Annotated in this window: 52 protein-coding genes and 5 tRNA genes (1 of these 57 running past the window's edge); 25 read left to right on the top strand and 32 right to left on the bottom strand. The window is 58.7% G+C overall.

The window, feature by feature from the left end:
* From HMPREF9241_RS02705 to thrC, 6 genes are all read right to left on the bottom strand, one after another.
* Positions 1-993: the 5' portion of an adenylosuccinate synthase gene (locus tag HMPREF9241_RS02705; RefSeq protein WP_006680743.1), read on the bottom strand. 288 nt of this gene lie to the left of the window's left edge; the window shows 993 of its 1,281 coding nt (coding positions 1-993); it begins with the start codon at positions 991-993; its stop codon lies beyond the left edge, outside the window.
* 144 nt (positions 994-1,137) lie between these two features.
* Positions 1,138-1,359 carry a type II toxin-antitoxin system antitoxin gene (locus HMPREF9241_RS02700; protein WP_006680742.1) on the bottom strand — a complete coding sequence of 74 codons (222 nt, stop codon included), beginning with the start codon at positions 1,357-1,359 and terminating at the stop codon, positions 1,138-1,140.
* A 42-nt stretch (positions 1,360-1,401) separates the two neighbouring features.
* Positions 1,402-2,379 carry an SPFH domain-containing protein gene (locus tag HMPREF9241_RS02695; RefSeq protein ID WP_006680741.1) on the bottom strand — a complete coding sequence of 326 codons (978 nt, stop codon included), beginning with the start codon at positions 2,377-2,379 and terminating at the stop codon, positions 1,402-1,404.
* A 486-nt stretch (positions 2,380-2,865) separates the two neighbouring features.
* A complete protein-coding gene (gene rlmB / locus HMPREF9241_RS02690; RefSeq protein WP_006680740.1) occupies positions 2,866-3,855 on the bottom strand; it encodes a 23S rRNA (guanosine(2251)-2'-O)-methyltransferase RlmB in 990 nt (329 codons plus the stop codon).
* Positions 3,856-4,089: 234 nt separating this feature from the next.
* Positions 4,090-5,550: a cysteine--tRNA ligase gene (gene cysS / locus HMPREF9241_RS02685; protein ID WP_006680739.1), complete on the bottom strand. Its 1,461-nt coding sequence runs from the start codon at positions 5,548-5,550 to the stop codon at positions 4,090-4,092.
* A gap of 110 nt (positions 5,551-5,660) precedes the next feature.
* Positions 5,661-7,124: a threonine synthase gene (gene thrC / locus HMPREF9241_RS02680; RefSeq protein WP_006680738.1), complete on the bottom strand. Its 1,464-nt coding sequence runs from the start codon at positions 7,122-7,124 to the stop codon at positions 5,661-5,663.
* Between the two features lie 75 nt (positions 7,125-7,199).
* Between thrC and ispF the strand changes: the two genes are divergently transcribed.
* Positions 7,200-7,724 carry a 2-C-methyl-D-erythritol 2,4-cyclodiphosphate synthase gene (ispF, locus tag HMPREF9241_RS02675; protein WP_006680737.1) on the top strand — a complete coding sequence of 175 codons (525 nt, stop codon included), beginning with the start codon at positions 7,200-7,202 and terminating at the stop codon, positions 7,722-7,724.
* Between the two features lie 148 nt (positions 7,725-7,872).
* Here ispF and HMPREF9241_RS02670 read toward each other — a convergent pair whose 3' ends face one another.
* The 5 genes from HMPREF9241_RS02670 to HMPREF9241_RS02650 all read right to left on the bottom strand — a co-directional run bounded on the left by HMPREF9241_RS02670 (position 7,873) and on the right by HMPREF9241_RS02650 (position 12,126).
* On the bottom strand, positions 7,873-9,237 hold the full coding sequence (locus tag HMPREF9241_RS02670; RefSeq protein WP_006680736.1) for an MFS transporter: 1,365 nt from the start codon (positions 9,235-9,237) through the stop codon (positions 7,873-7,875).
* A gap of 218 nt (positions 9,238-9,455) precedes the next feature.
* The gene (locus HMPREF9241_RS02665; RefSeq protein ID WP_006680735.1) at positions 9,456-10,247 is read right to left on the bottom strand and encodes an IspD/TarI family cytidylyltransferase; all 792 of its coding nucleotides are present in this window, start codon (positions 10,245-10,247) and stop codon (positions 9,456-9,458) included.
* Between the two features lie 27 nt (positions 10,248-10,274).
* On the bottom strand, positions 10,275-10,793 hold the full coding sequence (locus HMPREF9241_RS02660) for a CarD family transcriptional regulator (protein ID WP_040318486.1): 519 nt from the start codon (positions 10,791-10,793) through the stop codon (positions 10,275-10,277).
* Between the two features lie 215 nt (positions 10,794-11,008).
* Positions 11,009-11,746 (bottom strand): phosphoglyceromutase, encoded by a 738-nt coding sequence (locus HMPREF9241_RS02655; protein WP_006680733.1) that lies wholly within the window; start codon positions 11,744-11,746, stop codon positions 11,009-11,011.
* Between the two features lie 53 nt (positions 11,747-11,799).
* Complete coding sequence (locus HMPREF9241_RS02650; protein ID WP_006680732.1) at positions 11,800-12,126, bottom strand: histone-like nucleoid-structuring protein Lsr2; 327 nt, start codon at positions 12,124-12,126, stop codon at positions 11,800-11,802.
* A gap of 356 nt (positions 12,127-12,482) precedes the next feature.
* Here HMPREF9241_RS02650 and HMPREF9241_RS09610 point away from each other — a divergent pair, with 356 nt between their 5' ends.
* From HMPREF9241_RS09610 to HMPREF9241_RS02635, 3 genes are all read left to right on the top strand, one after another.
* The gene (locus HMPREF9241_RS09610; protein ID WP_341532737.1) at positions 12,483-12,668 is read left to right on the top strand and encodes an LLM class flavin-dependent oxidoreductase; all 186 of its coding nucleotides are present in this window, start codon (positions 12,483-12,485) and stop codon (positions 12,666-12,668) included.
* A gap of 611 nt (positions 12,669-13,279) precedes the next feature.
* Entirely contained in the window at positions 13,280-13,729 is a 450-nt protein-coding gene (locus tag HMPREF9241_RS02640; protein WP_006680730.1) for a MarR family winged helix-turn-helix transcriptional regulator, read from the top strand.
* A 6-nt stretch (positions 13,730-13,735) separates the two neighbouring features.
* Entirely contained in the window at positions 13,736-15,049 is a 1,314-nt protein-coding gene (locus HMPREF9241_RS02635) for a chloride channel protein (RefSeq protein WP_006680729.1), read from the top strand.
* Positions 15,050-15,168: 119 nt separating this feature from the next.
* Here the strand turns inward: HMPREF9241_RS02635 and HMPREF9241_RS02630 are convergent, their stop codons facing one another.
* Positions 15,169-17,343 (bottom strand): VaFE repeat-containing surface-anchored protein, encoded by a 2,175-nt coding sequence (locus tag HMPREF9241_RS02630; protein WP_040318360.1) that lies wholly within the window; start codon positions 17,341-17,343, stop codon positions 15,169-15,171.
* 361 nt (positions 17,344-17,704) lie between these two features.
* Between HMPREF9241_RS02630 and HMPREF9241_RS09240 the strand changes: the two genes are divergently transcribed.
* A complete protein-coding gene (locus HMPREF9241_RS09240) occupies positions 17,705-17,896 on the top strand; it encodes a hypothetical protein (RefSeq protein WP_131367606.1) in 192 nt (63 codons plus the stop codon).
* Positions 17,897-17,912: 16 nt separating this feature from the next.
* Here HMPREF9241_RS09240 and HMPREF9241_RS02625 read toward each other — a convergent pair whose 3' ends face one another.
* From HMPREF9241_RS02625 to HMPREF9241_RS02615, 3 genes are all read right to left on the bottom strand, one after another.
* On the bottom strand, positions 17,913-19,109 hold the full coding sequence (locus tag HMPREF9241_RS02625) for an NUDIX hydrolase (protein ID WP_006680727.1): 1,197 nt from the start codon (positions 19,107-19,109) through the stop codon (positions 17,913-17,915).
* A 208-nt stretch (positions 19,110-19,317) separates the two neighbouring features.
* Positions 19,318-21,732 carry an RNA degradosome polyphosphate kinase gene (locus HMPREF9241_RS02620; RefSeq protein ID WP_131367605.1) on the bottom strand — a complete coding sequence of 805 codons (2,415 nt, stop codon included), beginning with the start codon at positions 21,730-21,732 and terminating at the stop codon, positions 19,318-19,320.
* A 148-nt stretch (positions 21,733-21,880) separates the two neighbouring features.
* Positions 21,881-22,513, bottom strand: coding sequence for a hypothetical protein (locus HMPREF9241_RS02615; RefSeq protein WP_006680725.1), 633 nt, complete (start codon positions 22,511-22,513; stop codon positions 21,881-21,883).
* A gap of 79 nt (positions 22,514-22,592) precedes the next feature.
* On the opposite strand from HMPREF9241_RS02615, the gene HMPREF9241_RS02610 reads away from it, so the two are divergent.
* A tRNA-Lys gene (locus HMPREF9241_RS02610) sits at positions 22,593-22,667 on the top strand.
* Positions 22,668-23,058: 391 nt separating this feature from the next.
* On the opposite strand, the gene HMPREF9241_RS02605 is transcribed toward HMPREF9241_RS02610, so the two are convergent.
* From HMPREF9241_RS02605 to HMPREF9241_RS02595, 3 genes are all read right to left on the bottom strand, one after another.
* A complete protein-coding gene (locus HMPREF9241_RS02605; RefSeq protein WP_006680724.1) occupies positions 23,059-23,931 on the bottom strand; it encodes an EamA family transporter in 873 nt (290 codons plus the stop codon).
* 6 nt (positions 23,932-23,937) lie between these two features.
* Positions 23,938-24,357, bottom strand: coding sequence for a peptide-methionine (R)-S-oxide reductase MsrB (gene msrB, locus HMPREF9241_RS02600; RefSeq protein WP_006680723.1), 420 nt, complete (start codon positions 24,355-24,357; stop codon positions 23,938-23,940).
* Between the two features lie 90 nt (positions 24,358-24,447).
* Entirely contained in the window at positions 24,448-26,433 is a 1,986-nt protein-coding gene (locus HMPREF9241_RS02595; protein ID WP_006680722.1) for a mechanosensitive ion channel family protein, read from the bottom strand.
* Positions 26,434-26,655: 222 nt separating this feature from the next.
* Between HMPREF9241_RS02595 and HMPREF9241_RS02590 the strand changes: the two genes are divergently transcribed.
* The 3 genes from HMPREF9241_RS02590 to HMPREF9241_RS02580 all read left to right on the top strand — a co-directional run bounded on the left by HMPREF9241_RS02590 (position 26,656) and on the right by HMPREF9241_RS02580 (position 26,965).
* Positions 26,656-26,728, top strand: a tRNA-Glu gene (locus tag HMPREF9241_RS02590).
* A 60-nt stretch (positions 26,729-26,788) separates the two neighbouring features.
* Positions 26,789-26,862: transfer RNA gene (locus HMPREF9241_RS02585), tRNA-Asp, on the top strand.
* A 27-nt stretch (positions 26,863-26,889) separates the two neighbouring features.
* Positions 26,890-26,965 (top strand) — tRNA-Phe (locus HMPREF9241_RS02580).
* 380 nt (positions 26,966-27,345) lie between these two features.
* Here HMPREF9241_RS02580 and HMPREF9241_RS09770 read toward each other — a convergent pair.
* Positions 27,346-27,480 carry an IS1/IS1595 family N-terminal zinc-binding domain-containing protein gene (locus tag HMPREF9241_RS09770; protein WP_083856924.1) on the bottom strand — a complete coding sequence of 45 codons (135 nt, stop codon included), beginning with the start codon at positions 27,478-27,480 and terminating at the stop codon, positions 27,346-27,348.
* A 292-nt stretch (positions 27,481-27,772) separates the two neighbouring features.
* Here HMPREF9241_RS09770 and HMPREF9241_RS02570 point away from each other — a divergent pair, with 292 nt between their 5' ends.
* The gene (locus tag HMPREF9241_RS02570; RefSeq protein WP_006680719.1) at positions 27,773-28,561 is read left to right on the top strand and encodes a DUF4352 domain-containing protein; all 789 of its coding nucleotides are present in this window, start codon (positions 27,773-27,775) and stop codon (positions 28,559-28,561) included.
* 337 nt (positions 28,562-28,898) lie between these two features.
* Here the strand turns inward: HMPREF9241_RS02570 and fucO are convergent, their stop codons facing one another.
* Together fucO and HMPREF9241_RS09600 are read right to left on the bottom strand one after the other, a co-directional pair.
* On the bottom strand, positions 28,899-30,050 hold the full coding sequence (fucO, locus tag HMPREF9241_RS02565; RefSeq protein ID WP_040318482.1) for a lactaldehyde reductase: 1,152 nt from the start codon (positions 30,048-30,050) through the stop codon (positions 28,899-28,901).
* Between the two features lie 117 nt (positions 30,051-30,167).
* Positions 30,168-30,368 (bottom strand): bifunctional hydroxymethylpyrimidine kinase/phosphomethylpyrimidine kinase, encoded by a 201-nt coding sequence (locus HMPREF9241_RS09600; protein WP_243440769.1) that lies wholly within the window; start codon positions 30,366-30,368, stop codon positions 30,168-30,170.
* A gap of 283 nt (positions 30,369-30,651) precedes the next feature.
* Here HMPREF9241_RS09600 and HMPREF9241_RS08745 point away from each other — a divergent pair, with 283 nt between their 5' ends.
* The 4 genes from HMPREF9241_RS08745 to HMPREF9241_RS02540 all read left to right on the top strand — a co-directional run bounded on the left by HMPREF9241_RS08745 (position 30,652) and on the right by HMPREF9241_RS02540 (position 33,577).
* Positions 30,652-32,268, top strand: a complete 1,617-nt coding sequence (locus HMPREF9241_RS08745) for a P-loop NTPase family protein (RefSeq protein WP_006680716.1) — start codon at positions 30,652-30,654, stop codon at positions 32,266-32,268.
* Positions 32,269-32,381: 113 nt separating this feature from the next.
* Entirely contained in the window at positions 32,382-32,810 is a 429-nt protein-coding gene (locus HMPREF9241_RS02550; RefSeq protein WP_006680715.1) for a phage holin family protein, read from the top strand.
* Complete coding sequence (locus HMPREF9241_RS02545; RefSeq protein ID WP_006680714.1) at positions 32,807-33,115, top strand: DUF3618 domain-containing protein; 309 nt, start codon at positions 32,807-32,809, stop codon at positions 33,113-33,115. The genes HMPREF9241_RS02550 and HMPREF9241_RS02545 overlap by 4 nt, the downstream gene beginning before the upstream one ends.
* A 195-nt stretch (positions 33,116-33,310) precedes the next feature.
* Positions 33,311-33,577 (top strand): DUF3073 domain-containing protein, encoded by a 267-nt coding sequence (locus HMPREF9241_RS02540; protein ID WP_006680713.1) that lies wholly within the window; start codon positions 33,311-33,313, stop codon positions 33,575-33,577.
* Between the two features lie 292 nt (positions 33,578-33,869).
* On the opposite strand, the gene purM is transcribed toward HMPREF9241_RS02540, so the two are convergent.
* Entirely contained in the window at positions 33,870-35,060 is a 1,191-nt protein-coding gene (gene purM, locus HMPREF9241_RS02535) for a phosphoribosylformylglycinamidine cyclo-ligase (RefSeq protein ID WP_006680712.1), read from the bottom strand.
* A gap of 91 nt (positions 35,061-35,151) precedes the next feature.
* Positions 35,152-36,756, bottom strand: coding sequence for an amidophosphoribosyltransferase (purF, locus tag HMPREF9241_RS02530; protein ID WP_040318359.1), 1,605 nt, complete (start codon positions 36,754-36,756; stop codon positions 35,152-35,154).
* Positions 36,757-37,007: 251 nt separating this feature from the next.
* Between purF and HMPREF9241_RS02520 the strand changes: the two genes are divergently transcribed.
* The 4 genes from HMPREF9241_RS02520 (at position 37,008) to HMPREF9241_RS02505 (ending at position 42,966) form a co-directional block, all read left to right on the top strand.
* Positions 37,008-39,470 (top strand): (Fe-S)-binding protein, encoded by a 2,463-nt coding sequence (locus HMPREF9241_RS02520; protein WP_006680710.1) that lies wholly within the window; start codon positions 37,008-37,010, stop codon positions 39,468-39,470.
* Between the two features lie 226 nt (positions 39,471-39,696).
* Positions 39,697-40,743 (top strand): efflux RND transporter periplasmic adaptor subunit, encoded by a 1,047-nt coding sequence (locus tag HMPREF9241_RS02515; RefSeq protein WP_006680709.1) that lies wholly within the window; start codon positions 39,697-39,699, stop codon positions 40,741-40,743.
* A 1-nt stretch (position 40,744) separates the two neighbouring features.
* A complete protein-coding gene (locus HMPREF9241_RS02510) occupies positions 40,745-41,536 on the top strand; it encodes an ABC transporter ATP-binding protein (RefSeq protein ID WP_006680708.1) in 792 nt (263 codons plus the stop codon).
* Positions 41,533-42,966 (top strand): ABC transporter permease, encoded by a 1,434-nt coding sequence (locus tag HMPREF9241_RS02505; RefSeq protein WP_006680707.1) that lies wholly within the window; start codon positions 41,533-41,535, stop codon positions 42,964-42,966. Before HMPREF9241_RS02510 ends, HMPREF9241_RS02505 begins: the two co-directional genes overlap by 4 nt.
* Before the next feature lie 172 nt (positions 42,967-43,138).
* On the opposite strand, the gene HMPREF9241_RS02500 is transcribed toward HMPREF9241_RS02505, so the two are convergent.
* The gene (locus HMPREF9241_RS02500) at positions 43,139-44,197 is read right to left on the bottom strand and encodes an HhH-GPD family protein (protein ID WP_006680706.1); all 1,059 of its coding nucleotides are present in this window, start codon (positions 44,195-44,197) and stop codon (positions 43,139-43,141) included.
* Positions 44,198-44,242: 45 nt separating this feature from the next.
* On the opposite strand from HMPREF9241_RS02500, the gene dcd reads away from it, so the two are divergent.
* The 3 genes from dcd (at position 44,243) to HMPREF9241_RS02485 (ending at position 47,141) form a co-directional block, all read left to right on the top strand.
* Positions 44,243-44,824 (top strand): dCTP deaminase, encoded by a 582-nt coding sequence (gene dcd, locus HMPREF9241_RS02495; RefSeq protein WP_006680705.1) that lies wholly within the window; start codon positions 44,243-44,245, stop codon positions 44,822-44,824.
* A gap of 6 nt (positions 44,825-44,830) precedes the next feature.
* Complete coding sequence (locus tag HMPREF9241_RS02490; RefSeq protein WP_006680704.1) at positions 44,831-46,132, top strand: hypothetical protein; 1,302 nt, start codon at positions 44,831-44,833, stop codon at positions 46,130-46,132.
* Positions 46,133-46,238: 106 nt separating this feature from the next.
* Positions 46,239-47,141: a hypothetical protein gene (locus HMPREF9241_RS02485; RefSeq protein ID WP_006680703.1), complete on the top strand. Its 903-nt coding sequence runs from the start codon at positions 46,239-46,241 to the stop codon at positions 47,139-47,141.
* A gap of 114 nt (positions 47,142-47,255) precedes the next feature.
* Here the strand turns inward: HMPREF9241_RS02485 and HMPREF9241_RS02480 are convergent.
* Positions 47,256-47,345: transfer RNA gene (locus HMPREF9241_RS02480), tRNA-Ser, on the bottom strand.
* A 118-nt stretch (positions 47,346-47,463) separates the two neighbouring features.
* Positions 47,464-48,294, bottom strand: a complete 831-nt coding sequence (tadA, locus tag HMPREF9241_RS08990) for a tRNA adenosine(34) deaminase TadA (RefSeq protein WP_243440754.1) — start codon at positions 48,292-48,294, stop codon at positions 47,464-47,466.
* A gap of 312 nt (positions 48,295-48,606) precedes the next feature.
* Here tadA and upp point away from each other — a divergent pair, with 312 nt between their 5' ends.
* Positions 48,607-49,245 (top strand): uracil phosphoribosyltransferase, encoded by a 639-nt coding sequence (gene upp / locus HMPREF9241_RS02470; RefSeq protein WP_006680701.1) that lies wholly within the window; start codon positions 48,607-48,609, stop codon positions 49,243-49,245.
* 236 nt (positions 49,246-49,481) lie between these two features.
* Positions 49,482-50,030, top strand: a complete 549-nt coding sequence (locus HMPREF9241_RS02465) for a YagU family protein (RefSeq protein WP_006680700.1) — start codon at positions 49,482-49,484, stop codon at positions 50,028-50,030.
* 199 nt (positions 50,031-50,229) lie between these two features.
* On the opposite strand, the gene HMPREF9241_RS02460 is transcribed toward HMPREF9241_RS02465, so the two are convergent.
* The 5 genes from HMPREF9241_RS02460 to HMPREF9241_RS08740 form a co-directional block, all read right to left on the bottom strand.
* A complete protein-coding gene (locus HMPREF9241_RS02460; protein ID WP_006680699.1) occupies positions 50,230-51,078 on the bottom strand; it encodes a MetQ/NlpA family ABC transporter substrate-binding protein in 849 nt (282 codons plus the stop codon).
* Positions 51,079-51,250: 172 nt separating this feature from the next.
* Positions 51,251-52,012 carry a methionine ABC transporter permease gene (locus HMPREF9241_RS02455; RefSeq protein ID WP_006680698.1) on the bottom strand — a complete coding sequence of 254 codons (762 nt, stop codon included), beginning with the start codon at positions 52,010-52,012 and terminating at the stop codon, positions 51,251-51,253.
* Positions 52,009-53,001: a methionine ABC transporter ATP-binding protein gene (locus tag HMPREF9241_RS02450; protein WP_006680697.1), complete on the bottom strand. Its 993-nt coding sequence runs from the start codon at positions 52,999-53,001 to the stop codon at positions 52,009-52,011. The genes HMPREF9241_RS02455 and HMPREF9241_RS02450 overlap by 4 nt, the downstream gene beginning before the upstream one ends.
* Positions 53,002-53,236: 235 nt before the next feature.
* On the bottom strand, positions 53,237-53,704 hold the full coding sequence (locus HMPREF9241_RS02440) for a fluoride efflux transporter FluC (protein ID WP_006680696.1): 468 nt from the start codon (positions 53,702-53,704) through the stop codon (positions 53,237-53,239).
* Positions 53,701-54,243: a fluoride efflux transporter FluC gene (locus tag HMPREF9241_RS08740; protein ID WP_006680695.1), complete on the bottom strand. Its 543-nt coding sequence runs from the start codon at positions 54,241-54,243 to the stop codon at positions 53,701-53,703. Before HMPREF9241_RS08740 ends, HMPREF9241_RS02440 begins: the two co-directional genes overlap by 4 nt.
* A gap of 81 nt (positions 54,244-54,324) precedes the next feature.
* Between HMPREF9241_RS08740 and gluQRS the strand changes: the two genes are divergently transcribed.
* Together gluQRS and HMPREF9241_RS02420 are read left to right on the top strand one after the other, a co-directional pair.
* Positions 54,325-55,272: a tRNA glutamyl-Q(34) synthetase GluQRS gene (gluQRS, locus tag HMPREF9241_RS02425; protein WP_006680694.1), complete on the top strand. Its 948-nt coding sequence runs from the start codon at positions 54,325-54,327 to the stop codon at positions 55,270-55,272.
* An 84-nt stretch (positions 55,273-55,356) separates the two neighbouring features.
* Entirely contained in the window at positions 55,357-55,728 is a 372-nt protein-coding gene (locus HMPREF9241_RS02420) for a hypothetical protein (protein ID WP_006680693.1), read from the top strand.
* 216 nt (positions 55,729-55,944) lie between these two features.
* Here HMPREF9241_RS02420 and HMPREF9241_RS02415 read toward each other — a convergent pair.
* Positions 55,945-56,739 (bottom strand): LPXTG cell wall anchor domain-containing protein (locus HMPREF9241_RS02415; protein WP_006680692.1); only part of this gene is annotated, 795 nt, incomplete at its 5' end.

Below are 56,739 nucleotides of genomic sequence, written 5' to 3'. Positions count from 1 at the left end.
GTCGAGCTTCGTCAGGCAGATGTCGGTCAGGCCGTTGATGCGGGTCGCGTAGCGCATGACAACCGCGTCGAACCAGCCGGTGCGGCGAGCACGACCGGTGGTCACACCAAATTCGCCACCTTTGTGACGCAGGGCCTCACCGACCTCATTATCAAGTTCTGTCGGGAACGGGCCTTCACCCACGCGCGTCGTGTACGCCTTCGCAACACCGACAACGCGGTCGATGCGGGTCGGGCCAACACCGGTGCCAGTCAGCGCACCGCCGGCGGTCGGGTTCGACGAGGTCACAAACGGGTACGTGCCATGGTCGATGTCGAGCATGGTGGCCTGACCACCTTCAAAAAGCACCGTGTCGCCACGATCGAGCGCGTCATTCACTTCGAGGGACGCATCGCAGACCATCGGGCGGATGCGATCGGCATATGCGAGCAGTTCTTCAGTGACGGTGTCAGGGTCGAGAGTTTCCATGCCGACGGCTGCGAAAACCTCATTTTTCGGGGCAAGAGCTGCCTCGATCTTCTCGCTCAGCGTCTTCGGGTCGAACAGATCCTGAATGCGGATGCCAACGCGGTTCATCTTGTCCGCGTAGGTCGGGCCGATGCCACGGCCGGTTGTGCCGATCTGGTTCTTCCCGCGAGCGCGCTCGTTCGCCTGGTCCATCAGACGGTTGTAGCTGGGGATGATGTGAGCATTGGAGGAAATCTTCAGGCGCGAGCAGTCAACGCCACGCGATTCCATTTCGGCCAATTCCTGGAACAGAACATCAATGTCAACGACGACGCCGTTGCCGATGATCGGGGTAACACCCTTGGACAGGATGCCCGCGGGCAACAGGTGCATCGCGTACTTTTCACCGTCGATGACGACAGTGTGACCGGCGTTGTTACCGCCGTTGAACTTCACGACATAGTCAGTGTTCTGGCCGAGCTGGTCGGTCGCCTTACCTTTACCTTCGTCGCCCCACTGGGCACCGAGCACGATCACGGCTGGCATGGGTTTCTCCCCGATATTCTTGCTATACGTACGACTGTGGCCGCACCTCGCACAATTCTACCGAGATTTACGCCAGCGCGTGAGCAGTAACAGCAGACACGCTTAACGCATACGCCTTCACGTACGCATTAAGCAATAGAAATCTTACTCCGCCCCTTCAGTGGGGGTTTGTTTGGGCGGGCGGCCTCGTCCCCGAAGTGGCTGAGCCTTTGCTTCACGCCCCGCATCCTTCAGCGCGCGACGCAGAATGATCTCAATCTGCGCGTTCACACTGCGCAGATCGTCTGCCGCCCACTTGGACAACGCCTCGTGGACGGCAGGATCTAAGCGCAGAAGAATTTGCTTGCGCTCATTCTTCGGAGTCATTTACTCACCCGGCGATTCGCTCCCCAATACCAACCCAGCAGGTCAGTACAGCGAGCCCGCATTCACGATCGGCTGAGTGCGTTGATCAGAGCAGAGCACGACCAGCAGGTTCGACACCATCTGAGCTTTGCGTTCATCATCAAGCGACACGATGTCATTGTCTTCCAGACGGTTCAGCGCCTGCTCAACCATGGTGACCGCCCCTTCAACGATCTGCTCACGGGCAGCGATCACAGCACCGGCCTGCTGGCGCTGCAACATTGCCTGCGCAATTTCGGGCGCGTAAGCGAGAGACGAAATACGAACCTCGACGATTTCAAGACCAGCCAGTTCGACGCGAGCCGCAACTTCGCGCGCAAGTTCAGCGGAGACGACGTCTGTACCGCCACGTAGCGAGGTTTCGCCCGGGCCGGGCTCGTCATAGGGGTGCGAAGTGGCGACGTGACGTAGCGCCGACTCCGCCTGAGCCTTGATGAATTCCTCGTACTGCTCGACTGCAAAGACCGCGCGCGCCGTGTCAGCAACCTGCCACACGACGATCGCCGCAATATTCACCGGATTACCGTCGGAATCGTTGACTTTCAGCTCGCTCGTCTCGAAGTTATGGACCTTGACGGAGACCTTCTTGCCATTCGTCAACGGCGGTACCAGCACCAGGCCCGTCTTGCGAACCGTGCCAACGTACTTGCCGAAGAACTGGCGAACCGAGGTCTGGCCAGGAGAGATGACCGCCAAGCAGGGCATCAACACCATGACGAGGAGGAACATGACCGAACCGGAAACGATTCTTGCGACACCGCCCGCTTCGCCAGCGTCATCCGCGATCGCACCTGTAACGAACAGGTAGATCGAGTAGCCGAAACCTGCGAGCAGGATCAAGGCCATCGGGAAGGCGATCGCCGATCCGAGTGCCGGCGCCTTCTTTTCCGCAATATTCACGCGCGCTTTTGCTTCAGCAAACGCATTATCAGCTACGCCTTTGACGTTGATGTGCTCTTCCTGAGCCACCGAGTGCGACATCAGTTCTCCTTTGCGACTCGCGCCAGCCGGTCGGCTAGCTCCACACGAGTGCGATATCAATATGATATCTATTTTTTACTCCGCGTCAATAGCATGTTTTTGTCTGGGTACAGTGGGCGGTCTCGTGCATCATTCACGATCGCGGACCATCGACAATTCGCGAGGCCACGCGCGCAACGCCAGCCGAAATAGGTGCTCACGCAGAATGCGTGGCACATCTGGCCAGCTGAAGGCAACCCGGATGAGCGCTCAGGAAAGAAAAGACGTACAAGGCGACGAAAATGGGCTTTCAACTGGGAAAACATCGCCTTACACGACAAAAACCGACGCCTGCCACCACCCAAACTCCGCCGAGCACCCACACATGCCTCATGCTCGCGCTCTTACGCAAGAGAAAACACGGGCACGACGAAAAAGCTGGCGACACCTACCTCAGCTGGCATCACCTACCTCGCCAGGCAATGCCTACCGTAGTTGACGGTTACCTCACTTAACCGCGGCAGCCTCCGCGCGGACGGAGGCGACCTCGTACAGGGCGATGCCGGTTGCGACAGCGGCGTTCAACGATTCGACCGCGGACGAGATCGGGATGGACACAATCTGGTCGCAGGTTTCGCGGACCAGGCGGGACAGGCCCGCCCCTTCGGCGCCGGTGACAACGACCAGCGGCGCGTCGGCGAGCTTCAACCCGCGCAACGACGCGTCTCCCCCGCCGTCAAGGCCGATGACGAACATACCGTTCTTCTTGCATTCCTCGAGGGCACGGACCAGGTTGGTTGCGCGCGCGACGGGAACTCGGGCGGCTGCGCCAGCAGAGACCTTCCACGCGGTGGTGTTGACACCTGCGGAGCGACGTTCCGGGATAATGACACCGTCGGCGCCAAACGCTCCGGCGGAACGGAGAACTGCGCCCAGGTTGTGCGGGTCGGTCACTTGGTCGAGCGCGACCAGCAGGGGCGTTCCAACCTTCTGGAAGGATCCGACGATCAGGTCTTCGACGTGCGAGTATTCGTATCCGCGCACCTCAACGGCTACGCCCTGGTGGACTGCGCCGTCGGTTGCGACGTCGAGGTCGCGACGGGTGACCTCGAAAACAGGGGCCCCCATGTGGGTGGCGAGGCGGATGACCTCTTCGACGCGGTCGTCTTTCACATTGTCGAGCACGAAGACACGTTCAATCGGCACGTTGGCGCGGACAGCTTCGGCGACGGGGTTGCGACCGGCGATCAGTTCGTGGCCGGGTGCGACCTTGATGGATGACTTGGCACGTGCGCGCGCGATCGCTGCTTCCCGAGCTTCGCGTGCTTCCCTCTGGATCTTGCGCTTGTACGCGGGATGGTAGGTCCGGTCTTCAGCCTTCGGGGTCGGCCCCTTACCTTCGAGCCTACGACGCGAGTGCCCGCCGGTGCCGACTTTCGCGCCCTTCTTCGATCCGGGTTTGCGCACTGCGCCGCGACGACCGTCGTTTCCCGCCATGAGTTTCACCTATCGTTCGTTGGTCTCGCCTCCCGGCGAGCAGTTCAGATAGCAAGCCTATCGGCTCCCCGACTGTTTTCCCGCACGATATCGCCATTTGCGGTAGGTATCACGGCGCACTTTCTCTTGTTCACCAATTGACGAGGCCGGAACGCCAGCGATTTCCAGCTTTCGCTCCGATTATCGGCCTTGGCAATTCCTCGCGCGAGAGACGTGCCTGCGATCAACGGAAGGTCAGGCGAGTTTCCAGGTTGCTCCATCGCGCCCGTCAGCGACTTCGATTCCCGCGTTCGCGAGGCGGTCACGAAGAGCGTCTGCGCGTGCCCAGTCCTTTTCGGCGCGAGCCTGCGCACGTTCTTCGATGACGGCCTGAACGAGGGTGTCGAGCGCATCGTGTTCGTCAGATCCCGCACCTCCAGCTGTTCCAGCGGAGCCTAGTCCGCTTCGCCACTGCTCGGATGCGGGGTCAAGTCCGATGACATCAAGCATGGAGCGCACCAACTGCTGTTCACGTCGGACCGCTTCGGTGTCGCCCGCTTCGATGGCAACGTTGCCGGCCTTCATGTGCTCGTAAATGACGGCAAGTGCTCCAGCCACGTTCAGGTCATCGTCCATTGCGGTCACGAAGCCCTCGGGTAGTTCGGACGCAGGCAGTGCAATTTCGGAAGCGGGAACCTCGTCTGCAATCGCGATCGCGCGTTCCACGAAGGCGGAAAACTTCGCCCATGCAGCGGCAGCAGCCGGCATGGTTTCAGGGCCCCACTCAATTCCACTGCGGTGATGAACGGTCGAAAGCGCCCACCGAACGGCAGCAGCCGGATGCTCTGCAGTCAGAGCGTCGATGGAGAGCACGTTGCCCAGCGACTTCGACATTTTTTCGCCCTTCATGGTGACCCACGCGTTGTGAACCCAGAGGCGCGCGAATCCCCAACCTGCTCCGTGTGACTGCGCTTGTTCATTCTCGTGGTGCGGGAATCGCAGATCGATTCCACCGCCGTGAATATCGAATTCGTCACCCAAATAGCGCCGCGACATCGCAGAGCATTCGAGATGCCAGCCCGGGCGGCCTCGTCCCCACGGAGAATCCCAAGCCGCAGTTTCCGGCTCGCTTGCCTTGGCTGCCTTCCAGAGCGCAAAGTCGCGAGGGTCGCGCTTGCCCGCTTCCACGGCGGCGTCGATCTGCGCCTCGTCTTCGGTGGTGCGCATGTCGTCGAGCTTCTGGCGGGTCAGCGACCCATAATCGTCCTGGCTGGCGACGGAGAAGTAGACGTTGCCCTGGCCGTCGGCGTAGGCGTGCTCGCGCTCAATCAGGCGGTTAATCAAGTCAATCTGGTCCGGAATATGCCCGGTCGCGTGAGGTTCGTAGGTCGGTGGCAGAACACCGAGGGTCGCATACGCTTCGGTGAATTCGCGCTCGAAACGCTGCGCCCACGCCCACCATTCAACGCCCGCGTCGGCGGACTTGTTGAGGATCTTGTCATCAATGTCGGTGACGTTACGGATGTAAGTGACGTCCAGACCATTGCGCTTCAGCCAACGAATCAGCGAGTCGAACGCGACGGCCGCGCGCAGGTGTCCGACGTGTGGCGCACCCTGCACCGTCGCGCCACACAGGTAAATCCCCACTTTCCCCGGGTTTACAGGAACCAGTGGCTGCAGGGTGGCGGACTTCGAGTCGTACAGGTGAAGCGTCATAGTGCCATGCTACCCGCGTCGGCTCCCACGGTACGAGGCCGCCTCCACTTTTAGGACTGCGTAACGCGACGAAAGGGCGGGGTGGCGCAGGGGACAGGCGTTTCGGAAGCTCAGTTTCTGGGCGTGATCTTTTCTTCGATCAGAGCACGCAGGGCGTCGGCGTCGTTCGGCAGGCTCACGACGCGTTGCTCGCCCCCCTCAATATCGGCGAATCGGGCGGGAACGGTGGGTTCATGGCCGGTTGCCTCGCGGATCGTGTCGGCAAACTTCACGGGAAGCGCAGTTTCCATGACGACGGTCGGCCCGCCCAGGCGCGGTGCCCACTGGCGTGCGACGTGCATGCCGTCCGCGGTATGCGGGTCCAGCAGGTAGCCGTCGTTTTCTTCGGTGAAGAGAATCTGTTCCAGGCGGTGGGCATGGTTTGAGGTGCCCGACACGAAGCCGTAGTTTTCGCCAAGGGCGGCAAATTCTTCAGTGCCGGACAGATCGAAGAAGCCGTCCGAGTTCAGGACCTCGCCGAACAGCTGAGCGGTACGCTCCCCGTCGCGACCAAGCAGGTCGAAGATAAAGCGCTCGAAGTTGGATGCCTTCGAAATATCCATCGACGGCGACGAGGTTGCCAGTGTTTGAGCCGAAGAACGAACGCGGTAGACACCGGTGCGGAAAAACTCGTCAAGAACATCGTTCTCGTTCGTGGCCACAACAAGCGTTCCCAGTGGCAAGCCCATCTGTCGCGCCACATGGGCTGCGCAAATATTGCCGAAGTTGCCCGAGGGAACGACGACGTTCACTCGGCAATCCAGGTCGAGGCCACCGTCCGCACCTCGTGCCACCTGCAACCAGGTCGCGACGTAATACACAACTTGGGCGAGCAGGCGCGCCCAGTTGATCGAGTTAACCGCGCCCAGATGCCATTTCGCCTTAAAGTCAGGGTCCATGTTGACCGTCTTCACCAAGTCCTGACAGTCATCGAATACGCCCTCAACTGCGACGTTCACAATGTTGTCGTCCAGCAGAGAGAACATTTGCGCGCGCTGGAATGGCGTCATGCGTCCGGCCGGAGTAAGCATGACGACCGACAGGCCATTCCGGCCTCGTAGCGCGTACTCGGCAGCAGAGCCGGTATCACCACTGGTCGCACCCACAATCGTCAGCCAATCTCCACGGCGGTCGAGCTCGTACTCGAAGAGTTCGCCAAGCAACTGCATCGCCATGTCCTTGAACGCTGCCGTCGGGCCGTTCGACAGGTGCGACACCCAGACTCCGGACTGGAGGTGCGTAACCGGAACGATCGCCGGGTCACTGAACGCGGGCGTGCGGTAGGCGCGAGCGGTAATCGCCTTCAGGTGCTCGGAGGGAATGTCGTCAATGAACAGTTCAAGGACGCGGGCAGCGAGCGCCGCATAGCCTTCATCTGCGAGGACTCGGCTGAGTTCTTCGAGGTCTGTCGCGCCCAGTTGCGGGTAGCTTTCAGGCATGTAGAGGCCGCCGTCGGGAGCGAGGCCCTCAAGAAGGATGTCGCTGAACGAGCGCGCGTTGTCGGCCGAAGATTGGCGAGTCGAAATGTACCGCATGCGCCGATCCTATCGGGGTCAGGCTGTCGTGCGAGCTCCGTCCCAAATCCGCGTCGCACCGGCTAGCCTTGAAGCATGACTGACACCGCTCACTCCACTCCCGTCCCCTTCCGCGTTGGCCAAGCGATCGACGTTCACGCGTTCGCAGTCGCAGACGAGTGTGGGAATCTGCCCGACAAGACTCTCATGCTCGCGTGTTTGGAGTGGCCGGGCGAAACCCCACTGGAGGGTCACTCTGATGGCGACGTTGCAGCTCACGCAGTGTGCGACGCGATTTTGGCGGCGACCGGCCTGGGCGAAATGGGAAGCGTGTTCGGGACCAGTCGACCCGAGTGGTCGGGCGCATCCGGCGAACAATTCCTTGTCGAGGTATGCCGAATGGCGCGCAAAGCTGGCTGGCACATCGGTAATGCGACCGTGCAGGTGATCGGCACAAAGCCTCGCATGGCTGCGCGTCTACCCGAAGCGTGCCAGCGGATGAGCGAAATCGTCGGCGCGCCCGTTTCCGTCAGCGCCACGACGACGGACGGGCTTGGGTTTACGGGACGAGGCGACGGCTTGGCAGCAACAGCGGTTGCGCTCGTCGTTCGGGCTCAGTAGTTCGCCAGCGCGAACGAGGTCACGGGGAAACCGCGGGTGAGTACCGCGAAGAAAACGGCGATCGAGATCCCCCGCGACAAGCGCACCTCAAGAATCGGGAAGAGAACAGAGGCGAGCAGGCAGAAAGAGTCAGCCCGCTACTCCCCCATTACTTTTCGAGGTGCTCCAAGTGTGCCTCGTCTGCCTTGACCGGGATGGTCAGGACCAAGCCAACGGCGAGGATCAGGATGATACCGAGGATGCCCCAGTAGGTGTAGTCGCCACCGGTGGACTGCGCCTTGCCGATCTTCAGGAAGACGCCGTACATGAACGGCGCCAGGAAAGAGACGGCGCGGCCGGTGGTCGCGTACAGGCCGAAGACTTCGCCTTCACGACCTGCGGGGATGATACGGCCGAGGAACGAACGGGATGCCGACTGGGTCGGGCCGACGAAGATGCAGAGCAACAGGCCAAGGCTCCAGAAGACGATCGAGCCGTGCGCGTGGAAGAAGAAGACGCCCAGGCCGAAAACGACCATCGAAGCGAGCGAGAAGATAATGACCTTTTTCGGGCCAATCTTGTCGTCGAGAGCGCCGAAGCCGATGGTAGCTAGGCCCGCCACGACGTTCGCGGCGATTGCGAAGACCATGACGTCACCGGCGGAGAAACCGAACGCGGACTTTGCCAGGATTGCACCGAAGGTGAAAACGCCTGCCAGGCCGTCGCGGAAGACGGCGGAAGCCAGCAAGAAAAACAGTGTATGCGGCGCTTCGCGGTGCAGGCCCTTCACGGTCTGCCAGAGCATACGGTAGGAGTCGAGCAGAGATTCTTTCGAATCATCGTGGTGCAGGACTGACGGTTTCGGCGGGTGCAGCACGACCGGCAGGGCGAAGAGACCGAACCAGAGTGCCGCGATGATCATCGCGATACGAATATTCAGACCGTTGTCGGTGGACACACCCAGCAGGTTCGGACCAATCAAGCCGACGTAGAGGATGAGTAGCAGGACGATGCCACCAACGTAGCCGGCTCCCCAGCCAAGGCCGGAGATACGCCCCATGTCCTTCTTGTCAGCCAGGTGGTTGAGCATCGCATTGTAGTTCACGGACGCGAACTCGAAGAAGATGTTGCCGACGCCCAGCAGTGAAATACCGAGCCAGAGCGACGCGTTCGGCCCGATCGACGATTCGGGGGCGACGAAGAACATGGCGAGCATCGACAGGACAACCGCGCCGGTAAACCAGCCGAGCCAGACACCGCCCTTACCACGACGGTCTGCGCGCTGGCCGGTAATCGGCGCGAGAAGAGCGATGATGAGGCCTGCGACCGTCAACCCGATCGACAGGTGCGAGTTCGCGGTTCCCGCATCGGTGAACAGCCCATCGCTGGTCAGGTAGGTGGAGAAGACGAAAGTGGTGGCGACAGCGTTGAACGCTGCCGACCCCCAGTCCCACGCTGCCCATTCAATGACGGGGCGCGTCAGGATTTTCGTTTTTTCTTTTGATGCCACTGGGGTGTTCGGGGTGGATGACATTCGTTTCTCCTCGGACATACGTCCGCTGCTTTGGGCGCTGTCAGTGTTGCTGACATCTGGAACTTAACACGAAGAGGAGCGAAATTTGATTTCTTGAACGTTTCGTGGACGTGCAAGTCGGTCGCATTATCTGCCTTGTGTCCCCGTTCTAGTCCCTCATTGACGAGGCCACACCGGGCATCTTTCTTACCCCGCTGTGGCAGGCAAGCTGGCAGTTTTCAGGATTGATCGAGTAGAAGTGTTGCGAGCGCAAGGTCGAGCCGGGTTGTGACTTTCATGGAGAGAAGGTCGCCAGGGACTGTCATCACTTGACCACCCGCGTCTTCCACAAGACCCGCATCATCGGTCGCCGCTGTACGTTCATTTGCTCCACGAGTCCGGGCGGACTCGTGCGCTTCGCGCAAGGTGGACCACGCGAATCCTTGAGGTGTCTGCACGCTGACAAGGGCGGAACGGTCGATGGTTGCCATCACCGGGCGCAGTCCGATGCCGAGGTGTGCTGACGCGGTGGAGTCGCCAACTTGTTTGAGCGTGTCGGTCACTGGCAGAACCGGGATGACAGCGTTGTATCCCAACGTGACGGCTGCAATGACGCGACGAATCGCGTCTGGCGGAGTCAAAGCTCGCGCGGCGTCGTGAACAAGGACGGGGGTTGAAGCGTCAAGGCACATCCCGTGGGTTTCGGTGAGGGTTTCTAACGCATCCAGTCCGAGGGCAACTGAGGCTTGACGCGACGCGGATGATCCGGCAACGACAAGAACAGGTATTGAACAGGATTCGCCCTGCTCGCTTGTAAGCGTGATACGTCCATCTGGAAAGTAAGTGGCGAAGGTATCGACCTGATCGGCGGGAGCTGTCACGACGATGCCTGCAACACCAGCTTGAGCTAGCCCGCGGGCGGATCGTTCAAGAAGAGTAGTGCCAGCAAGCTCAACAAGAGCTTTGGGACCGTCACCCCCCAAACGGGTGCCGGAGCCTGCTGCTGTCAGGACTGCAAGAGCGGTTGACATTGAGGATCCGAAGTGTGACGGGTCAGGTCACTCAGCGTCTACGGCGTCTTCAGGGGTGATACGACCTTCGGCGAGGATTTCGTCAAGGCGAGCAGCTGCCTGTTCTTCGGTGATGTTACGCGCCAACGCAAGTTCAGAGCAGAGGATCTGACGAGCCTTGGTCAGGGTACGCTTTTCACCAACGGAAAGCTTCTTCAGATCGTCGCGACGCGTCAGGTCACGAACAACTTCAGCGACCTTCACGATGTCGCCGGTTGCGATCTTCTCTTGGTTTGCCTTGAACCGGCGGGACCAGTTGGTGGGCTCTTCAACGTAGGGGGCACGAAGAACCTTCAGAACCTCTTCCAGCCCATCTTCACCGACAACTTCACGCACACCAACAAGGTCAACGTTATTTGCGGGAACCTGAATGGTCATGTCGCCCTGTTCGACGCGCAAGGTCAAGAACGTGATCTCTTCACCACGCAACGTGCGCGTAGAGATCTCTTCGATCGTGGCTGCACCGTGGTGCGGATAAACGACCGTCTGACCAATTTCGAACGTCATGAGAGCTCCCTGCAGATATGCGACTAGCGAATACAAGTCTACCATTTGCACCCGTTTCCTACCCGACTAGGCGCTGGCGGGCCGAAGCCACTCACGAGGGGCGGCACTCGGTCCACCCCCGCGATCTACTTCACATGTGGATTCAAATCAGCACAATACAAATGGGGCGAATCCACTTTCGCGGATCCGCCCCACTCGTTCAGCTATCTAGATGCTCACTTGCCCTGGTTGGCGACAGCAGCAATCTTTGCTTCTGCCTCGGGATCCAGGTAGGTGCCACCCTTCTTGATCGGCTTGAGGGTTTCCTCATCCAGCTCGTAAACAAGCGGGATACCGGTCGGGATGTTGACGCCTGCAATGTCCTCGTCGGAGATTTCGTCGAGGTGCTTGACGATGGCGCGCAGCGAGTTGCCGTGTGCGGCGATCATGACGGTCTTGCCGGTCTTGATTGCCGGGACGATGGTGCCGTCCCAGTACGGGAGCAGGCGCTCAAGGACGTCCTTCAGGCATTCGGTCATCGGGATCGGCTCGCCTGCGTAACGCGGGTCGGTGTCCTGGCTAAATTCGGAGCCAGCTTCGATTGCCGGTGGCGGAACGTCGTAGGAACGACGCCACTGCATGAACTGATCCTCGCCATATTCGTCGCGGATTTCTTTCTTGTTCTTACCCTGAAGAGCACCGTAGTGGCGCTCGTTCAGACGCCAGTTGCGCTCAACCGGGATCCAGTGACGATCGGCAGCATCGAGTGCGAGGTTCGCGGTCATGATTGCGCGGCGCAACATCGAGGTGAACAGGAGGTCCGGCAGAACGCCAGATTCCTTGAGGAACTCGCCACCGCGTGCGGCTTCGGCGCGGCCCTTTTCGGAGAGCGGCACGTCAACCCAGCCGGTGAAGAGGTTCTTTGCATTCCATTCGCTCTCGCCGTGGCGGAGCAGCACCAGTGTGTATGTCATGACGTCATTCTTCCATCTTCGAGGGGTGTTGTCATAGACCCCAAGGACCTATCTCAGGCGTGAGCCCTCTCAAACTTCGCGACGATGTCGGCGGGGATGCGCCCACGGTCGGAAACCTGGATTCCGTTTTCTGTGGCCCATGCGCGAATTTCACCTGCGCGCGACAGAGCTGCCGACGAGGCCACGCGTGAACCGCGGATTGCTCGACCACCGATACGGCGCGATGAAGAAATCCACTTTTCAAAATCAGCGGAAATTTCAGAAATGTGTTCTTCCGAGAGGTCAATTTCGTAGGTCACACCCTGGAATGAGAATGTAACGGTGTCTTTTGCAGGAGTTCCATCAATATCGTCAACGAGAACGACGTGCGTCTTCTTCATAAGGGGTCCTATTCACTCATTGATGTTCGATTGTTATTGTCCGGAGACAATCAAATTGTCTCCGGACAGAATATAAAATAAGAAAGAACCGACGCAACCGTTTTTAAATAGTGAAATTGAATACTTATAAAGTAAGACTAGAAGCGAGAGTTAATTGACCAAAACTCTCCGACGCGTGAACCAAGAGGGGTGTTTTGTTCAGTGGGGTCGACCTCGTAACCCTAGAGACGAAGCGCACAGGAGAAAATCTGCCACCAACTTCAATTGAGTTGATCGTTGTACCACATTGGATCTCAGCTAAGAACAAAGAGTACCCCTGCAGTTTGGAATCATGAGCGTCGCAGACATCACCGACTCTGATTACAACCAACAACCCCACCAAAAATGTCGAAGACTACGCAATGGCGCAATACATGTCAGGTGGTCGAATTGACCTGATGATGAGTCACGGAAATACAGATTCGGTTTACCCGTGGTTCGGAAAAAATATTCGCAACGGTATTCCGTTGGCCATTGAAAACTACGCTCTTCTACGCCGTTGATGGAGCGAAGATGATGTCGATTGGCACGGTAAATTCCGTACGTACGCCTTTGCACGGTTTCACTTCCACTCCACGCCCACTGGACGGAATTGCTCCATTTGTATGGCACGGCCCTATTCGCTCCCTCGAAATTACTGTACAGGTCGCCTATTACGGTGACTGTTTCTTCCACAACAGTGTTTTCTGGTCGCCAGAACACATGGTCCCCTGTACCACGAGCACTTTGAACACTACGGTCACGGTCCTGTAAAGAAGGCAATTGTCGGTCTGGGTGGTCAAGTCTTCATGGCACGCAAGTCGCAGGATGCGGTTCGTCCTCATTCACGCTGGAATGTCGGAGGAGTCTTCGACAGCGAAACGTGCCGATCGGATTGAGCGAGGCGTACGTGATCTTTTTGGACGTTTGGCACTTTCTGTTCACACTTCACATGACGAACCGTGAGATTCCGCCGTTTCTCAGCCAGAGAATGATTCACCTATACTCGATAACTTTTCTGAATCGGATATAGTTGAGACCTTGCGTCTCAGGTGGCCACGGACGCTGCCTCAGACCAAGAAGCCTCGCATTGGCCTGGGTTTGCTGACTTTGAAACGCCACTGAAGGGATGATCATGAGACGCGATGCTCGCGGACGCGCGTGGGAAACGTATTTCGTGACCACGGCACGTCTGACGAACGCTATCGAAGCCGCGCTGAAGGCGGAGTGCCACGTGACTCAGCCCGAATATAACGTGCTCCTTCAGGTGGCACGAGCTGGCGATGAAGGCATTCGCCCCTCCGCTTTGGCTCATGAGGTTGTATTCAGCCCCTCCCGCCTGACACACACTGTAAATCGGCTTGTCTCTCGCGGATACGTGGAGCGCACGACGTGCGTGGGTGACGGACGTGGTGGCCTGATTCTAATGACGGATGCTGGCAAGAAGTTCTTCGAAAAGGCTGCTGACGTGCACCGTGAGGTCGTTCGAGAGATCGTACTGAACGACCTGAGCGTAGAAGAGATCACCGTGCTCAACGAAGTGTTTGGTCGCATCGCTCGACGCATCGACGACCATATGGCCTGACCCGCTGTGCCTTCCAACCGCTTGCCTACCCTGCCCTATTGGGTTCGCTATATCAGCGCGACCCTTGCGACGGGGGTTACCGCCGGAATTGTTGGCTGGCTGTGTACTCGCCTTCTGCATGGAGTCGAGGCAGTGGTGTGGAATCATCACTCGGGCACATTCCTTGATTCTGTTTCTGCCTCCGTTTCATGGCATCGCCCCTTGATCCTGCTTGTTGCTGGCGTGTTAGGGGCTATTTCGTGGACTGTGATGTTCCAGAAGAATCCTCAGCTGACCAGCGTGAAGGCTGGGGTTGAGGGAGAGACGCTACCTCCGCTTCGAACCATCTGGCATGCCCTGACGCAGATTGTCTTGGTTGGCATGGGAGCTTCGATTGGCCGTGAAGTGGCTCCTCGTGAAGTGAGCGCCTCGCTCTCTTCCTGGCTATCTTCGCACTGCGGGTTGTCCGCCGAGGATCGCAGAATTATTGTCGCGTGTGGTGCGGGTGCCGGCTTGTCGGCTGTGTATTCGATTCCTATTTCCGGCGCTGTTTATGCTCTTGAAATTCTGCTTTTGTCCAAGCGCCCGAAGGCGGTTGCGACCGCTTCTTTTATTGCTGTTCTTTCCGTATTGGTGTCTACCGGCTGGCATCGACCTGCACCCTTTTATTCGGTTGAGCCTTTGAAGACGTCGTGGGGTCTTGTCGTCTGGGCGCTGATCATGGGACCCATTTTGGGTGCGCTGGGTGAATTGTTCCGAACGTGGGTTGACCGGTGCGAACAGGCTAAGCCCCGATCTGCTCACCTTCTTTGGTCACTTCCGCTGGCGTTCGTCATTGTTGGTCTTATTGCGATAGTGATTCCTTCGGTGCTCGGCAATGGGCAGGCGAGTGCTCAGACGCAGTTTGATGCTCGCTGGCTAGCTGGCGCTGGTTTGATCACGGCACTATTGGTCCTTGTGGCGAAGACGTTCACGACTCTTGTGACGATTCGTGCTGGGGCGTGGGGTGGAACGCTGACTCCTGGAGTCGCCTTGGGTGCCGGTATTGGCGCGGTGACTGGTTTGGTGTGGCAACAGGTTGTTCCCAGCGTATCGGTGGCTGCGTGTGTGTTTATTGGTGCTGCGATTTTCTTGGGTTCGTCGATGGCGGCTCCGTTAACCGGTTTGACTCTGGTTTTCGAGTTCACCGGTTTTGCAGGTCTTCCCATTGTTGGTTCTACTGGAATCGCGTTGGTTGGTTCGGTGTTGATGACCGCGTGGATCCGCAAGAGGCGCGAGGCTCGCAGGCTTGCCGAAGTCCACGCAACCGTGTCGATTCCACCTTTTCCTTCTTCTGATTGACGAGGCCGCGCACCTCAAACATCGCTTGGCGTTCTTAGTGCGCGACCTCGTAGCAATCTTTTTCACCCTTGGTCGAAGCACCCCGGCGGGCACTCCCCCTGTTGGGGCGTAGATTGCTTTTAAGAGCGACGATGGAGTGCAATAGCTCCGACGCCCATCAGTGCAAAGAGTGTGGCACCTGCAAGGAATAAGAGTGTTTGGGCACCGGTTTTCGCAAGGTGTTCTTCGGGCGGGGTGGGAGTCTTTTCAAAGAGCGCTGTCTGGTCTTCGTCGTTGATGTCAGTGTGGACAGCGATGGTTTGTCCGTCGTGTTCGAGGCGTTCGAACACGACGGTGGTCTTGCCGACCACCATGGAGCCGTCGATGGTGAAATCAACGTTTTCGCACCCATCAGCCTGGCTTGGGGTGAACGTCTTGGAAGCGGTCACAGGCTTGCCCTCAACCATCAGCGGCCCACCAGTAGCCTTATCCATCAACGTGCCCGACAGGGCGTATTCCCTGCCCTGTTTCAGGTTCGTGTAGCACACCTTGTCCGTGATCGTCACCGGGCCCGAAGAAGCGAGAGTCTTATCGCCGTCCACCTTGTCGGTCGCGGTGGTCTTCAACGTCGGCGGATTAGCCTCAACAACATACTGCTCGCTCTTATCAGTAACAGAGGTCGTAAAAGGAGCAACACGATCATCACCAGCAAACGAGGTGACAAACACGTACGTACCCGGCTCACCGTCTTTCATCTTGAACCCGGTTGACCCAACAGAGGGCTTAAAACCATGTGAAGCATCAACCTGCACTTCACTGATCGTCTCACCGGCCGCAACGTTTTCGTCAGTGACCGCCTGGCCTTCAGGGAAAAACACAAGCTTCTGCGTAAACGTCAGCTCGTCACCCTTAAACCCAGCCTTACCAGTGAAGTTCGGGTGAGACTCAGGCATTTCGGTGACGAACATGTCGTCGACAAGGTACGAGCCCGACTTGGTGGTACGAACCGACAAACTCGTATCCACATTCGCCTTGAAACGATATGACAGGGTTTCATCACCCAACCCGAACTGGTCGTGCCAGTCGGCGTGCACCAATTCCTTAATGTCAATCGCCGGATCACCAATCGTGCCAGGCTGAGCATCCTTGACAACCTTCCACACCCACGTGTAAAACCCAGGGGCTAAGCCTGCCACATCAACATTGACACTATGCTCACCAGGACCGGTAGCAGTAAACGACGCAGTCGCAACCACATGAGCATCTGCGGGAACCTCATCACGGGGGTCTACCGGCTCTTCGCCCAACGCATAGGCAGTGCCCTCATACACAACCGGAACCGGCTTGCCATCAATTTCCAGCCACTTACCATCACCATAATTCGGGTCAGCACTGGCAGTGATCGTGTCCGACAACGTCTGAGAATCAATCACCTTAGACGAACCCACATTGGACGTAGCAATCGGCTGAAAATCAAAAATCACCTCAAACGACGGACCCGCAACCGTCTCAGAACGCAGGCTTGAACTGTCGAACCAGATCACATCCTGGCGCACCCCCCTAGAAGAGGCATATCCCAAAGCAGAGTATCCAAGATTGTCATACTTAATACTCGAGTGAACCGTGCCGTTCGCTGTTGAACGCCATTGAATACCATCAATACGCGATGCGGTAGTTGTTCCCGTATAGGTGTTCGTCCCAGTCGCTTCGAAGACAGCCGGACCGTTCAAAGTGATAGTGAATGGTTTGCCCGCGATCAGAGTTCCATCAGCATTAGTAACACCAATGCCGTCAATAGTGCCAAAGCGCATACGCTCACCCGTCACCGTACCAGGTTTCCACCCAACAACACCGACCGCTTTTGCTTCAGCAACCATCTGACGAGCACGAGACTGAATGCTTTCGGGAACGGAAGCAAGAAGCGTATTCACATTCGCCTGAGCACGACGCGAGTTCTCAAAATTCACGTGAGCAAGAAAAGCAGTCGCAGCCGCATCAACATCGGTATTCGAAAACTCAAGCGAAGTTGGCGTATACCACTTCATGATGTACGCCATCTGCGCAATATCAACACTCAAATCAGCCGGACGAGACAAAGAAGGTTGAACCGTCAACTGACCGGGTGTCACGACCACCTCTGCTGCAGGATTGACTGCGTCAGCCTGAATACACAAACCAGGAACCGGCTGACCACTATAGGGAATCCACGTCCCCAACCAGCCAGACAATCCAGCAATCGGCACACCACGAACCCACGAACCCGCAGCAACAGAAGCAGGAGCCAAAGCAGTCAACGAGGCACACACAACCACCATCGTTACAAGAGAGGCTAAGATAGACCTCAGCCGTGAGTAGTGTGCCACCCTAGGCACAGAAGAATCCACCATCATCAAATTCCTTTCAACTGATGGGAATACATATGGAACCCACCAACTTGGCGATCAGCTTTGCGAGAAGTGGGTTTCACGACGACGCCTGTCGTTGCCATCAGTGTTCCGCTCGGCGCACGTGGGTGCGAGTGGACTGAAAAGAAATTGTGGATAAAAAAATGGGAACCTCACGCTTGTTGATAAGTGGGTGCTTCTGCACCTAGAAAGACGCAATTGACGGTAATCCCTGCTTCCAGTCGACTCTCGGAAACAGATCGAGTCTTTTCTTACAACGAATGCCGGTGTCATGGGTTCAACGCTCACTGCAACGAACCTGTTTACTCACCGTGGTTTCGACTACGTTTCGCGTAAGTCGAACGTCAAACGACTGTTGCTGAACAACTCAATAACAATCCGAGCAGTCTTGAACGACGGCACCTATCGGAGAAAATCAGACCCAAGCATCCGAGAACAGCAATCCGACCCAAAAACGCGCTGAACGAAGTTGGCCGCCCCTAGAGCCCCAGAAGATCCTTCGTACGCGTACCATGCGTCTCGATAGCATCCACTTCAGGACGACCCGACGCATGCGAAATATGCACAACCAGCATCTGCGCGGTTGTCAGCCACGGACTCTCAGAAGGCAACAAGCGCAACAAAGTCGAAGGCGTGACCGCACGGATCGGATCCAACAGCGCCGGAATTGTCGGTCGATGCGCGCACACAACAACCGCGTTCGTCTGGCGCACACACTGCGCAACAACCGCCGAAGCCGACGCAGGATCAGCCGCAACCGCAGCTTCCGTGAGCTCGTCGCGAACCTCAACCTGGCCTCCGCCGACGCTCGTCCACGGGCCAAGCGTCTGCTGGCAACGAATCCACGACGACGACACGGCGCGCTCAATCCCAAACGCACTGAGAACATCAACCAAGCCCATCGCCTGTCGCACGCCCAAGCGCGTCAACGGGCGCGAGGCCTCATCGCCTGCCCACTGAGTACGCGACACCGCTTTCGCATGGCGAACGAGGCCCAACGTGACGGTAACAAGCCTGCCTTCTTCCGCTCGCGCAACGAGCTCTTGGAGTAGTCGCCGGTCACCTCGGCGGGTGAGCATCTGCTCGGCTTGATCGGGTGACACCCAGCGTGTCTCATCAATTTCGCTGGCCGGAGCTGGCTTCACGGGAGTGCGAACGCGGGAAATAGCAGAGGGCTGCGACAGTTGTACAGGCGAAACGACTGGCTGTTTGTCCGCGGGTTCGGGCATGTGAGTAGGCACAGGAGCCGGTTTGAGAGCCTGCCCCTTCTTGCGGTTCGCGAAAATAGCCGGAGAAATACGAACTTTCACCGGTGTAGACACTGGCGCAGAAATCGGCGTAGCAGTCGCCATAGGCGCGATCGTTGACGTGTCAAGACCGGTGCGACGGTCATCGTCGGCCAGCGTGCCCACCCAGTAGCGAACTTCCTTCGTCTGTCCGGAGCCAAGCCGGTAGCGCTGAGTTGTCAGCGGAGCACCCAAAATAACGGAGGCGCCAGTTTCTTCTTCGACCTCGCGGATGGCGGCGCAGATGATCGGTTCGTTCGCTTCCGATTTACCTTTCGGCCACGACCAGTCCTTGTAACGAGGACGGTGAACCATGAGGACTTCAATGTCCTCGGGCACAATCACCTGCCCGGGAACGCCCCGACGCTCGGGATCAACGAAACGCCACACTAAAGCTCCCGCAGCGCGCACAAGGCGCGTCGGGACTGGAGCCGGGCGAATCGAACGAGACACCCCCTTAGCCTACCGGCACGGCGCCCCACCCGCTGAATCAACGGAGATCACACAGCAGTTGCGCGCCCGCCAAGCGACCACGCCGAGTTGCTGGCTCAACTTCAGAGCGCGATCCTCGTCGAGCGAACCCGCGCCACCCCTTGCGTTACCGCCCGATCACGCGCGACGAGGCCGCCTCCATCAACTCAACTTGCAGATCAACAAGGGGCGAGCCGTCTTTGTTCACCTGATGACGCTTCCAGTTTCCGCTCTTCTTCAGCGCCCACGATGAGGTCTTCGATGAAACGCCACGCCTAATCAAGTTTGCGAGATACTCAACCTGGTCGGGGTCGCTCATGCGAACCAATGCTTCAACGCGACGATCCAGGTTGCGGTGCATCAGATCGGCAGAGCCAATCCACACTTCTTCCTCACCGGGCCCCCCGAACGCGTAAATACGCGAGTGCTCCAGGTAGCGACCAAGGATCGAGCGGACGCGTATGTTTTCAGACAAGCCGGGAACTCCGGCGCGGATCGCGCAGATGCCTCGAACTTGAACGTCGACTTTCACTCCGGCCTGTGAAGCGCGATAGAGGGCGTCAATCACGGCCTCGTCGACCACGGAATTCACCTTGATACCAATCCACGCTTCGCCACCAGCCTTCTTGCGCGCGATCTGGGCGTTGATGCGTTCAATGAGCCCATCGCGAATCGACAGCGGGGCAACCAGCAGTCGGTGGAACGTCGAACGAGGCGCATACCCGGACAATTGGTTGAATAGGCGGGTCAGGTCCTGAGCGACCTCACGATCGCAGGTAAGCAGGCCAAGGTCCTCATAGCCACGCGCGGTCTTTGGATGGTAGTTACCTGTGCCCACGTGGCAGTAGCGACGCAAACCGTCGGCTTCTTGGCGGACGACCAAGGAGAGCTTGCAGTGCGTTTTCAAACCGACCATGCCGTACACGACATGGACGCCCGCACGCTCCAGTTTTCGCGCCCAGCCGATATTCGCTTCCTCGTCGAAACGGGCTTTGATCTCGACAATTGCAACGACCTGTTTGCCGGATTGCGCTGCTTCAATCATCGCCGACACGATCGGCGAATCACCGCTGGTGCGATACAGCGTCTGTTTCATTGCCAGTACATTCGGATCACGGGCAGCCTGCGTGATGAACGCCTGCACCGACGTCGCAAACGAATCGTAAGGATGATGTAGCAAAACATCATGCGAGCGGATCTGAGCGAAAATATCACCCGCACGCGCCGACTCGAACTCCGCCAAGCCAGCGGCGGTCACCGGCACGTACTTCGTGTACTTCAAGTCCGTTAGATCCAGATCATGCAATTCGTTGCAGAGCGTCAAGTCCAGCGGAGCCGGAACGCTGACCACGTCAGCCGGCGAAATCTCAAGCTTTTCGATCAGGAAGTCACGGACGAACGATGAAATCGTATCCTCAACTTCAAGGCGTACAACCGGGCCAAACTTACGGCGCAGAAGCTCTTCCTCCATCGCCGTCAGCAGATTTTCAGCATCGTCTTCTTCGACCTCAAGATCTTCGTTACGCGTCACTCGGAACCCGTGAGCTTCAACGATTTCAACACCGGGGAACAGGTGCTCAAGGTGCGCGCGCACCACGTCTTCGAGCGTGATGAACGTCGTGCCTTCATCAGTCGCCACATATGATTCCGCAGGCCCACCCCCGATCACAGAATCCACGTTGATCAGGCGCGGAAGCGACTGGGGAACCTTCACGCGCGCGAAGTGCAGTTTGCCTGTCAGCGGATTGCGGACAACAACCGCGAGGTTCAAAGACAGGCCGGAAATGTAAGGGAACGGGTGTGACGGATCAACCGCCAACGGGGTCAGAACAGGGAAAATCTGACGACGGAAGTAGCGGGTGAGTTGAGCACGCTGATCTTCAGACACATCATCCCATCGAGCCAAACGAATCCCCTGCTCAGCAAGTGCCGGCAGAATATCGTCCTGGAATGCACGCGCCTGACGCGCAGTCAACTCCTGCGTACGTGCCTGAATTCCCTCAAGCACCTGACGCGGTTCCAACTCAGACGCGCCCTTCTTCGCGATCCCCGCGGCGATGCGACGCTTCAAACCGGCAACGCGCACCATGTAGAACTCGTCCAAGTTCGACGAGAAAATCGCAGTAAACCAGGCGCGTTCTAGCAGTGGCAACGTTGGATCTTCCGACTGTTCCAAGACACGCTGGTTAAACGCCATCCACGAGATCTCACGATCCGCGAAACGCCCCTTCGGCAGTGGCTTGTCCTCTCCGATTGGCGCAGACATATCAACGTCAGTCGTCAAAGCGGGGAGCACAATACGAGGCGTGGCCACATCGTCGTCATACTCAGAATCCTCATGTTCAACGCCCACAAGCCCGCCAGCCTGCGACGGAGGCACAAACATCTCTGTTGCCCGAGCGGTCTGAACACCATTGGTCATCTGAGTCGCGTCCGTGTTCTGCGCATCATCGCGCTCGTCGGGCATGACCGGTCCCGGCCACGAGTCGTCGGGCGCAGAGAATGTGGGTTCGTCGTTCGACATGAGGGCCTCTTCAAGCATCGTTGCTTTATGCGCGTTGGCGCATTGAACTGCCTTCTATGGTGTCATTGAGCGGGCGTTTTCGCACGCCAAAAGGGCTTCAACGCACCAAAGAATCACAACGTGCGGACATTGTGCTCTTGCAGTGCCCTCGTACCCCGCCGACTCACTATTCGAGCGCACCAACATGCGCCTCACGCGCACTGACGGACAGCTCTTCCGCCGTCTTCAAAAGCGCCTTCGCACGCGTCGAAACCGGGTAGGCCAGCGGATCATTCGGATCCGTGATCCACGAACCGCCACCACCGAAACCAGCAGCCAGCACTCGCATCGCATTCGACGCGTCCGTGATGACCTCTTCCAGATCATCGTCCGTCAGCTCGCCGGTCAGCAGTCGTGCGACATCCGCCATCACGTCCGCTAACTCCGGCAAGTTCAGAGGGTGTTCCAGTCCCGGAACAATATCGGCGTGCGCCCCATCCACGTATCGCTCATCAACGAGGCCGGGCTCGCGTTCATACCACTCGAGTAGAAGATAGAGTCGCCACAAAGCACCCGGCAGAGTGAACTCCGGGCTACGCGACCAGAGGTGTGCCACCTGGTCCACGCCCAGGTTCCGGACAAGAGCCCGAAGACGAAGCGTGGCCTCGCGGTCAAAATCCTCATCGCCCACGCCCATCAGCGCCCACGCACTCGAATGCGCCAAGCCGGAACTTGCCGCCGTGTCCTCGTCGCCGACGATTGACTCCGCCTTCGTTGGCGTCAACATGGCGGGGCGACGCGGTGAACACGATTTAACCATTAGAAGAATCCTTATTACAATAGAGACAGATCTTTACGATCTTGGGCGGTTCACGCGCTTTGGCGCGACCGAAACCGCTGGGCCTATAGCTCAATGGTAGAGCAGCGGACTTTTAATCCGTGGGTTGGGGGTTCGAGTCCCCCTGGGCCTACCACCACTTGCTTCGTCGGCTTTTCAAATGCCACTTCACCTGCATGGTTGCAGATCAGTGTGCGCACCTGCCTTCCGCATAGCTCACCCCTTAGCCTTCCACATTGGGGGGTCTACCAAGAATCTTAGAATCCGACCCTTCGTCGGCTTCTCCGCATTCTCCTCATAGAGATGACTCGTCGCATCAAGGGGCGCAGAAACACCATGGCGACGGCACTCCAATTGCGTGACGCCAACTCGCTCATCGGACTTCGGGCGTAGCTGGGCGCACCCTGCGACACACTGGTTCAAAGAAGAAAAATCCCCCGCCGAAATTCGGACCCAAGCCCATCACAAAGCAACCCGCGTGCACGTCAGCCAGAACCGGGAACCGTAAGTCCGGCCAGAACTACGCTTCAGCGCTGGAAGCGCGGGGACGACGCAATCCAGACTGCAATGGAAATCAGCACGAGTCCACCCAGCTCACCCAGCGTTGGGAGCTGACGGAGCATCACCGCACCCACAATCGTCGACGTTGCCGGAAGCATCGCCGTAAACAGGGCAAAGGTTGCTGCGCTGACACGCGACATCGCCAAAGCTTCTAAACTAAACGGAATTACCGTCGACAGCACACCCACCACGACGAGCGCCCCGAACAAGTGCGCAGACGTAAAACCTCCGACGCCACCGGGAGCCAACACAACCGAACTGAACAGCGCACTCCAACCGAGCGACGCTGCCAGATTCGATACCGCCGACCGTTTCGACGCAAGCTTCTGACCGACCATGATGTAGCCAGCCCACGCAGTCGCCGCCAACAGAATCCAGACAATACCAGCCTTCACGCCGGGCGCATCAAGGTCCAACCCAAGCCCAGAGATCGACACAACCCCAGCAAACGCAAGGAGGGCGGCGATGCGTGGCGCTGGGCCTCGTCCCCTAAAAATCGCAACCAGAACGGGGCCCACGAATTCCAACGACACGGCCGCACCAAGCGGGAGGCGAGCGATGGCTTCGTAGAAGGTGGAGTTCATCGAAATGATGAACACACCGAAAACCATGGACGTCACAAGATCTTTGCGACTCCACTTTTCACGCCACGGGCGACGCCACGCGAGCAGGATGCTCGCGGCGACTAAAACTCGCCACCATGCGACCGAAGCAGGCGACATCTGTGCAAACAGGCCGATTGCAATAGCTGCGCCAACGTACTGGATCAGCGCCGAACCGACGATGAAAAACTGAGCGGGAACCCTGTCCAGCCCCGACTTTGAAGGAAGCGATGGCACCGCGCATCATCCGCCCGCGGGCACGAAAGTGAGCGCTGCAGAGTTCATGCAGTAGCGGTTGCCCGTCGGCTGATTCGGCGCATCCGGGAACACGTGACCAAGGTGCGAACCGCAGTTCGAGCAACGAACCTCGGTACGAACCATGCCGTGCGAGCGGTCTTCAATCTCGGTCGTCGACGCGTCTTTCGCCTGATAGAAGCTCGGCCAACCGCAGTGCGATTCGAACTTGGTGCTCGCATCGAACAGCTGGGCACCACACGCCGCGCAGTGATACGCGCCGTCACGAGTTTCCCCCAGCAACTCTCCCGTGAAGGGGCGTTCGGTCCCCGCCTCGCGTAGCACGTGGTATTGCATCGGCGTCAAGATACGCTTCCACTGCGCATCGGTCATGTTCGCTGCATCGTTCAAGCTTGGAAAATCAGTCATACACCTATTGTCGCCCTTGAGGGACGAGGTCGCGATTCGCGATTAACCTTCGGACTTACCTTCACGCGGGTAGATGACACCCAGAGCGAATCAGAGGTGCTGGATCTTCGTTTCCGTCAGATCTTCGTCATGACCGTCGCCAGATTCTTCGCCATCACACACGATGGCCGGGAAGGATCCGGTGGCGTTCATTGCTTCTTGCTCGCGTGTTTCCTGTTCGCGCTCGCGACGTTGACGCGTCGCTTCACGTTCCGCGAGCGCGTCTTCACCCGGGCCGGCGAAGATCGCGGATCGTTCTTCAGCGTCAGGTGAACCGGAGAACAAGCGTTCGCCCTTGCCACTGGTTGTCAGGGTCATTGTTATGGCGTCCGGTTCTTTACTCTGCGAAGAAGTCTTTTCGCTCTGCTCGCTCTGCGAAGACGAGGTGGCTTGCTCTAAGGTGCTAGCCGACCCATTTTTTTCACTGAGCTCGTGGGTGCCGATAGCCCCCGTGGCCGTTACGCCCTGCGTTCCAGACACTGGCGATGAAGATTCTTCGGTACCCGGTTGAACACCCTTCGCAACAGCTTCGAGTACCTTCTGTAGCGTCCCGCGAGTCATCACCTGGGTCGACGAATCGTCGCTCGGAGAGGCCTCTCCGCGATCGCCCGCTTCAGCCAAGTCGCGTATACGATCCGCCATTGCACGTCGACGCGCACGCTTTGCTTTACGGCGTGCCGCGACCATACGAGCAGCGTGCTCCGCATCGATGCCTGCATCCTCACCTTCAAGGGCGTGACGCGCATCTTCGATCGCCGTATTACCAGACTCGTGACCCAGCGGAACCGAGGTGTCTCCGGCGATCGAGCGCAATTCAGCAGCGAACGCTGCAACCTGCGCGCGAGAGGTGTCATGCGCAACCGGTGTTCCCTGGTAGGTCTGAACGCGCGTCGACGGCCGAGTCCACGGTTCTTCGGCGACAATCCATTCGATCAAGCGTTCTCGCAAGTGGCAACGCAGATCCCACAGGTTTCCAGAGTTCGCGGCGGACACCAGAATTCGGATCGTGACCGTCGAGGTATCGGATGCCGTCATCTGAACGTTCCACGTACGCCCGTCCCACAGATCCGTCGAGGTCAGGATCTGCTCCACCTTCTGGCGAATCAGCGCCATCGGAGCAGACCAGTCCAGCTGGACTTCGACCGTTCCCAGCTGAGCGGCAGCCCGTCGTGTCCAGTTCTCGAAGGTTGTTGAGGTGAAGTAGGTCGAAGGAATAATCAGGCGTCGCTCATCCCACACTCGGACAACCACGTACGAGAGCGTGATTTCTTCAATCGCACCCGACTCTCCCTTCGCGTTCGCTACAACAACGTCGCCTACGCGGATCGCGTCCGTGAAAGCAAGCTGAATTCCAGCGAATACGTTGCCTAAGGTTTGTTGCGCGGCAAGACCTGCGATCACGGAGATCAAACCTGCGGATGCAAGTAGGGTTCCCATCGCCTGGCGCGCGGCCGCGAACGTCCCCAGAATGACGCAGATACCGACAATCACAACGAGAACCTGCGTCAAACGTCGTAGCACCTGGGCTTGGGTTGCAAAGCGCCTCGAACGCCCTTGATCCGCACGGTTACGCAGACGCGCCGCGTCTTCAAAAACCCACGCTGCCGAATACAGAATCCACGTCATCGCAACAATCGCCAGTATCAGCAGACCGTGAAGGGCGCTGGAGACTAGGGCCCCGTTCGACCATTTTGTCAGATCTGCTTCTTGCAGGCGCCAATTCAGTCCAATCCACGCGCCCCAGACCATCGCTGTGACATACAGGGGTGTGTGAACGCGCTTCACCAGCGCGGCTCCCACAGGCCAACGACGGAAGGTTCGACCGACAAGTGCGGAAACAAACGCGGCAACGACGAAACCGATCACCGCTGCCACTGCTGCGCTGAGCAGCAGTGAAGCAATATCAATGGCATTGCTCACCGCGACTTCCGCAACGCCCGACTGGGTGCCATCAGATTGCGCATCAGCTTCCGTGGCTATATACGAGGCCCCCCAGAGGGTCAGCATGTGCGAAGAAAACAGAGTCGGCAAAGTCATAGTCCAAGCCTAGGGGGTGATTCTTCAGATTGCTGAAGACGCACGGGCTTAGACGCGGACACCGAAAGCCTCAAATCGGAGAGAAACAATATGGAGTTTTCAGCGAATTTTAGCCATTTTTATTAACTGTGAGTCGGTTCACCATGATTCCGTTTTGCATTCCACCCCGTTTTACACATATGCTTTTCCTCGTCTTCGGACGCCACTGTGGTGGCCGAAAAGGCCCCCATCGTCTAGCGGCCTAGGACACCGCCCTTTCACGGCGGCGACACGGGTTCAAATCCCGTTGGGGGTACTCTCTGACGGCACTCGTGCTGAACAGTGAAAATAACTCAATAGGTCTTACCTGTTGTAAGGCCCCGTAGCGCAGTTGGTTAGCGCGCCGCCCTGTCACGGCGGAGGTCGCGGGTTCAAGTCCCGTCGGGGTCGCCGACCAGACCTGCCGGTCCGGTTACTGGCTCTGTAGCTCAGTTGGTAGAGCGTTCGACTGAAAATCGAAAGGTCACCGGATCGACGCCGGTCGGAGCCACCAGATCCCCCGAAAGTTCACAAACTTTCGGGGTTTTTATTTATCCTTCGGGGTTTTTATTTATCCCGAGCCCCGCTCCCGCCGTCAGTGACCGCCATGTCTGGTGGCGGGATTTTCCCTATCAAAGCGGCCCACGCGCGAGAGGTTTCCGCTCTAGCTACGTACCAGCCGAGCACATGAGTATCCGTGCAAGCGATGAGAACAACGACATTGCGGGCAAGATAGATCCCGTCAACATAAACCACCCGGTACACCTCCCCGGCGGTAGGAGCAAGCGGCCAGACCCGCCAAAATTTCCCGCAATGCCTACGAAAGCTACGCCCCCGGCCAGGCATATCCGCCTGCCTGGTAGCGCTCATCAGCCAGGCAAGAAACACTTCCAGCTACTTGGCCGTGTTATCAATCCGACGTGTCATGCTCACCCGGCATGACCTGCACCACCAACGCTGACGACCAGCAGGCGTTTTCCCGTTACGTACCGTTGAACCCCCACAAACAGGGCATGCCACATTAGCCATGGATCAACCACGACCCACACCAACTTAAACACCCAGTTTCCCCTGAAATACCAACGAAAAACAAGGAAAAAATCAACACATTTTGTCCTATAACCCACAGATGAAGCGGTATTCGTTAAGATGAGATCCGTCACGCCGACCTCCTGCGCAGTCACTTCACTCGCTCGTCTTCAGCGTCGACATTCCATCACCACCTATGCGAAAGGCCCGAAGTGAGCACCCCGTTCGAAGGGGGAGCTGCAACTCCTCAGGAAGTTCCCTCCCCCCTCCCCCCGTTAATCCCCAGATCCCTGTGAAGAAGCCGCGCAATACGCTCGGACTCGTCGCGCTCATCCTCGCCATCGCCGGAACAATTCTCTCGTGTGTACCCGGCATCATAATCCTCGGGTGGATCCTCCTGCCCGTCTCCTTCGTCCTCGGACTCGTCGCCGTGCTTCAGAAGGACAAGGCCCATGGTCAAGGCCTCGCAGCGATCATCATTTCCATCGTTGGAACCATCGTCGCAGCCATTGCTTTCATCGCCGTCATCGGCCACGCCGTAGATCAGGCGCTGACCACTGAGACCACGACCTCGACCCCCGCAGCCTCGTCGCCTCAAAGCACTCCCGCCGAATCGGACGCCCCCGCTACGAATGAGGGCGATGCCGGCTCCTCCAGGGAGAATCCTCTCCCCATCGGCTCGGAGATCACGACGGAGGACTGGAAGGTCACCGTCAACTCCGTCGACCTCAATGCGGATGAGAAGGTTGCCGCCGCAAGCGATTTCAACGAGCCGGCCACGGATGGCTTCTCCTATGTTCTTATCAACATAACGGCCACCTACCTCGGCAATGACTCCCAGGGTCAGGCGCCCTGGGCGACGGTCGACTTCGTCAGCAAGGACGGCAAGACGTACAACCTGGCGTCTTCTCAGAAGCTGACTGTCGCGCCGGAGGAGTTCGACCAATTGTCTCCCCTTTTCAATGGCGCATCGACGACCGGAAACATCGTCATCGAGGTCCCGACCGATGGGATCGAGCAAGGCACTCTCGCTGTCCAGGCGGAACTGCTTGCGGATAAGAAGTTCTTCGCCGTCAAGTAGTCGAGTCGATTCCACTGTACATCGGGGCCGTTGGAGCATCACTGCATCGACGGCCCCGCTGGCTTATCACGCACCGACGAACGCCCTCGCGACCTCGAGGACGGCAGTCGCGGGCGCGATCATCACGGCGCTCGTCTCCTCCCTCGTCGCGGGTCTCGTGGGCGCGCGCAAGGGCGACTGAGCGTCCTCTCCCGCCCCGGCGCCTCGTCGACGAGAACGAGGTCCGAACACGATGGCGCGGGCGGTTCCCCGTGGGGAATCGCCCGCGCCATGCGCCCTTCTTCGGGCCCGCAGAGCCCGATGCCCGCTCATCGAACGACGAATGAAGGATTCGCGCTCACAGCAGAGAACGGTAGAGGGCCTCGATGTCCTCTCGAGTCGCGGGACGCGGGTTGCCGGGAGTGCACACGTCCGAGAAGGCGTCGTCGGCGAGTCCTTGGATGCCGGACTCGTCGACGCCGATCTCGGAGATCCTCGTCGGATTCCCCAGGCCGACGACGAGCGCGGAGACCGCGTCGACGGCGGCCGCGCGCGCCTCCTCCAAGGGCATGGTCTGGGCGTTCGCGACGCCGAATGCCTCGGCGATGTCGCGGTACTTCTCACCGGTGTACTCGGCGTTGTAGGCCATGATCGGCGCGAGGAGGATCCCATTGGCGAGACCGTGGGGCGCATTGTAGCGCCCGCCGAGCGGGTGCGCCATGCCGTGCACGAGGCCTAGGCCGACGTTCGAGTAGGCCATGCCATTGATGTAGGCGGCCAATCCCATCTGCTCGACCGCGTCCTCGTCGCCATCGGCCGCAGCCGGAAGGTTCTTCGCGATCATCTGAATGGACTTGAGGCACAGCGCGTCGGAGAGTTCCCACGCGCCGGGGGTGATGTAGCCCTCGATGGCGTGAGTAAGGGCATCGAGACCCGTCGCGACTTTGAGGGAGCGCGGCATGCCGTCCATGAGGTCGGGGTCGACGACCGCGATCACCGGAATGTCGTGGGGATCGACGCAGACGAACTTGCGCTTGTTCGCCGTATCGGTGATGACGTAATTGATCGTCGTCTCGGAAGCGGTGCCCGCGGTCGTCGGGACGCCGATAATCGGGACTCCGGGGTTCTTCGTCGGCGAGAGGCCCTCGAGGGAGAGAACGTCCTCGAATTCCGGATTCGTCGCGATGACGGAGATCGCCTTGCAGGTGTCCTGCGGGGAGCCTCCGCCCAGACCGATGAGGATGTCGGCACCGGACGCGCGGAAGACCTTCAGTCCCGCCTGGACCTTCTCGATGGGAGGGTTCGGAACGACGTCGGAGAAGATCTGCCAGGCGATGCCTGCGCCGTCGAGCAGATCGGTGATCCGCGCGGCCGTACCGTTGTCGGCGAGGACGGGATCCGTCACGATGAAGGCCTTGCTCAGGCCTCGTGCGGTGATCTCCGCGGGAATGTTCGAGATGGCTCCTCGACCGAAGTATCCGGTCTGGTTGAGGATCATCCTGTGGCTCATCTGTTCCTCCTTGAACTGGTCCTTTCTAGGAGCGCCGACGCGCTCGCCATCCAGGATAGTAGCGGAGGTTTTCGAGGGAACAGGCACCGAAGTCCCGAATGACAAGATGGACCTTTCCTAATTCCGGCCCGGAAGGAGGTGCGTCCCCGACTCGTCGACGAACACGTCGGTGGCCTCCTTCGTGAGGTGCCCGCCCTTGACGAGGGCGTGGCGCACGCCGAGGTCGCGCAGGGCCCTCGCCTGGTCGGCCATCTCGTCGAGGGTGGTCGCACGTTCGCACTCGAGGAGGACGGTGGCCTCGGCGAGGTTCGGGGTGATGAGCTCCGCGACGGGGCAGAGGTCGCGACCATGACCGGGTCGAGGACCGTGCAGGGCAGCTCGGGGAGGTATTCGCTAAGCCACGTTTGGCGAAGGCGGGAGCGCTCATCGGGTTTGGGTGCTCCCGTTTTCATATTCACGAGGTCACTGGTTGCGTTTCCTTCACGCATCGCAGGAAACGAGGGCTATTCGCGTCTTCGGGCTCGTATGCGCCTCCCACTATAGGGGTCATGCTGATCCAACAAACGCACGGCAACGTGCCTCAATCTGAGACAATGCTGATATGACAAAGGACATCGACGTACACGGTCGCAAACCTTGGTTCAAGAGCGCTAAGTCTCATCATGCGCCAGGGCCAGGCGAAACTGTGACCGTCTTCTTGCGTGACGTGACGGCGAAGTCTGATCAGGGGATTCGCCTGCTCAACGGTGTTTCTTTGGGGTTCCGTTCGGCTTCACTGACCGCGATTTATGATCCGACGGGTAAGCGTGCGCGGGCTCTTTTTGATGTGATTGCGTCGTTTTCCCAGCCTGATTCTGGGGCCGTTTTTGTGCGTAGCCGACACGCGAATCGGCCTGGTCGTAGCGCCTCGGTTGCTCTGATTACCGCGTCTTCGCCGTTGAACCTGTCGTTGACTGTCCGCCAGAACCTTGTGGCTCCTCTTGCTCTGACCGGGGTGAGCGCGCGGGCGTCGACGTTCCGTTCGATTACTCAGATTCTGGGGTTGAAGGATCTGTTGGATACGCCGACGTCTTCGTTGAAGAAAATTGACCTGTACGCCCTTCTTCTGGCGCAGGCTGTTATCGCTGGTGGCGACATTATTCTGGCGGATGACCCGACGTTCCTTCCGGATCCGCTCAGGCTTGAGGCGATCGACTTGTTGAGCCGTCTCACGCAGTTCGATGCGACCGTCATCTGTGCGACGGCTGATGCGCAGGTCGCGGCCTCGTGCAAACGTGCTGTACTGCTGGCCAACTCGGTGTTGAGCGCGGACCTTATTCACCCGACGCTTCAGGCGATTAAGCAGGCTCAGAGCGAGGATGTTGATAACCCCGCAACCTACTTAGGTCCGATTCCTTCGGCTCTACCTGCGACTTCAGTTTCGGCAACGTCGGCTTCTCCGTCAGTTTCGTTTTCTCTGCCCATGTCACTTTCTGGGGACGAGGCCGGGGCTTCCACTCTGGATCAGGATTCTTCATCGCAGACCCAGGACAGCGAACCGCTAGCTGATGGTGAGCATGATGTACAGATTGCGATTCAGTGGAGGCCTTTGACGGATCACGCCACCGAAGAGGCTCAGACGGACACGAGCGATGATTCTGCGGAGCTTAGCGAAGACGTTGAGTCTGAGGATTCGAATACTGTTTCTGATGAACTTCCCGATTCGGAAGAACTGAAGCTCGAGGAGGAAACAGATGACGCAGACGCCACTGATTCTGAAGAGCCCGTTGCGGAACCGCGATACTCCGGTTTCACGAGGCTGACACCTTTCACCAGCGAGGTTGTTCGGACTCCTTCGCACGCTGAAGAAGCCGGCGATCTGGAGATTACTCCCGAAGATGATTCAACGGATGCCGATGTGTCTGTACCCCTCAACGAAAGCGAGGATGCGCCGGAGGAAGACGACACTCCGATAGCAGACGAAGATGCCGACTCAACGCATCCGGTCGATCTGCCCCGCCGGGATGAAGAACCCGATCCGATCACTCAAGCGATTCGTTTGCTCGCATCGCCGAACGGCCGAGAAGCCCTTGCCGAAGCCGCACATTCACATGCTGGCCAAGCCTCGTATCCATCGAACGGAACGGGACATAACGCACCCACGCCCCAACAGGCAGAAGTCATCGACAAAGCGCGCAAGATCTTGGACGAGCTCCCCGGTTCGGTGATCCCGGAATAGGCTCCGATCTGCGCGGTCACCACATACGACTGCAGGGGCGCGCAGAACGTGAGAAACTGGAGTAAAGCGCGGAACCTACCGCAAGAAACGAACTCAGGAAGCGAGCGTCACCGATGACAACTCCGCTCGAACCGATCGAGGAACCCAAGGCAGCAAAAGCTCGCCCCGCATCGATGGGGGAACTGTTTGCGACCCTGTCCTCGCAGATTACGACGCTGGTCAACGGCGAAATCGAGCTGAACAAGCTCAAAGCTAAGAACTTTGTGAAGAGGATCGGCATCGGTGGCGTCCTGCTTGCGGTTGCAGCCGTTTTTGCGCTCTACCTGCTCGGATGGGTGTTCCACACCGTCGAGATCGCTATCGCAATCGCTCTTCCCGCGTGGGCCGCCTCGCTCATCACCACCGGCATTCTGCTCCTGATCGTGCTGATTTTGGCGCTTGTTGGCGCCTCGTTCTTGAAGAAGTCGCAGGCAGACAAGCCGGATCCGAAGGAACACATCACCCGTGACATCAACGCGCTGAAGAAAGGCTTGGGCAAGTGAGCGACATCAAGGAAACCAGCGAGCGCACCGAAGCTCAGATTCTCGCCGACTTGGCGACTACGCGCGCCGAAATGACGGCCACCGTCGATGAGCTCTTCGGTCGTGTTCAGCCGTCGTACATCATGGATCAGACGAAGAAAACCGCGAAGGCAAAGTTCGCCAACTTCCAGACTCAGGCTCAGATCACCGTTCAGGATGCCAAAGACGGCGAACCCGAGGCCTTGAAGAAGGTCGGTATCGCGGCAGCCGGAGCGGCCACGGTTGTCGGTCTGATCGTTCTCAACATCATTCGTAAGAAGCACTAATTTTCAGATTCTTATTCGATTATTTCGTTGAAAAACCGGCTTTTTGCCGGCACCGCCGGGGAACCAAGCGCGCCCGTGGGTATGGATGCATGTGAGCATTGCGCCCGAATAACGCTATGATGTTCCCACGACACATTTTCATTAACCAGGGCACCGCTTCGCGCGGACCCGAACAACGCGGAGGGGGTCGACGCCATGGGGCGCGGCCGTCAAAAGGCCAAGCAGACGAAAGTCGCACGCAAGCTGAAGTATTTCAGTCCTGATACCGATCTCGACGCTTTGCAGCGCGAGCTCGCTTCCTCTGAGCACTCTCATTACGACGAGTACGACTACGAGGACGCAGAGGACAAGCAGGACGAAGAAGACGACCTCTACTCCAAATACGCGGATTTTGCCGACGCCGATGATGCGGAGGAATCTCCCGAGCTCGACGAGGACTTCTGGATCAACCCGTCCAAGTGACGCACCCGTATGCGTTCCGTTGAACTCACGGTGTCACGTAGTGCCACTACGGTGCATTGCCGACGCTGACTGAAGAGGTTTGTTGATGACTAGCTCATACGCTGGTCTTCGTGTACCCATTTCACGTGTGAATAGAAGAGTGCCGAAACCCAGGGTGGGGCTTCGGCACTCTTTGTATGAGGTGATGGGAGGGTGTATGGGGTGATGCGAAGCTTTCCAATAAAGGGCTTCCGACTTTCGATGAAGCGGGACCTTCTGGCCTTCCGATCGGATCACCTTCCGACGAAGTTTCTCAAGCGATTCGGTACTGGCCGTGCAGGCGAACAGCTCCCGCGTTCACGCCCTTCGTTCCAGAGATGATGCGAGCGTCAGTCAAGCCAGATCCGTCATCAGCGTTCTTTTCGGAACGAACGGTGCCGAGAACCCATGCATCAATGCCAGTAGCCTTAGTCGCAGCCATGACAGCGTCTGCGCTTTCAGCGCCAACAACACCAACCATGCCAACGCCTAGGTTGAGCGAGTCTTCCATGCCTTCCCAGCTGACGGATCCGCCGCGGCGCACCCAGTCGAAGACCGGCGGGACAACCCAGGATCCGCGATCGACGTCCGCAATTGATCCCTTGGGGAGGACACGGGAGAGGTTTGCTCCCAGTCCACCACCGGTCACGTGGGACAGGGCGTGAATGCCGGTCAGGCCAGCACCCGCCACAGACTCCGCCGAAGAAGCGCCAGCTTCACCCAGCATTCCAACGCCGAACTGACCAATCAGATCAAGGCACAACGTGGTGTACAGGCGCGTGGGCTCTAGGAGTTCTTCACCGAGCGTGCGACCGAATTCTTCAACGTGGGCATCCAGCGCGAGCCCGGTTCGCGCGACAACGGAACGCACCAGCGAGTATCCGTTGGAGTGCAGGCCGGATGATGCCATAGCGATCAACACGTCGCCGTCAGCAACGCGTTCTGGCCCAAGCAACATGTCAGCGTCAACAACGCCGGTTGCTGCGCCAGCGATATCGTAGTCGTCGGGTTCCATGACACCGGGGTGTTCCGCGGTTTCGCCACCGATCAGCGGGGTTCCGGTTGCTTCGCAGGCGCGAGCGATGCCGGTGACGATCGCTGCGATACGTTCGGGGACAACGTGTCCGCACGCGATGTAGTCGGTCATCAGCACGGGGCGTGCGCCGATCACGACGATATCGTCAACGACCATGCCAACCAGGTCCTGGCCGATGGTGTCGTGGATGTCCATGGCCTGCGCGATAGCAATCTTCGTACCAACGCCGTCCGTGGAGGTGGCGAGCAACGGCTTCTTCATGCCAAGCAACGCCGAAGCATCAACCATGCCCGCGAATCCACCGGTTGCGCCGAGGACGGTCGCGTCGTGCGTACGTGACACGGCTTCCTTCATAAGTTCGACAGCGCGGTCTCCTGCCACGGTATCGACGCCGGCTGACGCGTAGTCGAGGGGGGTGTTCTCGCTCATCGAAGCTCCCTTGGTGAGGTGCGGTGGTGGGGTGGTCGGTTGAGGATCATGGTGCATATCCGGCATCGCGTGGTCACGAGGCCGTATCCGGTTAGCAACTGATAGCCCCTGGAGTGCCGGGGATAGGTGTGCCTGCAGGGATTGTTTCGGGGTAGTCGCCGGTGAAGCAGCCAAGACAGAGGCCGGTTCCCTGGCGAGTCGCGCGAACCATGCCCGGCATCGACAGGTATGCCAGCGAATCGGCGCCAATAGAAGCGCAAACCTCGTCAACGTTCATCGCCGAGGCGATCAGTTCCGCGCGGGTCGGGAAGTCGATACCGAAGAAACATGGCCACTGGACCGGCGGTGATGAAATTCTGACGTGTACTTCGGATGCGCCGGCCTCGCGCAACATGCGAACCAGGGCCCGCTGAGTATTTCCGCGGACGATGGAGTCGTCGATGACGATCAGCCGCTTCCCCTCGATAACCTCGCGCAACGGGTTGAGTTTCAGGCGAATACCCAACTGGCGTAGTGACTGAGTCGGTTGAATGAAGGTTCGGCCAACGTAGGCGTTCTTCACGAGGCCCTGCGCGAAGGGAATACATGACGCCTCTGCATAGCCGATGGCGGCCGGAGTGCCCGATTCAGGCGTGGGGATCACCAGATCGGCTTCGACACCTGACTCTTCGGCGAGGATCGCGCCCATCTCACGGCGCGCCGCCACAATCTGACGATCACCGATGACGGTGTCAGGGCGGGCAAGGTACACGTATTCAAAGACGCAGGTGTTGGAGCGTTTAACCGCGAAGTGGCGTGAGTGAACACCGCTTTGGTCGATTGCGATGAGCTCGCCGGGTTCAATTTCGCGGACGAACGTGGCACCGCACAGGTCAAGGGCGGAGGTTTCGGAAGCCAAGACCCAGCCGGAGTACAGGCGACCCAGTACTAGCGGTCGATATCCGTGGGGGTCGCGCGCAGCGTAGAGCGTGTTCTCGTCCATGAAGACCAGCGAGAACGCACCCTTCAAGCGTGGAAGGACCTTCAGGGCCGCCGGGATGAGAGACGAATAGCCTTCTGTTGTCCCCTGTGCCGGCACCTCGCCAGACGAGGAAGCAGAACCGGCCTCTAAGGTCGACGACTGCGCAAAAGAAGCAGAATCGCCCTGGTCCGTGGAGGACGCAAGGGCGAGCGCTGGAGGAATAAACGGCACAGGTCCAGGGATACGATCTGCCAGTCCAAGAAGGGCCGTGACGATGGATGTGTCCGTGGTTGCACCATGTTCAATGTCGTCACCTTTGTCGGCGATTTTCTTCGCCAGCTCACGCAGTTCGGTCGTGTTCGTCAGGTTGCCGTTGTGGCAGAGAGCGACCGTTCCGTTTGGCGTGGGACCGAGCGTGGGCTGGGCGTTACGCCACGTATCCGCCCCCGTAGTCGCGTAGCGGACATGTCCGATGGCGACGTGGCCGGTCAGGCCTTGAAGGGTTTGTTCCGTGAACACCTGGTTCACCAAGCCTTGGTCTTTGTAGACCAGAATCTGAGAGCCGTTCGAGGTTGCGATACCGGCGGACTGCTGTCCTCGGTGTTGCAGAGCATATAGCGAGAAGTAGGTGAGTCGCGAAACGTCCTCACCGGGCGCCCACACGCCGAAGACACCACAGTGGTCGTGCGGTCGGTCGTCTTCGAAGATCTCTTGGTCGGATAGGGGCTTGTCCATGTTCACCGAGTCTGTGATCACGGCTTCACCTTCTCACAGATTGACGTGCGCGTGCCACGAGCGTCCGGGTGAGGTGAGGAACTCATCCCGTTCCTCTCCGGATCTTTCGCAACAGTGAGCGCACGAAAAATGCGAATGAGGAGCGGAGCATATTGAGTCGAAACCGCGCGTTTGCACCCCACAACGCCATGTGCAGACAGTGGGTGCGACAATGAAAGCAGTTGATTCCTATCCGTTCGGAGATCATTTCGATGGCATCTTCTGCTCTGAGTGTTGTGTGCTGGGTGTTTTCCCTGCTGGTGACTCTGCTCGCCCTGCTGGCGTTCGGTCGCGGTATCGCACATATCTGGCGCCAGATCAACCAGGGCCAGCCTGATCCGGGGCGTCTGCGCCCGGTGGGCAAGCGCCTATGGTCGATGATTTCTACGATTTTGACTCACCGTGAGTTCAAGCATCGCCCGTGGGTGAAGGTCGCTCACTGGCTGGTGATGATCTCCTTCCCTCTGCTGTTCCTCACGCTTGTTGCCGGCTATGGGCAGTTGCGCGATCAGATGTATGCCCTGCCACTGCTGGGGCATTTTGCGCCGTGGGAGTGGCTGACAGAGGTCCTCGCCTGGGGTGGTCTGCTGGGCATCATCTACCTGATGATCGTGCGCAAGCGCGCTGGCCACGGCAGTGTCGCTGAGGCAGCCGTGTCGAATGATGATCAGGCTTCCCTGACGGGTAACGACGCGCCACTGTCCTGCCCGCACCCGCGCGACGGTTCACCACAAGGGTTGGCGTCGCGTTTCCTCGGGTCGACGAAATGGCAGGCGCTGTTCGTCGAGTGGGTCGTTCTGATTGTGTGCGTGTGCATCATCGGTTTACGAGGCCTCGAATACGGCCTGATGTTCGAACAAAATGCGGGTCAGGAATGGCCGTTGCCTCTGATTGTTCACTTCCCGCTAACCGGGTGGATCGGCGCGCTTGCTTTGAAGGCTGGGCTTGGCTCAACCGGTCTTGCAAACGCGATCGCCGTAGTTGCGACCGTCAAGATCATGACGTCAATGCTCTGGATGATGGTGGTCGGCGTGCAGACGTCGATGGGCGTTGCATGGCACCGTTTCGTTGCGATCGTCAACCTGTATGCGCGTCGCAACGATGACGGCACAAAGTCGCTTGGTCCCGCCGATCACATGCTGATCAACGGCGTGCCGGTGACCAGTGAAGAACAGTTCGAAGACCTTCCCGAGGACACGGTTCTGGGTACGGGCAGTGCCACCGACCTGTCGTGGAAGGCACGCCTTGACCTGTATGCCTGCACGGAATGTGGTCGTTGCCAGGAACTCTGCCCCGCGTGGAATACGGGCAAGCCCCTCTCCCCCAAGCTTTTGATCATGTCGATGCGCGACCACGTGGAGTCAGCGTCGAATAAAGAGATCGTCTCTCAGGAACTTGTTGACGGTAACGTCCCCGGTGACCGCACTGTTGCCGACGTGATTGAGCACGGCGATCTGATGCTAGATAAGGGCGTTGAGCCTTCCCCGCATTCCTTCGATGTCCTGCAGATGCTTTCCGCGTCCGGGGCAACTGGTCCTGAGGGCGTCACTGACGTCGCCGGACCACTGGTTCCCGGCGTTGTCAGCGAGGAAGTCCTCTGGGATTGCACGATGTGTGGCGCCTGCGTCGAACAATGTCCCGTCGACATTGAGCACATCGACCACATTCTTGACCTGCGTCGCCACCAAGTGCTGATGGAAGCCGCATTCCCACGCGAACTGGGACGCGCATTCCGTGGCATGGAATCAAAGGCCAACCCTTACAATCAGCCGGCACGGAAGCGTTTGGATTGGGCGAAGAACCTGGAGTTCGACGTGCCCGTGATCGGCGAAGATATCGAGACCGCTGAAGAGGTCGACTACCTGTTCTGGGTGGGGTGCGCGGGCGCTTTCGACGATAAGGCAAAGCAGACCAGCGCTGCCGTGGCAGAGCTATTGCACACTGCCGGTGTTTCCTTCGCTGTCCTCGGTTCGGGTGAGTCGTGCACGGGTGATGCTGCGCGCCGTGCCGGCAATGAGGTTCTCTTCCAGATGCTCGCCGCGCAGGCGATTGAGACTCTGAACGAGGCGAAGGCTCAGAAGATCGTTGTCTCGTGCGCTCACTGTTTTAACACGATTGCTGGCGAGTACCCGGAGCTCGGTGGTCACTTCGACGTCATCCACCACACCCAGTTGCTGAACCGCCTAGTGCGCGACGGTCTGTTAAAGCCGGTTGCTCCAGGCTCTCCGTCTGATACCGACCAAGCGGGTCGCCCCCTGCACGTCACCTATCACGATGCCTGCTACCTGGGTCGCCATAACCGCGTTTACGAGCCACCGCGCGAACTGGTCGCTTCCATCCCAGGTGTTGAGGTTGTTGAGATGCCTCGTAACCGCGACCGCGCCATGTGCTGCGGTGCCGGTGGCGCGCACGCCTGGTTCGAAGAATCACGAGGCACCCGCATTAGTGATGCTCGCATTGTCGAGGCAGCATCAACAGGCGCTGACGTGGTCGCCACTGCGTGCCCGTTCTGTTCGCAGATGCTGGGGTCTGCGTCCGGTTCCTCGGCGGGCTTCTTGTCCGCCTCTGGCCAGGGCGCACCTGCTGACGGCGCCACGTTGACGGAAGCCACTTCCCTGCCCGAGGTGAAAGACGTGGCGGTCATGTTGCTCGAAGCCGTGAAGCGCGGTCAGTAGGGTCGTTATTCTCTTCCGTTCTGCCGAGCCAAGACTGTATTTGACTGGGTATTTTCACCTTTCTTTGCGCCCAAACTCGCAATTTTTCGACAGTCTCAAACCAGAATTCACACAACCCTGACTAACCCTGAGTCACCCCTGATTTGTCAGTGTCCTCATTCCCCCACGACACGGGGCACTGATACCGTTGGGAACCATCAACGTTGATGAGCGTCTAGGAGTATTCGTGTCCTCTTCCACGTCCCCGCGTTTTCAAAAGATCATCGCCCTGATTAAGACAGGCGTATGGATCATCATCGCGATCAGCCTCGTGAAATTCGCATTCTTTCCTTCCACTGGGGCGGACCAAAGCGATCAGCCCCTTGATCCAAGCGCGAATTACGGGCAGATGACGGTCACCCCGACGAAAGCGGACATCACGAACACCGTCTCGGTCAACGGCACCATCGAAAACGATCCCTCCACCGTTGTTAAAGCAACCGGGGCTGGCGAGGTCAACTACATCGCCGTCAGTGACGGCACATACGTCGAAGCAGGAGCCATGATCCTGCAGATACGTGGTCAAAACGAAAGCAACCCGAATACCGACGATACAGACGATCAACAGACGCCGACCTACACGTACACGGACATCACTGCCCCCGCCAGTGGCACCCTGCATCTCAGCGCCCTACTCGGCCAGCGGTTCGACATCGGCGACCAACTGGGAACCATCGCCCCCTCCACCTATTCCGCTGTGGCAACTCTGAACGCCGACCAGCTGTACCGCATTCAAGAAACACCCTCCGAAGCAACCGTGACCATCACTAATGGGCCCGCACCTTTCACCTGCTCGGGACTCAAGATCGTCACGCCTGACACGACGCAGAAGAACACGAATCAACAGGGAGAGACCCAGCAGAACAGCGGTATCCAAGCACGTTGCGCAATCCCAGCAGATCAGAAGGTCTTCCCCGGCCTCGGCTTGAAAATGGACATTGTCGCGGGCTCCGCAACCGACGTCCTCACACTCCCCATCAGCGCTGTTGAAGGCCGTTTCCAAAGCGGATTTGTCTACATCCCCGCCAGTGATGGAGCCGGCAAGCCCGAAAAGAAGCCTGTCACCTTGGGTCTGACTAACGGTGAAATCGTCGAGATCAAAGAAGGTCTGACGGAATCCGACTCGGTGCTCGAATTCATTCCCACCGCCAGCTCAGACACAACACGGGGCAGTGAATCCGGTGTAGATGGAGCCACTCCCCTGACGGCCACCACTGAAAGCTCGGCGGGCTGACATGAGCCTGATCGAACTCGCCCAGGTCACCCGGACGGTTCAACTACCCGACGGGTCCGACCTGAGAATCCTGCGTGGCATCGACCTGAACGTCGATCCCGGCGACCACATTTCCATCGTGGGTCGCTCCGGCACCGGCAAATCGACGATGCTCAACATCATTGGTCTTCTGGACCTGCCGACTGACGGAACGTACACGATCAACGACATTGACGTGACGCGCCTGGGCGAAGGGAAGCGCTCTGCCCTGCGCGGTTCAACCTTCGGCTTCGTGTTCCAGCAGTTCAACATTTTCAACGCGCGCACGGCACGTGAAAACGTTGAAGTCCCATTGCTCTACGCAACTGGACAAGCATTTTGGAGGCGTCGCACACTTGCCGCTTCCATGCTCGACCGCGTGGGGCTCGGCGATCGCCTCGACTCCTACCCCTCCCAAATGTCCGGTGGTGAACAGCAGCGCATCGCCATCGCACGTGCCCTGGTCCACCAGCCAAGAGTCATCCTCGCCGACGAGCCCACCGGCGCACTCGACCCCGAAACCGGCGCGCTGGTCATGGAACTCCTTGAAACCGTCGCCAGAGAAAACAACGCCGCCCTCATCGTCATCACCCACGATTTCGCGGTCGCCTCGCGCGCAAAGAGAATCTTCCAGCTCGCCGACGGTACCCTGCACGCAATCGACTCCCACGATCTTTCCGCCACCCGTCCTTCAATCGACGAGGCCGACCCCACCCAACTGGTCACCTCCCCCTCAACCGGTGGTCGAAACGAAGAGGAGGAGACTCAGGAATGAATACCCTCAACCAGATCATCGGCGCCCTCGTAGAAGCATGGGGCGAAGTCAAAGTACAAAAAACCCGAGTCATCCTCTCCCTCGTCGGCGTCGTAGCGGCCGTCGCAGCCATGTCCTCAGTTATCGCCATTGGCGACATGTTGGTTCAGGTCAATAAAGAAATGGAGGAAGCCTACTCAGGCCGATCCATTACTCTGCACGTCAGCGCATCAGAAACCAGTTCAGACACCGGTGAGACAGGCGCGGCCTCGTCGACCGAAAGCGAAACTGGCACCACAACAAACGCCGAAGGAATGCCAACTATCGACAGCGACTCAGCAACCCAAGGCACAACGAGCAGCGACGGAAGCAACGCGCTCGCCGCGCTCACCGGCGTCATTCACGACCCCATGGGTGACGCCATGACAACCGTCGCTCAACGCCTGCACATCCCCTACTGGTCCAGGCTCGAAACAGGGAATATCACCTTCACTGAGATAGAACAGATCTCAAAAACCGGTTCATACCGAGGAGTCCCCACGACGCAGGACCTCACAACGATGGAAACGTCCACATCCGTGAAAGCCATCGACCCCGCGTACTCCACGCTATTCCGATTGACCCCAATCGTCGGCAGGTGGATCGATGCGGGCGACGCCAACCAGCGAGTCGTCCCCATCGTCATCAACTCCACGCTCTGGGAATACCTAGCTCACGCGAATATTGCAGACCCTATCGTCCTGCACGCCAACGATGCTTCCGCCACCCAATACCGCGTCGTCGGAGTCATCAAATCCAACTCGCAATGGGACAGCCCAACCGCCTACATCGACTACACCGCCTGGCAGTTCACCAAATCGCAGTCAGCCGCGCTCAGCGGACAATCCCCCACATCAAACGGTGTTGAAATGCTGGTCTGGACCGGAGCTGACCAGGCGGAACAAGCACGAGACCTGCTCCCCAAAGCACTCGCATCCGTACTCGGCAAAGGCTGGAAAGGCGACGTCTACGGCGGTGAATACTACGACGGCGGACAATCCAGCATGAATACGATCCGCACCGTCATCATGGTCATCGGTGGCATCGTCATCCTGCTAGGTGCACTCGGGCTACTGAACGTCGCGATCGTCACCGTACGCCAACGCATCCGAGAAATCGGCATCCGGCGAGCTATGGGAGCATCCGCTAAACGAGTCTTCTTCGCGGTCTTCATGGAGTCGGTTGTCGCTACCTTCGTCGCCGGCGTCATCGGTGTCGGAATTGCCATCATCGTGATCCGACTACTGCCACTTGACACGTTATTGGGCATCTACCTGCAGGAACGCCCACCATTCCCGATGAGCGCAGCCATCGACGGCATTGCCATCTCCACGGGAATCGGCGCTCTCTGCGGAATTATCCCTGCGCTCGCTGCCGTCAGAGTCAAACCAATCGACGCGATCCGGTACTGACAACCTGCTTGGCTAGCCTCCGACCAGTTGCTACCACTGCGCAGATAATCCCCGGAAGCTCAGACAATTGCTCTTAGTCCAGCCCACCGACGAAGCCGGTGGGCCGTCAGTAGCGAGCACAACTCGCCCCTGGGGACAACCTGCCTCCGTGGCAGTGTGCAAGCGGGGACAATCAGCGCGGAAGAGCCAGGCGATCCTCGCCGACGCGCACCAGCAGGCCATCGGCAAGCAAGCCTTCAATCACACGGGGAGCCTGGTCAGGGTCGCTACCCGGCAACGTCGCCACTTCTAACGCCGCAGAGTACGAAACTGTCGGGGCGGCCTCGTCGATTGGGGAAGGTACATTGCCGGTAGCTGACGAATCACCGGAAGCAACGGGAGAATCGGAACTGGCGGAAGAAACTGATGAGTCCCCGGAAACGTGCAGGTCGCGCAACAGTTGCACCACTCGCCCGCGCGCCTGCCGGTCCGTGCCCGCCCAGGCCTGAGACTTTCTCTTGACCTCGACCATTGGACGCCCGGCAACGAACCATGCGCATTCACTGGCAAGCGGACACGTATCACACCCAGGATTCTTCGATGTGCACGCAATCGCCCCGAACTCCATCAGCGCAAGGTTCCACGTCGCACACTCAACGCCCGACGACGGTAGCAGGGAATCGGCGAGGTCCCTCTCGACGCGAGTCGGGGACGAAGATGCAGGTCGCTCGATTCCGCTGAAAATCCGCGCAATCACGCGTCGAATATTCGTATCGAGCACCGCGCGACGCTCATGAAACTGGAACGACATCAACGCAGATGCCGTGTACGGGCCGATGCCCGGCAAGCTACACAACGACTCAAAGTCTGCGGGAACCTGGCCACCTGGACGCTCACTAATGGCGATCGCGCACTCGCGAAGGCGCAGTGCGCGCGACGGATAGCCGAGCCTCCCCCACTCGACCAGAACCCGCGACGCAGGAGCAACCGCGAGCGCAGCGGGCGTCGGCCACAGCTGCATCCACCGGCTCCAAATCGGTTGGACACGAGGCATGGGTGTTTGCTGGCTCATCACTTCGCCAACCAGAGTTCCCCACGGCGTCACATCCTCGGCGCGCATAGGGAGTTCGCGCTTGTTTTCCTTCATCCAATTCACGAGACCGGTGAGCACCTCGTTGCGTTTGGCCTGCCGAGTAGCCGAGCTTGCGGGCGTAGTTTCGCCACGAACAGCGCCAGAAGAGGAAGAGGACATGACCATCAGCCTAAACGGTCGCCGTGAATGTGAAACAATTGAGCCATGCTATTGAGCGATCGCGATATTAATGCCGGCCTTGATTCTGGGCGTATTCAGCTGGACCCGCTTGATCGGGATCTGATTCAGCCAGCAAGTATTGACGTGCGTTTGGATAGGTTGTTCCGTCTTTTCGACAACCACCGTTACGCCGTGATTGATCCGTCCGCTGATCAGACGGATCTGACGCATCAGGTTGATGTGGGACCGGATCGACCGTTCGTTCTGCACCCGGGCGAGTTCGTACTGGGCGCAACCTACGAGCTGGTCACTTTGGGTGATGACATTGCAGCGCGTCTTGAAGGTAAGTCGTCGCTTGGTCGCTTGGGTCTGCTGACGCACTCGACCGCTGGCTTCATTGACCCCGGGTTTTCCGGCCACGTCACGCTGGAGCTTTCGAACACGGCGACCATGCCGATCCTGCTCTACCCGGGCATGAAGATCGGCCAGCTGTGCTTCTTCAATCTGTCATCTCCGGCGGAGCACCCCTACGGTTCGTCCGGTTTGGGTTCGCACTACCAGGGTCAGCGTGGCCCGACTCCGTCGCGCACGCACCTGCGTTTCAACCGCACTCGGATCGAGCGTTGAACGAACGTGTCAGACGAGGTTTCGGATAACAACGAGGGCACTGGGACGAATAGTGTTCCCGGTGCGCTGGCGCGTCGCTCTTTGCGCGATCGCATGGCAGAGGCGTCTTCGCGTTCACGCTCCTCGTTGACCGAAGATTATGTTGGTGATTCAACGTCGCTCACCTCAACGTCGTTGAATGCCATCACCTCTCTGTCCGAGTTTTCGCAGACCTTCTCCGTTGGCACCGAAGGCGTTTCGCAGACGTCGCAGGTTGCTCCTATTTCGGCAACAATTTCGACTTCCGCTCCCGCGCGTTCAATCGACGAGGCCGCAGCCTCTGAACACCATCTACTGTTATTGGCGGATGAAGTAGATCCCTTAGAAATTGAGGCACTCGCCCTGTCAATTTGGGATGAAGCTCGCTGGGAAGGAGCCGGTCAGCTACACCTTGTTGGCGAGGCACGACTGGTGGGACCATGGAGCATTGACGCAACTCTACGTAAGACGCTCAAGACCCCCGCTTCACTCACAAACGTGTGGGTGTTGGAATGCCCAAAGTCGCGCAGAAATCCCGTGGATCCTCAGCTTGCCGTCCTCGACGAGTGGGCAAGCGTTTTCCCCGATGGAGTTCCCGTCGGCCTAGAGTACCGGATCTTGACCGCACTGAAGCGGATGGCTCGACGCCTGGGTGGCGCTGTTCGCGTCGCCGATTCGGGGAAGATGATCGCCCCGGATCCTGATTCAGCGGTTTCGTTGACCGTATACACTCCACGCTGGCTGGATCCTGAGGACCTGTTGAACCTGCTCAAGCCTCATTTCCCACAGCTCACAGATTCACGTCAGATTGCCACTCCCGCATCGCAGTCCGCGCAACAGGTGGTTCAAAAAAATGCTGCGATCGCTGCGGAACCTGGAACGATCCGCACAGATATCGCGACAAAGATCGCGAAAGCACGCGAACTGGCCGAAAGGGCAGCGAAAGAAGTCGGTGCCACCCCCGAAGTTGTTGCCGGGTACGCGCTTGTCACCCCGATCGCGAACCGGTCGGATCTCATGATCGAAGTAGAACCGGTTCCTCGTCCTCCCCAGGTTCTGCGTTGGGAGTCGTGGACAACGGGCGTCATCATCGAATATCACCTGAAGTGGTTGCCGGCAGGAATGCTCGAGACACCGACTGGAGTGTCACGAGCAGCGCGTTTGGAGCGCATGCGCTCATCGCGTGACATTGAGAAGGTCGCAGAAATCATCGTCACCGCCGTCGGCGGATCCGTGATTGACGAAGACGGTTTCCTCGTCGGTCTTGTGGACGATACCGCAATCGAATAACAGCCCTACTCGGCCAGCTTGCGCCGTTTGTTCGCCTACAGCGCACACGAGCTCTTGCTCAGCCACGATTCAGGAAACATTCAGACGAGTGCGATGGAATAGACTCATGAGCACCACCGGTAGCCCCGAACCTCGCGAAGTCGAACTCATCTTCGAGAACCCCACCCCCACTGGGCGCCCCTCCGCAGGATCAGCATCTTCGGCCTCCAACTCCACGCCGGATTCGCGCGACCGCGTTCACTTCACCCAGCGTTCAACGCCGGGAACCAACGAGCAGACCGCACCCCAGCCGACGACCACCCAAGCGGGCACGGCCTCGTACACCTCAGGAAACGCTGGTCAAGAATACTCTGGCGACTCAATCCCCACCGCACGCCTGAGCGAAACACAACTGCCCAGCCTGCAGGTTCTGGGGATCACTCTCCTCGTCGCACTCATCCTGAACATGATGCTGGCGTTCACTTCCTTGATCCCAGGAATCGCAGGAATTACAGCACCGTTGAACACGATGCTGACAACCAGGTCAGCACTCATTGCGACGGGACTTGTTTCAACGCTCGTCGCCATCGCAATCACATATGCCACCTGGAGTTACCTGCGTAAACGCGCAGAAAACGGGCGAGCAACCGCATTCGTGTTCATCACTTGGCTCTCATGGTTGCTCAGCGGAATCTTCGCTTCCGCATCCACCGGCTCCATCCCCTTCGTCGTCTCAGCGGTCGCATTCTGCGTCTCATTCACGACAACGGTGCACCACATGAACAACAGCACGACACGAGGTATCACCCGCTGGTGGGAATGGGTCGCCAGCGCCGTCAGCCTGATCGTGATCATCACTGCGGTCTTGACCGGCATTGCGACGCTCGCATCCGCGATCATCACGTCGATTATTTCGACGGCTGTCACCCTCACGTCAATCCGCGCATGGAACGCTTTCATTGCACCCATCATCGACACGCGCGAACACGTCCGCTCCGTGATGAATGCGGTACGAGGCGCCGGCTTCTGAGTCATTGCCGAATACGCCACAAGGTGCAGGCTTCTCAGTCACTGCCGAATACCCCACGAGGCACCGACGCTCGGCATAAAAATGTGTCCCGCAGTCAACGACTGCGGGACACTCTGGCGGTAGCGCAGGGATTTGAACCCTGGGTGGCTGTTACACCACACAGCATTTCGAGTGCTGCACCTTCGGCCGCTCGGACACGCTACCAATGCGCATAAGTATAAACAGAAGTCGCCGGCAAACTCCACACGAGGTCCGCCCATGCGATACGTTCCACACGTTGTCCCCGCGTCGTTACGCAGGCATTCTGCCAACCGCGCACCGATCAGTGCTTCGCCCGCTTATACGCGTGACTACGCAACGGAATACCCGCCACTATGCGCACATCTGCCGGGGTGCCCGCATGTTTTGCGCGAGTGGGCGCAGATACAAAGGGCGTCATTTCCCCAGCTGGCACCGCATCCGCCTTCGAAGCAACGAGGCCCAAATTTTCGGGTTTCGCCCGATTAGACACTGGTTGCGAAGCTCGCTCCATCTGCGGAAGCAACGTCGTAGCAGACTCTTGTGTAGGCTCTTCAGACTTCTTCGCTTCCCTGTCACTGTCTGAAACGGAGTCCGAAGACTCGAGCGAACCCGGGTGATTCCACGACGCAATTGCCTCTAAGGGAGGGACAGCAACTGGCTCATTTGCTAGAGCACCGCGTCCCGTCGGCTCAGCCGTAGTTTCGCGCTTGTCTTGGAAGAACGCCTTCAGCTGGATCGTGGCTTCGACCCCTAAAACACCCGGAATGACCTCAAGGCTGTGATTCATTCGAGAATCACGCAACACATCACGCAACGAACCCGCCGCGCCAGCCTTCGGATCCCACGCGCCAAACACCACGCGATCAACGCGTGACGCCAACGCCGCCCCCGCGCACATCGTGCACGGCTCAAGCGTGACAACCAGCGTGCAGCCCACAAGATTCCAACGCTTCAAGGTCTGGCCAGCCTCGCGAAGCGCATTGATCTCTGCGTGACCGCACGGATCATGCGCGGCCTCGCGAGTATTCCAACCCTTACCAACAATCCGCCCCAGCGAATCAATGACAACGGCACCAACCGGCACATCGCCCGATTCACGGGCCTGGTTGGCGTAGAACAAAGCGCGACTCATCGCGTCACGATAACGATCCATTGGTGTCACGCCTACAGCCTACCGGCAGGCATATACAAATTGAATCGCACTATCCAACCGTGCAGGAAACTCTCAGGAAAAACGGCTTTTTCACGCGCCTTTCACTCAATAATCCACCTATCTCTCCACCTGAGACATCGCCCCAATAGTGTCCGACACAATCAAGGAATCACCCTCACATTACGGATCCGGGCCTCGTCCCCCATCAAACACCAGTGGCACCGAGGCGGAATAATCACGAAAACGCCGGTGCGCTACCCACTGCCCGCCCGCGCGCGGTAGCCTTGAACTATGCATCTTCATGTCGCGGACCACCCGCTTGTTAGCCATAAGCTCACCGTTCTGCGCGACCGCGAAACGCCGTCCGCAACCTTCCGCCAGCTCGTCGACGAGCTCGTCACACTGCTCGCCTACGAGGCCACGCGCAACGTCGCCGTTTCCGAAACCGCGATCAACACGCCCGTCGCCCCGACCGTTGGCCTGCAGATCTCCGAACCGCGCCCGATTGTCGTCCCCGTCCTGCGCGCAGGCCTGGGCATGCTCGAAGGCATGACCCGCCTGGTCCCGACCGCAGAGGTCGGCTTCCTCGGCATGCGTCGCGACGACGACACCCTCGAAATCGAAACTTACACCAACCGCTTGCCCGACGATCTGTCCGGTCGCCAGTGCTTCATCCTCGACCCGATGCTCGCCACCGGTCACACCATGGTCGCAGCAACAAACTACCTGTTTGAACATGGCGCCAAGGATGTCACCTGCATCTGCATTCTCGCAGCCCCGGAAGGCATCGCCGAACTTGAAAAGACAGTGGGTGACCGCGCAGACGTCAAGGTTGTTGTCGCAGCTGTTGACGACCACCTCAACGAGAAGTCCTACATCGTCCCGGGTCTCGGTGATGCTGGCGACCGTCTCTACGGCATCGCTGACTGACATTGTTGCATGCACGTTCACTGACATGGTGAACGCCGTGCATATCTGAAGTAGGGAGCTATTCCAATCGGGGTGGCTCCCTACTTTTGTTTCTTCGTCTCTCTGGCTCCAGCACATCAGCAACGAGGACGAATTCCCCTGGTTGTTCACTCAGCGCCAGAGATTGACATGTGATGTGAGGCGTTTAATCGCTTACATAATGTCACGCTGTCAACGGATTGACATATGCTGACAGCATGAATATCACACAGACTAATCCGAAGCGTCGCAAGTACGGCGTTGCAGCACTCGTTGGCCTCATTGGTGGCATCATCTCCGCCATCATCAAATTCGGTTGGGAGGTACCACTGCCCCCGCGTACGCCGGAACGCAACGCCACCAACCCGCCGCAGTCCCTGCTTGAATTGTTCGGCATGAACCCCGACCTCACGCACGCCACCTACACCTTCAACGGCAATGAAGGCCTGCCGTGGATGTCCTTCATCATCCACTTCTCCTTCTCGATCGTCGTCGCCATCGTTTACTGCGTGCTCGCTGAGCGCTTCCCGCAGGTCAAGCTCTGGCAGGGTGCCGTCTTCGGCATCCTCGTGTGGATCGGCTTCCACGTCATCCTCATGCCACTCATGGGCATCGTCCCGGCACCGTGGGATCAGCCGTGGCAGGAGCACTTCTCCGAGATCTTCGGCCACATCGTCTGGATGTGGGTCATTGAAGTCTTCCGTCGCGACCTGCGCAACCGCTTCACCAAGGAACCGGACGCCGAGTTCGCGCTGGAAACTCACTGATCGCACTGATTACGCTGACCGCGACTTGAACAAGCATTCACGCAGACAAGCGAGGCTAGCTTCAGTAGCGACCAACACTTGAGCTGAGGGCCACCCCGACTTTCGGGGTGGCCCTCTCTTAAAGTAAGTTGGCTGGTCAGCTGCCAAGCTCGCCAATCAACACCGGCAGCCGGTCAGCAGAGCTGGTCAGCAGTACCGATCAGAACGCGGGGATGACGGAGCCGTCGGCCCAAGTCTGTTCAATGTAGGACTTGACCCCATCGGAGTGGAGCAACTCTTCGAGCTTCGCGATCGCTTCGGCCTTGTTAGTGTCACTCTTCCAAACGAGGACGTTCACTGCCGGGTTGTTCTTGGGGGACTCGACGACCAGGGCGTCGTTAGCCTGCGACAGGCCACCTTCCTGGGCGTAGTTGCCGTTGATAACGGCGATGTCAACGTCCTGCAGGGAGCGAACCAGCTGGGCGCCTTGAACCTCCTGGAAGGTGAAGTCGCCGAGGATCTTCACGTTGTTCACGTTGGCTTCAGAACCGTCGGTCGGCAGTTCGACGAGGCCCTGCTGGGAGAGCAACGTCAGCGCACGAGACTGGTTGGTGACGTCATCGATGATGCCGATCTTTGCGCCTGCCGGAAGTTCATCCAGCGACTTGATCTTCGACGAGTAGATTGCGAGAGGCTCAAGGTGAATACCTTCACCGGCGGTGAAGTCGTAGCCGTTTTCTTTTTCAGCGATCTCCAGGTAGGGGACGGTCTGGTAGAAGTTCGCGTCGAGCTCGCCGTCATTCAGGGCGGAGTTCGGCAGGACGTAGTCGGTGTACTCGACGATGTCGAGGTTCAGGCCCGCGTCAGCTGCCAGGTTGTCCTGGATGTACTGCAGGATCTTTGCGTGCGGGGCCGGGGTGGCACCAACCTTCAGGGTGACGGTGTCGCCAGAACCGGACGCTTCAGAGCCGGAAGCGGACGAATCGGAACCGGTGGAGCCACAAGCTGCGAGGCCAAGGGCAAGGACGGTTGCTACACCAGTAGCGGCAAGATTACGGATGGAACGCATGAGAATTCCTCTTTCTGTGTTGTTACCCAGAAACGTACTCGCTCAACCTCAAGGGGAGCACAGACGTCCGGGTATGAAGACTGTGTAACGAAATAGACCACTGAATGGTCAGTCGATGTGAAACGATTGATTGAACAGTGCTGGCCTGCCGGTTGCCCGACTGGTGGTCGACTCAGCGGTGATCCACCAGTCGGCTGATCATGTCACCAATCATCTGAACCAGCTGGACGATCACGATGATCGCAATAACCGTGGCGATCATGACGTCGTCCTGCCAACGGTTGTAGCCGTAGTTAATGGCCATCTGTCCAAGACCACCACCGCCGACGGCGCCCGCCATTGCGGAGTAGCCGATCAGGGTAATAGCAAGCGTGGTCGTGGACTGCACCAGCGCGGGTGCAGCTTCGCGAACCTGAACACCCCAGCGGATCTGGCGGTTCGTTGCGCCCATCATCTGAGCAGCTTCGATTTTGCCGGAGTCGATCGCAAGAATGTTCGATTCGACGAGGCGCGCGAAGTACGGCACCGATAGGAGCACGAGTGGGACGACGGTTGCCTGCCAGCCGAGCGTTGTTCCCACAATGATGCGGGTAACGGGCAGTAGGACGACGATGCCGATGATGAACGGCAGCGAGCGGATGACGTTCACGATCGTCGACGCGGTCTGGTAGATGGTCTTATTCGGAGTCAGGCCATTCTTGGCAGTCTGAACAAGCAACAGACCAAGCGGGATACCGAGCAGGACCGTGAACAGCGTGGAAAAGCCCATCATCGCCAGGGTTTCACCGATTGCCGGCAGGAACTGCTTCGTCAGCGCCGGGTTATCCAGCCACTTCGGGTCGTTCACACCAGCGGACAGGAGCCCAGCAGGTAGCAACCCTGCGGGCAACAGGCCTGCAAGCGACGTGTAGAGGGAGGGAAGAAGGGGTGTCATGCGGACCTCACCTCGGCGTAGATGTCATGTTCACGCAGTTCAGAAAGAATTTGCTTCGAGTGGTAGCTGGGCACGGAGAGTGCCAGGCGACCAACCTGAGTCATTCCAATAGATTCGAAGGTTCCGGCTGTCACGTCGGCGCCCATTGAGGCGGCGAGGTTCAGAACGGTCGCACCGGTGGGCACGCCGGGGTGCGATGTGAAGATAACGTCGAGAAGCGTGGTGCCTTCGCGCAGGTCAGCATCGTCAACGGACGGTGCGGGAACGAGTTCACGCGAGAGTGGGCTGGACGGGTCGGCAACGACCTCTTCGACAGTGCCCGTCTGGATGACGCGACCGTGACCGAGCAAAGTAACGGAGTCGCAGATTTCGCGGACGACAGCCATTTCGTGGGTGATGACCAGAACGGTCACGCCTTCTAAGTCGCGAACCTTGCGGATGAGTTCCAGAATCTGGCGCGTCGATTCGGTGTCGAGCGCGGAGGTGGGCTCGTCACACAGCAAAACACTGGGATTGTCCGCGAGCGCTCGAGCAACGCCGACGCGCTGACGCTGACCACCGGAAAGCTGAGACGGATATGAGTCGCCTCGTCCCGAAAGACCGACAAGGGCAAGTAGTTCTTCAACGCGCGCTTTGATCTGATCCTTCGGTACGCCCGCAAGTTTCAGGGGGTAGCCGATGTTCTGCGCCGCTGTGCGCGAGTCCAGCAGGTTCGCGGCCTGGAAGACCATGCCGATCTTGCGACGAGCTTCTCGCAGGGCTTTTCCACGCAACTGCGCCAAGTCGAGCCCGTCGACGACGATATTGCCGTCGCTGGGGTGTTCAAGCGCGGTCAGGCATCGGATGAGCGTTGACTTGCCCGCACCAGACTGACCAACGATTCCGTGGATGGATCCACGTTCAACGTGGAGGGTGACATTGTCGAGCGCGACAACCTCGTTGCCACCTTTGACGGAGTAAACCTTTCGCACTCCGGCAAGGTCAATCATGGCGCCCTCCTTCGATTCAGATCGTGCGCACCGGGTTTTCGGCGCGTTTTCGCGCTGCGTTGATGTTTTCAGCATAGGAGGCAAGTCCGCGCCACCCAAATTTTCTGTTACATAACGCCACGATGTGAAATGAAAGTGAGCCTGACCTGCAGTTTTACGCGATCACGTTTCGGTAACCGTCAGCGCGCGAACAGTGATCCAGATCGCGAATTGCGCCTTAGTCGACAGATACAGCTCATCCAATCCCCAGCAGATAGGAGACGAGTGCCGTTAATCCAAGTCCCAGCAGATAGGAGACGAGGCCACTCACCCAGCCGACAACAATCAGACTCATTCCGGCGCGGACCCGACGAGCCCACACCTCGGTCCACGCATCCAGGACCGCGGTTGAGAACGTGGTGAAGCCACCAAGGAAACCCGTTGATAGGACAAAACGCATGGTTCCGGTGATGCCCGGATAGTCGACCGTAGACCCACCGGCGACAAGGACCGCGAGTAGCGGGAGGATCCCGGTCAGGAAGCCAAGCAGGAAACAACCGACCGTATTGACGACCACGATGCCGACGTAAGGGCGGAGGGGCTTTCCAGCCAACGCGCGCTTGCCAACCCACCTGGTTTTTACAGCCAGATCGAGTTTCCAGCGCGAGAGGGCACCGAGTGCTCCGCCGAGGGCTGTGCCGAGCACGCTGAAGAGAACGATCATTGTTCCTCCTCAGCGAAGGTGTCACGGTCGACCATCCCGGCCGCATCAGAAGACGGAGATGAAACGCTGGACCCGGCCTCGTCACTCACCTCAACGACCTCGAACATGCCGAACTTTACGAAGCGGCCCAACGCACAACCACACCCCGCGCACACGACGCCAAGGAAAAGCAACGTCAGCGACGCGAGCGCCGGAACAATCGCCCCGACAATAGATCCGGACGCGATCATCCCATTCGCAGTTGCAGCGATCAATGTGCCGTAGGTCGTGAACGCTCCCAGGAAGCCGGTGACAACCAGCAGGCGCACGCGCTCGCGTGAGGGATCAGTAAAAAGCGGCACGACCACACCAAGCACAAACGCGCCGAGAAGATTCACGAGAACCGTCGACCACATGATGGGAATCGCGTGCGAAATGACCGCAGAATCGGGGAAGAACACTGTCAGATAGTCCACGCTAGCGCGAACAAGCGCGCCCAACGCGCCACCAACGGCAACGTACGGCCAGATGCGCTGGACGGGCTTTGCAGGATCATTCATCGCGTCCAGCCTACACAAGTTCACGAGACTCGGGCAGGAACGATCAGCCTGCCCTGTCGGCGCAGTTTGTACACTAAACCCATGACCAGCGGTTCCCTCATTCAGCAAGGCGTGGGACGTTTTGCGCCCTCTCCTACCGGGGATTTTCACGTCGGGAATCTGCGGACCGCGATCCTCGCTTGGGCCTGGGCGCGTAATAGCGGGCGCTCGTTTGTCCTGCGCATGGAAGATATAGACCGCGTGCGTTCGGGCAGCGCCGACCGCCAGATCGCTGACCTGAAAGCGATCGGACTGAACTGGGATGGCACAATACTGGTGCAGACGACGCGTTCAGCCGCCCACACGCAGGCGCTCGATTACCTGGTCGAGCAGGGATATGCGTTCGAGTGCTATTGCTCCCGCAAGGACATTAAAGAAGCCGCGTCCGCTCCCCATGTTCCGCCGGGACACTACCCCGGCACATGCCTCAACCTGACTGACACTGAGCGCGAGGTTCGACGCCGACAGCTCGCCGAGCTCGGGCGCACTCCCGCGCTTCGCCTTCGCGCTCCAGCAAGCGAGTGGACCGTATTCGATGAACTCCACGGTTCTTTCACCGGCCCCGTCGATCACTTCGTGCTGCGCCGTGCTGACGGCGTGCCCGCGTACAACTTGGCCGCGGTGGTCGATGACGGCTTCCAACATGTCGCCCAAGTGGTACGAGGCGATGATCTGTTGTCTCAAGCGCCCGCTCAAGCGGCGTTGGCAACACTGCTCGGAATCGCGGTCCCGACTTACGTGCACGTGCCACTGGCACTGAACGAGGCGGGCTCTCGCCTCGCGAAGCGCGACGGAGCCGTCACCCTCGCTGACCTGTATGAACTTGGGTGGACCACGGAGGATGCCGTCGAATGGATTGGTCGTTCCCTGGGAATTGACGGAGCGCGAACCGCCATCGACATTGCAGACGCTCTCCCCATCGACTCCCTGCGAGCACTCCCCCTTGACCCGTGGATTGTCACCCCGCCCACCGGGCTCCCCGCATTCTGAGCCAACCGAGTTTCACCCCCATCCTCCACCCTCTGAACAGGAGCATGACCAGCAGAAGTAGGCACCTCGTGCCACACTTAACCCATGGATTTCTTCCAGAAGCTTTTCGGATACAAAGAACCGACGCTCATCGTTGCTCAGTCGGACAACTGGACGCAGTTAGAGCCGTCGCACGACCTTGACGTCACGATTGCACGTCGTGCGCGCAAAGAAAAATGGCCTCCAACCAGCGCGGATGCTCCTGCAGAGTTCCACTGCATGCTCATCGTGCACGGCGGGTTCTCCGATGGCTACATGGAAGTGAACTGCCTGGGTAAGCCGATCGCCACTTTCAATCACGAACAGGTCGCAGACACTATGGAACGCATGCGCGCTGACAACGGCCTGCGAATGACAGCGGTCAAAACAACCGCTTTCCTCGACGCTGACCGCTGGATTGTCACCGTCAATATCTGACACGGCACACTCATCGGAGCAAATACCAAGACGGATCCCTACACATCCGCAAAGGCTGGGCAGGCCACTAAAACCACCCCGACACGCCCGAAAAGACACATTTGGGCATGAGCCCCTTTGGGTATTAGCCCGCCCTTTATGGTTCCTGTTCATCAAACAGTTTGGGTCGCCCCTTTTGGGGGCGACCCAAACTGTTATTGTTCTCAATGGTTACTGCTATTTACGGCGACGAACCATGACTGCACCCGCACCAAGGGCTAGTAACCCTAGTGCCAGCACCGGAATCCCCGCGTAACCAGTCTTGGGGAGTTTCTGCCACACGGTGTTACCTTTGTTGCCGCTATTTCCGGTGTTTCCATTATTCCCGTTGTTGCCGGGCTCATTCGGATTCAGCGGATCGGTACCATCTTTGATTTCTTGACCATCATTGATGCCGTCACCATCGGTATCAGCCTTGTTCGGGTTAGTGGCTTTACCGCCATTCTTAGCTCCGGTCACCTCATCCCCATCATTGATGCCGTCACCGTCAGTGTCAGCATTGTTCGGGTCAGTGTTTCCGGGCTTACCGTTCGGGTCAGCCTTATCACCCTTGAACGGATTCTTAGCACCACTTACCTCGTCACCATCATTAATACCGTCACCATCGGTATCAGCCTTCTTCGGGTCGGTCTTGGTGGCCTTAGAATCATCAACCTTCGCAGTACCGTCATCATTCTTGACGGCCTTGCCATCTTGGTCAACGTCAGTTCCGACCTCTTCACCATCAGTCAGACCGTCACCATCGGTATCAGCCTTCTTCGGGTCAGTACCAAGATCCTTCTCCCGACCATCAGAAATCCCGTCACCATCAGTATCAGCCTTCGTCGGGTCAGTACCATCTTTGACTTCCTGACCATCATTAACCCCATCACCATCAGTGTCAGGATTCTTCGGGTCAGTACCATGAGCCGCTTCGTCCGCGTCCGGGATGCCATCACCATCATCGTCACCATCAGTCACGTCCGGGACACC

It is taken from the genome of Schaalia turicensis ACS-279-V-Col4 (genome assembly GCF_000296505.1).
GTDB classification, from domain to species: Bacteria; Actinomycetota; Actinomycetes; order Actinomycetales; family Actinomycetaceae; genus Pauljensenia; species Pauljensenia turicensis_A.
This window is presented reverse-complemented; position numbering and strand designations above follow the sequence as displayed.

What these genes read in the sequence shown, in the direction of transcription:
- HMPREF9241_RS02700 (WP_006680742.1), bottom strand. Translation starts at nt 1,359, where the DNA reads ATGACTCCGAAGAATGAGCGCAAGCAAATTCTTCTGCGCTTAGATCCT.
- HMPREF9241_RS02695 (WP_006680741.1), bottom strand. Translation starts at nt 2,379, where the DNA reads ATGTCGCACTCGGTGGCTCAGGAAGAGCACATCAACGTCAAAGGCGTA.
- rlmB (WP_006680740.1), bottom strand. Translation starts at nt 3,855, where the DNA reads ATGGCGGGAAACGACGGTCGTCGCGGCGCAGTGCGCAAACCCGGATCG.
- cysS (WP_006680739.1), bottom strand. Translation starts at nt 5,550, where the DNA reads ATGACGCTTCACCTGTACGACTCGAAGTCCGCCACCCTGCAGCCACTG.
- thrC (WP_006680738.1), bottom strand. Translation starts at nt 7,124, where the DNA reads ATGCGGTACATTTCGACTCGCCAATCTTCGGCCGACAACGCGCGCTCG.
- ispF (WP_006680737.1), top strand. Translation starts at nt 7,200, where the DNA reads ATGACTGACACCGCTCACTCCACTCCCGTCCCCTTCCGCGTTGGCCAA.
- HMPREF9241_RS02670 (WP_006680736.1), bottom strand. Translation starts at nt 9,237, where the DNA reads ATGTCATCCACCCCGAACACCCCAGTGGCATCAAAAGAAAAAACGAAA.
- HMPREF9241_RS02665 (WP_006680735.1), bottom strand. Translation starts at nt 10,247, where the DNA reads ATGTCAACCGCTCTTGCAGTCCTGACAGCAGCAGGCTCCGGCACCCGT.
- HMPREF9241_RS02660 (WP_040318486.1), bottom strand. Translation starts at nt 10,793, where the DNA reads ATGACGTTCGAAATTGGTCAGACGGTCGTTTATCCGCACCACGGTGCA.
- HMPREF9241_RS02655 (WP_006680733.1), bottom strand. Translation starts at nt 11,746, where the DNA reads ATGACATACACACTGGTGCTGCTCCGCCACGGCGAGAGCGAATGGAAT.
- HMPREF9241_RS02650 (WP_006680732.1), bottom strand. Translation starts at nt 12,126, where the DNA reads ATGAAGAAGACGCACGTCGTTCTCGTTGACGATATTGATGGAACTCCT.
- HMPREF9241_RS02640 (WP_006680730.1), top strand. Translation starts at nt 13,280, where the DNA reads ATGAGACGCGATGCTCGCGGACGCGCGTGGGAAACGTATTTCGTGACC.
- HMPREF9241_RS02630 (WP_040318360.1), bottom strand. Translation starts at nt 17,343, where the DNA reads ATGGTGGTTGTGTGTGCCTCGTTGACTGCTTTGGCTCCTGCTTCTGTT.
- HMPREF9241_RS09240 (WP_131367606.1), top strand. Translation starts at nt 17,705, where the DNA reads ATGGGTTCAACGCTCACTGCAACGAACCTGTTTACTCACCGTGGTTTC.
- HMPREF9241_RS02620 (WP_131367605.1), bottom strand. Translation starts at nt 21,732, where the DNA reads ATGCTTGAAGAGGCCCTCATGTCGAACGACGAACCCACATTCTCTGCG.
- HMPREF9241_RS02615 (WP_006680725.1), bottom strand. Translation starts at nt 22,513, where the DNA reads ATGGTTAAATCGTGTTCACCGCGTCGCCCCGCCATGTTGACGCCAACG.
- msrB (WP_006680723.1), bottom strand. Translation starts at nt 24,357, where the DNA reads ATGACTGATTTTCCAAGCTTGAACGATGCAGCGAACATGACCGATGCG.
- HMPREF9241_RS02595 (WP_006680722.1), bottom strand. Translation starts at nt 26,433, where the DNA reads ATGACTTTGCCGACTCTGTTTTCTTCGCACATGCTGACCCTCTGGGGG.
- HMPREF9241_RS09770 (WP_083856924.1), bottom strand. Translation starts at nt 27,480, where the DNA reads ATGGCTAATGTGGCATGCCCTGTTTGTGGGGGTTCAACGGTACGTAAC.
- fucO (WP_040318482.1), bottom strand. Translation starts at nt 30,050, where the DNA reads ATGAGCCACAGGATGATCCTCAACCAGACCGGATACTTCGGTCGAGGA.
- HMPREF9241_RS08745 (WP_006680716.1), top strand. Translation starts at nt 30,652, where the DNA reads ATGACAAAGGACATCGACGTACACGGTCGCAAACCTTGGTTCAAGAGC.
- HMPREF9241_RS02550 (WP_006680715.1), top strand. Translation starts at nt 32,382, where the DNA reads ATGACAACTCCGCTCGAACCGATCGAGGAACCCAAGGCAGCAAAAGCT.
- HMPREF9241_RS02540 (WP_006680713.1), top strand. Translation starts at nt 33,311, where the DNA reads ATGGGGCGCGGCCGTCAAAAGGCCAAGCAGACGAAAGTCGCACGCAAG.
- purM (WP_006680712.1), bottom strand. Translation starts at nt 35,060, where the DNA reads ATGAGCGAGAACACCCCCCTCGACTACGCGTCAGCCGGCGTCGATACC.
- purF (WP_040318359.1), bottom strand. Translation starts at nt 36,756, where the DNA reads ATGGACAAGCCCCTATCCGACCAAGAGATCTTCGAAGACGACCGACCG.
- HMPREF9241_RS02520 (WP_006680710.1), top strand. Translation starts at nt 37,008, where the DNA reads ATGGCATCTTCTGCTCTGAGTGTTGTGTGCTGGGTGTTTTCCCTGCTG.
- HMPREF9241_RS02510 (WP_006680708.1), top strand. Translation starts at nt 40,745, where the DNA reads ATGAGCCTGATCGAACTCGCCCAGGTCACCCGGACGGTTCAACTACCC.
- HMPREF9241_RS02505 (WP_006680707.1), top strand. Translation starts at nt 41,533, where the DNA reads ATGAATACCCTCAACCAGATCATCGGCGCCCTCGTAGAAGCATGGGGC.
- HMPREF9241_RS02500 (WP_006680706.1), bottom strand. Translation starts at nt 44,197, where the DNA reads ATGTCCTCTTCCTCTTCTGGCGCTGTTCGTGGCGAAACTACGCCCGCA.
- dcd (WP_006680705.1), top strand. Translation starts at nt 44,243, where the DNA reads ATGCTATTGAGCGATCGCGATATTAATGCCGGCCTTGATTCTGGGCGT.
- HMPREF9241_RS02485 (WP_006680703.1), top strand. Translation starts at nt 46,239, where the DNA reads ATGAGCACCACCGGTAGCCCCGAACCTCGCGAAGTCGAACTCATCTTC.
- tadA (WP_243440754.1), bottom strand. Translation starts at nt 48,294, where the DNA reads ATGAGTCGCGCTTTGTTCTACGCCAACCAGGCCCGTGAATCGGGCGAT.
- upp (WP_006680701.1), top strand. Translation starts at nt 48,607, where the DNA reads ATGCATCTTCATGTCGCGGACCACCCGCTTGTTAGCCATAAGCTCACC.
- HMPREF9241_RS02465 (WP_006680700.1), top strand. Translation starts at nt 49,482, where the DNA reads ATGAATATCACACAGACTAATCCGAAGCGTCGCAAGTACGGCGTTGCA.
- HMPREF9241_RS02460 (WP_006680699.1), bottom strand. Translation starts at nt 51,078, where the DNA reads ATGCGTTCCATCCGTAATCTTGCCGCTACTGGTGTAGCAACCGTCCTT.
- HMPREF9241_RS02455 (WP_006680698.1), bottom strand. Translation starts at nt 52,012, where the DNA reads ATGACACCCCTTCTTCCCTCCCTCTACACGTCGCTTGCAGGCCTGTTG.
- HMPREF9241_RS02450 (WP_006680697.1), bottom strand. Translation starts at nt 53,001, where the DNA reads ATGATTGACCTTGCCGGAGTGCGAAAGGTTTACTCCGTCAAAGGTGGC.
- HMPREF9241_RS02440 (WP_006680696.1), bottom strand. Translation starts at nt 53,704, where the DNA reads ATGATCGTTCTCTTCAGCGTGCTCGGCACAGCCCTCGGCGGAGCACTC.
- HMPREF9241_RS08740 (WP_006680695.1), bottom strand. Translation starts at nt 54,243, where the DNA reads ATGAATGATCCTGCAAAGCCCGTCCAGCGCATCTGGCCGTACGTTGCC.
- gluQRS (WP_006680694.1), top strand. Translation starts at nt 54,325, where the DNA reads ATGACCAGCGGTTCCCTCATTCAGCAAGGCGTGGGACGTTTTGCGCCC.
- HMPREF9241_RS02420 (WP_006680693.1), top strand. Translation starts at nt 55,357, where the DNA reads ATGGATTTCTTCCAGAAGCTTTTCGGATACAAAGAACCGACGCTCATC.